General features: G+C 33.5%; 48 protein-coding genes and 2 pseudogenes (1 of these 50 running past the window's edge). 20 read left to right on the top strand and 30 right to left on the bottom strand.

Annotation, left to right across the window (positions count from 1 at the left end; genetic code table 11):
- Positions 1-144: the final stretch of an SMODS domain-containing nucleotidyltransferase gene (locus ACFSR1_RS19425; RefSeq protein ID WP_378294715.1), read on the top strand. 1,338 nt of this gene lie to the left of the window's left edge; 144 of the gene's 1,482 nt are visible here — the last part of the coding sequence; the start codon falls outside the window, past its left edge; its stop codon occupies positions 142-144.
- Between the two features lie 112 nt (positions 145-256).
- Here the strand turns inward: ACFSR1_RS19425 and ACFSR1_RS19420 are convergent, their stop codons facing one another.
- From ACFSR1_RS19420 to ACFSR1_RS19400, 5 genes are all read right to left on the bottom strand, one after another.
- The gene (locus ACFSR1_RS19420) at positions 257-754 is read right to left on the bottom strand and encodes a hypothetical protein (protein ID WP_378294714.1); all 498 of its coding nucleotides are present in this window, start codon (positions 752-754) and stop codon (positions 257-259) included.
- Positions 755-864: 110 nt separating this feature from the next.
- Complete coding sequence (locus tag ACFSR1_RS19415; RefSeq protein WP_378294713.1) at positions 865-1,545, bottom strand: type 1 glutamine amidotransferase domain-containing protein; 681 nt, start codon at positions 1,543-1,545, stop codon at positions 865-867.
- A gap of 170 nt (positions 1,546-1,715) precedes the next feature.
- On the bottom strand, positions 1,716-2,285 hold the full coding sequence (locus ACFSR1_RS19410) for a Crp/Fnr family transcriptional regulator (protein ID WP_378294712.1): 570 nt from the start codon (positions 2,283-2,285) through the stop codon (positions 1,716-1,718).
- A 142-nt stretch (positions 2,286-2,427) separates the two neighbouring features.
- Positions 2,428-3,546, bottom strand: coding sequence for a DNA polymerase III subunit beta (gene dnaN, locus ACFSR1_RS19405; protein ID WP_378294711.1), 1,119 nt, complete (start codon positions 3,544-3,546; stop codon positions 2,428-2,430).
- 170 nt (positions 3,547-3,716) lie between these two features.
- Positions 3,717-4,301 (bottom strand): DUF1572 domain-containing protein, encoded by a 585-nt coding sequence (locus ACFSR1_RS19400; RefSeq protein ID WP_378294710.1) that lies wholly within the window; start codon positions 4,299-4,301, stop codon positions 3,717-3,719.
- Between the two features lie 278 nt (positions 4,302-4,579).
- Between ACFSR1_RS19400 and ACFSR1_RS19395 the strand changes: the two genes are divergently transcribed.
- The gene (locus ACFSR1_RS19395) at positions 4,580-4,792 is read left to right on the top strand and encodes a hypothetical protein (protein ID WP_378294709.1); all 213 of its coding nucleotides are present in this window, start codon (positions 4,580-4,582) and stop codon (positions 4,790-4,792) included.
- A gap of 75 nt (positions 4,793-4,867) precedes the next feature.
- Here ACFSR1_RS19395 and gldG read toward each other — a convergent pair whose 3' ends face one another.
- The 3 genes from gldG to ACFSR1_RS19380 form a co-directional block, all read right to left on the bottom strand.
- Entirely contained in the window at positions 4,868-7,267 is a 2,400-nt protein-coding gene (gene gldG / locus ACFSR1_RS19390) for a gliding motility-associated ABC transporter substrate-binding protein GldG (RefSeq protein ID WP_378294708.1), read from the bottom strand.
- Positions 7,268-7,521: 254 nt separating this feature from the next.
- Positions 7,522-7,806 carry a putative quinol monooxygenase gene (locus ACFSR1_RS19385; protein ID WP_378294707.1) on the bottom strand — a complete coding sequence of 95 codons (285 nt, stop codon included), beginning with the start codon at positions 7,804-7,806 and terminating at the stop codon, positions 7,522-7,524.
- Between the two features lie 142 nt (positions 7,807-7,948).
- Positions 7,949-8,779 (bottom strand): SAM hydrolase/SAM-dependent halogenase family protein, encoded by an 831-nt coding sequence (locus ACFSR1_RS19380; RefSeq protein WP_378294706.1) that lies wholly within the window; start codon positions 8,777-8,779, stop codon positions 7,949-7,951.
- Between the two features lie 281 nt (positions 8,780-9,060).
- On the opposite strand from ACFSR1_RS19380, the gene ACFSR1_RS19375 reads away from it, so the two are divergent.
- Both ACFSR1_RS19375 and ACFSR1_RS19370 read left to right on the top strand, forming a co-directional pair.
- On the top strand, positions 9,061-10,017 hold the full coding sequence (locus tag ACFSR1_RS19375) for a PhoH family protein (RefSeq protein ID WP_378294705.1): 957 nt from the start codon (positions 9,061-9,063) through the stop codon (positions 10,015-10,017).
- 98 nt (positions 10,018-10,115) lie between these two features.
- Complete coding sequence (locus ACFSR1_RS19370; protein WP_378294704.1) at positions 10,116-11,066, top strand: phosphoribosylaminoimidazolesuccinocarboxamide synthase; 951 nt, start codon at positions 10,116-10,118, stop codon at positions 11,064-11,066.
- A gap of 1 nt (position 11,067) precedes the next feature.
- Here ACFSR1_RS19370 and ACFSR1_RS19365 read toward each other — a convergent pair whose 3' ends face one another.
- The 5 genes from ACFSR1_RS19365 to ACFSR1_RS19345 all read right to left on the bottom strand — a co-directional run bounded on the left by ACFSR1_RS19365 (position 11,068) and on the right by ACFSR1_RS19345 (position 16,028).
- On the bottom strand, positions 11,068-11,490 hold the full coding sequence (locus tag ACFSR1_RS19365; protein ID WP_378294703.1) for a DUF4174 domain-containing protein: 423 nt from the start codon (positions 11,488-11,490) through the stop codon (positions 11,068-11,070).
- A 71-nt stretch (positions 11,491-11,561) separates the two neighbouring features.
- Positions 11,562-12,677: a 3-isopropylmalate dehydrogenase gene (gene leuB / locus ACFSR1_RS19360; RefSeq protein ID WP_378294702.1), complete on the bottom strand. Its 1,116-nt coding sequence runs from the start codon at positions 12,675-12,677 to the stop codon at positions 11,562-11,564.
- Positions 12,678-12,827: 150 nt separating this feature from the next.
- Complete coding sequence (gene leuD / locus ACFSR1_RS19355; RefSeq protein ID WP_378294701.1) at positions 12,828-13,415, bottom strand: 3-isopropylmalate dehydratase small subunit; 588 nt, start codon at positions 13,413-13,415, stop codon at positions 12,828-12,830.
- Positions 13,416-13,419: 4 nt separating this feature from the next.
- Complete coding sequence (gene leuC, locus ACFSR1_RS19350; RefSeq protein ID WP_378294700.1) at positions 13,420-14,802, bottom strand: 3-isopropylmalate dehydratase large subunit; 1,383 nt, start codon at positions 14,800-14,802, stop codon at positions 13,420-13,422.
- 56 nt (positions 14,803-14,858) lie between these two features.
- Complete coding sequence (locus tag ACFSR1_RS19345) at positions 14,859-16,028, bottom strand: 2-isopropylmalate synthase (protein ID WP_378294699.1); 1,170 nt, start codon at positions 16,026-16,028, stop codon at positions 14,859-14,861.
- A gap of 207 nt (positions 16,029-16,235) precedes the next feature.
- Here ACFSR1_RS19345 and ACFSR1_RS19340 point away from each other — a divergent pair, with 207 nt between their 5' ends.
- A complete protein-coding gene (locus ACFSR1_RS19340) occupies positions 16,236-17,780 on the top strand; it encodes a hypothetical protein (RefSeq protein ID WP_378294698.1) in 1,545 nt (514 codons plus the stop codon).
- A gap of 12 nt (positions 17,781-17,792) precedes the next feature.
- Positions 17,793-18,653 (top strand): DMT family transporter, encoded by an 861-nt coding sequence (locus ACFSR1_RS19335; RefSeq protein WP_378294697.1) that lies wholly within the window; start codon positions 17,793-17,795, stop codon positions 18,651-18,653.
- Positions 18,654-18,668: 15 nt separating this feature from the next.
- Here the strand turns inward: ACFSR1_RS19335 and ACFSR1_RS19330 are convergent, their stop codons facing one another.
- Both ACFSR1_RS19330 and panB read right to left on the bottom strand, forming a co-directional pair.
- The gene (locus ACFSR1_RS19330) at positions 18,669-19,370 is read right to left on the bottom strand and encodes an RluA family pseudouridine synthase (RefSeq protein WP_378294696.1); all 702 of its coding nucleotides are present in this window, start codon (positions 19,368-19,370) and stop codon (positions 18,669-18,671) included.
- A 119-nt stretch (positions 19,371-19,489) separates the two neighbouring features.
- Positions 19,490-20,308 (bottom strand): 3-methyl-2-oxobutanoate hydroxymethyltransferase, encoded by an 819-nt coding sequence (panB, locus tag ACFSR1_RS19325; RefSeq protein ID WP_378294695.1) that lies wholly within the window; start codon positions 20,306-20,308, stop codon positions 19,490-19,492.
- A 156-nt stretch (positions 20,309-20,464) separates the two neighbouring features.
- Between panB and ACFSR1_RS19320 the strand changes: the two genes are divergently transcribed.
- Entirely contained in the window at positions 20,465-20,932 is a 468-nt protein-coding gene (locus tag ACFSR1_RS19320) for a nuclear transport factor 2 family protein (protein ID WP_378294694.1), read from the top strand.
- A gap of 1 nt (position 20,933) precedes the next feature.
- Here the strand turns inward: ACFSR1_RS19320 and ACFSR1_RS19315 are convergent, their stop codons facing one another.
- Positions 20,934-21,446, bottom strand: coding sequence for a CPBP family glutamic-type intramembrane protease (locus ACFSR1_RS19315; RefSeq protein ID WP_378294693.1), 513 nt, complete (start codon positions 21,444-21,446; stop codon positions 20,934-20,936).
- Positions 21,447-21,616: 170 nt separating this feature from the next.
- On the bottom strand, positions 21,617-23,041 hold the full coding sequence (locus tag ACFSR1_RS19310; RefSeq protein WP_378294692.1) for an L-serine ammonia-lyase: 1,425 nt from the start codon (positions 23,039-23,041) through the stop codon (positions 21,617-21,619).
- Positions 23,042-23,275: 234 nt separating this feature from the next.
- On the opposite strand from ACFSR1_RS19310, the gene dnaK reads away from it, so the two are divergent.
- Both dnaK and ACFSR1_RS19300 read left to right on the top strand, forming a co-directional pair.
- Entirely contained in the window at positions 23,276-25,186 is a 1,911-nt protein-coding gene (dnaK, locus tag ACFSR1_RS19305; RefSeq protein ID WP_378294691.1) for a molecular chaperone DnaK, read from the top strand.
- Between the two features lie 203 nt (positions 25,187-25,389).
- Positions 25,390-26,697 carry a CoF synthetase gene (locus ACFSR1_RS19300; protein ID WP_378294690.1) on the top strand — a complete coding sequence of 436 codons (1,308 nt, stop codon included), beginning with the start codon at positions 25,390-25,392 and terminating at the stop codon, positions 26,695-26,697.
- 161 nt (positions 26,698-26,858) lie between these two features.
- Here the strand turns inward: ACFSR1_RS19300 and ACFSR1_RS19295 are convergent, their stop codons facing one another.
- The 4 genes from ACFSR1_RS19295 to ACFSR1_RS19280 form a co-directional block, all read right to left on the bottom strand.
- Positions 26,859-27,920: a T9SS type A sorting domain-containing protein gene (locus ACFSR1_RS19295; RefSeq protein ID WP_378294689.1), complete on the bottom strand. Its 1,062-nt coding sequence runs from the start codon at positions 27,918-27,920 to the stop codon at positions 26,859-26,861.
- Between the two features lie 285 nt (positions 27,921-28,205).
- Positions 28,206-29,909 carry a gamma-glutamyltransferase gene (gene ggt, locus ACFSR1_RS19290; protein ID WP_378294688.1) on the bottom strand — a complete coding sequence of 568 codons (1,704 nt, stop codon included), beginning with the start codon at positions 29,907-29,909 and terminating at the stop codon, positions 28,206-28,208.
- A 17-nt stretch (positions 29,910-29,926) separates the two neighbouring features.
- The gene (locus ACFSR1_RS19285; protein ID WP_378294687.1) at positions 29,927-30,319 is read right to left on the bottom strand and encodes a toxin-antitoxin system YwqK family antitoxin; all 393 of its coding nucleotides are present in this window, start codon (positions 30,317-30,319) and stop codon (positions 29,927-29,929) included.
- Complete coding sequence (locus ACFSR1_RS19280; RefSeq protein ID WP_378294686.1) at positions 30,316-30,900, bottom strand: acyl carrier protein phosphodiesterase; 585 nt, start codon at positions 30,898-30,900, stop codon at positions 30,316-30,318. The genes ACFSR1_RS19285 and ACFSR1_RS19280 overlap by 4 nt, the downstream gene beginning before the upstream one ends.
- A 99-nt stretch (positions 30,901-30,999) precedes the next feature.
- Between ACFSR1_RS19280 and ACFSR1_RS19275 the strand changes: the two genes are divergently transcribed.
- Both ACFSR1_RS19275 and glmM read left to right on the top strand, forming a co-directional pair.
- Positions 31,000-32,049, top strand: a complete 1,050-nt coding sequence (locus tag ACFSR1_RS19275) for an acyltransferase family protein (protein WP_378294685.1) — start codon at positions 31,000-31,002, stop codon at positions 32,047-32,049.
- On the top strand, positions 32,049-33,437 hold the full coding sequence (gene glmM, locus ACFSR1_RS19270) for a phosphoglucosamine mutase (RefSeq protein WP_378294684.1): 1,389 nt from the start codon (positions 32,049-32,051) through the stop codon (positions 33,435-33,437). The genes ACFSR1_RS19275 and glmM overlap by 1 nt, the downstream gene beginning before the upstream one ends.
- A 46-nt stretch (positions 33,438-33,483) precedes the next feature.
- Here glmM and ACFSR1_RS19265 read toward each other — a convergent pair whose 3' ends face one another.
- Together ACFSR1_RS19265 and ACFSR1_RS19260 are read right to left on the bottom strand one after the other, a co-directional pair.
- Positions 33,484-34,383 (bottom strand): lysophospholipid acyltransferase family protein, encoded by a 900-nt coding sequence (locus ACFSR1_RS19265; RefSeq protein WP_378294683.1) that lies wholly within the window; start codon positions 34,381-34,383, stop codon positions 33,484-33,486.
- A 78-nt stretch (positions 34,384-34,461) separates the two neighbouring features.
- Positions 34,462-35,370 (bottom strand): annotated as a pseudogene (locus ACFSR1_RS19260) (lysophospholipid acyltransferase family protein); the annotation flags it as partial.
- A 132-nt stretch (positions 35,371-35,502) separates the two neighbouring features.
- Here ACFSR1_RS19260 and ACFSR1_RS19255 point away from each other — a divergent pair.
- A complete protein-coding gene (locus ACFSR1_RS19255) occupies positions 35,503-36,153 on the top strand; it encodes a rhomboid family intramembrane serine protease (RefSeq protein WP_378294682.1) in 651 nt (216 codons plus the stop codon).
- Between the two features lie 70 nt (positions 36,154-36,223).
- Here the strand turns inward: ACFSR1_RS19255 and ACFSR1_RS19250 are convergent, their stop codons facing one another.
- Positions 36,224-37,345, bottom strand: coding sequence for a redoxin domain-containing protein (locus ACFSR1_RS19250; RefSeq protein WP_378294681.1), 1,122 nt, complete (start codon positions 37,343-37,345; stop codon positions 36,224-36,226).
- Positions 37,346-37,722: 377 nt separating this feature from the next.
- Between ACFSR1_RS19250 and ACFSR1_RS19245 the strand changes: the two genes are divergently transcribed.
- Positions 37,723-40,089 carry a GAF domain-containing protein gene (locus tag ACFSR1_RS19245; RefSeq protein WP_378294680.1) on the top strand — a complete coding sequence of 789 codons (2,367 nt, stop codon included), beginning with the start codon at positions 37,723-37,725 and terminating at the stop codon, positions 40,087-40,089.
- A gap of 5 nt (positions 40,090-40,094) precedes the next feature.
- Here the strand turns inward: ACFSR1_RS19245 and ACFSR1_RS19240 are convergent, their stop codons facing one another.
- On the bottom strand, positions 40,095-41,270 hold the full coding sequence (locus ACFSR1_RS19240) for a Pycsar system effector family protein (protein ID WP_378294679.1): 1,176 nt from the start codon (positions 41,268-41,270) through the stop codon (positions 40,095-40,097).
- Positions 41,271-41,322: 52 nt separating this feature from the next.
- Here ACFSR1_RS19240 and ACFSR1_RS19235 point away from each other — a divergent pair, with 52 nt between their 5' ends.
- Positions 41,323-45,036, top strand: a complete 3,714-nt coding sequence (locus ACFSR1_RS19235) for a metallophosphoesterase (RefSeq protein WP_378294678.1) — start codon at positions 41,323-41,325, stop codon at positions 45,034-45,036.
- Between the two features lie 63 nt (positions 45,037-45,099).
- Here the strand turns inward: ACFSR1_RS19235 and ACFSR1_RS19230 are convergent, their stop codons facing one another.
- Positions 45,100-46,182: a hypothetical protein gene (locus ACFSR1_RS19230; RefSeq protein WP_378294677.1), complete on the bottom strand. Its 1,083-nt coding sequence runs from the start codon at positions 46,180-46,182 to the stop codon at positions 45,100-45,102.
- Positions 46,183-46,196: 14 nt separating this feature from the next.
- Complete coding sequence (locus ACFSR1_RS19225; RefSeq protein ID WP_378294676.1) at positions 46,197-46,949, bottom strand: hypothetical protein; 753 nt, start codon at positions 46,947-46,949, stop codon at positions 46,197-46,199.
- On the opposite strand from ACFSR1_RS19225, the gene ACFSR1_RS19220 reads away from it, so the two are divergent.
- Positions 46,948-48,213, top strand: coding sequence for a lipopolysaccharide biosynthesis protein (locus ACFSR1_RS19220; protein WP_378294675.1), 1,266 nt, complete (start codon positions 46,948-46,950; stop codon positions 48,211-48,213). The genes ACFSR1_RS19225 and ACFSR1_RS19220 overlap by 2 nt on opposite strands.
- An 801-nt stretch (positions 48,214-49,014) precedes the next feature.
- On the top strand, positions 49,015-49,563 hold the full coding sequence (locus ACFSR1_RS19215) for a GNAT family N-acetyltransferase (RefSeq protein ID WP_378294674.1): 549 nt from the start codon (positions 49,015-49,017) through the stop codon (positions 49,561-49,563).
- Between the two features lie 3 nt (positions 49,564-49,566).
- Here the strand turns inward: ACFSR1_RS19215 and ACFSR1_RS19210 are convergent, their stop codons facing one another.
- Both ACFSR1_RS19210 and ACFSR1_RS19205 read right to left on the bottom strand, forming a co-directional pair.
- A complete protein-coding gene (locus ACFSR1_RS19210) occupies positions 49,567-50,361 on the bottom strand; it encodes an SdiA-regulated domain-containing protein (protein WP_378294673.1) in 795 nt (264 codons plus the stop codon).
- A 103-nt stretch (positions 50,362-50,464) separates the two neighbouring features.
- Complete coding sequence (locus ACFSR1_RS19205; RefSeq protein WP_378294672.1) at positions 50,465-51,025, bottom strand: NUDIX hydrolase; 561 nt, start codon at positions 51,023-51,025, stop codon at positions 50,465-50,467.
- A gap of 166 nt (positions 51,026-51,191) precedes the next feature.
- Between ACFSR1_RS19205 and ACFSR1_RS19200 the strand changes: the two genes are divergently transcribed.
- The 3 genes from ACFSR1_RS19200 (at position 51,192) to acs (ending at position 55,248) form a co-directional block, all read left to right on the top strand.
- Entirely contained in the window at positions 51,192-51,479 is a 288-nt protein-coding gene (locus tag ACFSR1_RS19200) for a DUF4212 domain-containing protein (protein WP_378294671.1), read from the top strand.
- 3 nt (positions 51,480-51,482) lie between these two features.
- Entirely contained in the window at positions 51,483-53,273 is a 1,791-nt protein-coding gene (locus tag ACFSR1_RS19195; RefSeq protein ID WP_378294670.1) for a sodium:solute symporter family protein, read from the top strand.
- 67 nt (positions 53,274-53,340) lie between these two features.
- Positions 53,341-55,248 (top strand): acetate--CoA ligase, encoded by a 1,908-nt coding sequence (acs, locus tag ACFSR1_RS19190; RefSeq protein ID WP_378294669.1) that lies wholly within the window; start codon positions 53,341-53,343, stop codon positions 55,246-55,248.
- Positions 55,249-55,394: 146 nt separating this feature from the next.
- On the opposite strand, the pseudogene ACFSR1_RS19185 reads toward acs, so the two are convergent.
- Positions 55,395-56,480, bottom strand: a pseudogene (locus tag ACFSR1_RS19185) (M42 family metallopeptidase); the annotation flags it as partial.
- 108 nt (positions 56,481-56,588) lie between these two features.
- On the opposite strand from ACFSR1_RS19185, the gene ACFSR1_RS19180 reads away from it, so the two are divergent.
- On the top strand, positions 56,589-57,293 hold the full coding sequence (locus ACFSR1_RS19180) for a DUF4294 domain-containing protein (RefSeq protein ID WP_378294747.1): 705 nt from the start codon (positions 56,589-56,591) through the stop codon (positions 57,291-57,293).
- The last annotated feature ends 378 nt before the right edge of the window (positions 57,294-57,671 follow it).

The raw sequence follows: 57,671 nt of genomic DNA, 5'->3' as shown, positions 1-57,671 counted from the left end.
AATATTCATATGATTTCTAAAATAAAGAAAAAGTTATCCATCGTAAAATCTGGACAAGTGAATATTCCTGTCTGGCAAAGTAACAAGTTTAATATGGAAAATAGTGTACAATGCTTAATGAATTATAGAAATCAAGAAGTGTAATTTGGTTTGATAAGTGGAAGATGATCCTTCTTTCTCAATGCTGAGGGGCAATGCTGAGTTTGAAGGATCATTTTATTTGTAAGCTTATAGTAGTTACTTCAAATTATTTGTTTTACGAAAATAAGCTATGTTTTATGAATACTACTATTTTGTAAAGTAAATATAATAATGGAATTCCTATAACCAGACTTATGAGAATTAATAAAAGAGCAAGTTTTCCTCCGATAAATGGAATTTTGCTGATTTCTAAGATAATAGTAACTTCACTATACATATAATATGCACTAATTGCGGTTAATGACCCAAGAAAAACATACAATAGACTCTCTAAAAAATTGAAACTAGTATATATACCAGAAATTGTGTAACATTGGTAGATGTGAAATAATAGAGCAACTCCCGCACCAATAGAAAGCATATAACTAATTTCTTTTTGATTTTTATATTGATCTCCCGCTAAAAACCGAGTTCTTACACAATCCGGACAGATAGTAGGGTTATTATGTAGACAAGTATGGCACATGCCTCTGTAACAATTATGACATTTACTTTGTGAGAATAGGTTGGTGTGTGTATGGCAGAAATAATTTTGTTTTTCTTCTTCCGTCATTATTGGACATTCTTTATTTTAAGGCACATAAATTAAAAGACAAAAATATAAAAAAAGCGTAATCATTTGAATTACGCTTTTCTATTTGTTTTTATAACTCTATGAATCGATTACTTCAGTCGCTCCAATAATTTCTCGGCAACAAGCTCTGATGAAGCAGGATTTTGCCCGGTAATTAGTAGCCCATCTTCTATAGCGTATGGACTCCAATCAGCTCTTTTAGAATATACACCTCCGTTAGCTATTAACATATCTTCTACAAGAAAGGGAACTACATCTGTTAACTGAACAGCTTCTTCTTCTGTATTAGAAAATCCGGTTACTTTTTTGTCTTTTACTAAAGGTTCTCCGTCTGTTCCTTTAGTGTTTTTAAAAATTGCCGGTGCGTGGCATACTGCTCCTACAGGTTTATTTTGATTATAAAATGATTCAATCAATGCAATAGAGACCTTGTTTTCTGCTAAATCCCATAATGGACCGTGACCTCCGGGATAAAAGATGGCATCATAATCATCGGGGTTTATAGTCGCTAGTTTGGTGGTATTAGCAAGAATAACTTGTGTTTCTTGATCCTCATTAAACCTTTTGGTTGCGGGTGTTTGAAAATCAGGTAATTCACTTTTTGGATCGATTGGTGGTTGTCCTCCTTTTGGAGAAGCAATAGTGATCTCCACACCGTTATCTTTCAAAAAATAATAAGGCGAAGCAAATTCCTCAATCCAAAATCCTGTCTTTTCTCCGGTATTTCCTAAATCACTATGACTTGTTAATACAAATAATACTTTTTTCATGGTATCTGTTTTTTATATGTTATCGTTACTTTAGATATGAAGCAAACAGTATAATTGCTGTAATTATATTTTATTAATAATACTGCAGTTTATCCTTATTCAATGTTTTTACGGGATCAAAATTAAAGCAACTTAAAACACAAAAAAATGATGTATGGTAAGAAAAGAAATTAATTTCTGGCAATTTCTTTACGAACTCTACTTAAACTTTCAGAAGTGATTCCAAGATAAGACGCAATATGGTAGTTCTTGACTAATTGTTCGATGTTTGGATATGTATTTACAAAATCAATGTATTGTTCTTTAGCTGTTTTTGATAGGTCACCTATGATTCTTTTTTGGAATGAACCAATATAGGATTCAGTTTTTATTCTAAAATAACGCTCTACTCCCGGAACTTTATCAAAAATTTCATTCATATCATCTCTGGAAAGCCTTAGCAGTGTAGCATCCTGAATACATTCAATCTGAAGAATCGCTTTTTCTTTTTTAAAAAAGGCCGTATAATCACTAATCCACCAATCTTTGATTGCAAATTGTATAGTGTGTTCCTTTGCAGATTTGTCTGTAAAAAAAGAGCGTAGACATCCGCTTTCTACATAGAATTGATGAAGAGCCCTGTCATTAGGGTGTAATAGAGTTTCTCCTTTGGATATTGTCGTTTTTTTAAGTTTTTCACTAAGAATGTTTTTATGTGCTTCACTTAGTGTTAAACCTTTAAAAATTTCTTGGAGATGCATATGATATAAATTCTAAATGCGGTTTGCATTAGGGTAAAAATATTAAAAAAGAATAAGCTTTATTTTATCTATGCCTAAAAATAAAAGAGTCTGATTATAAATAATAATCAGACTCTTTTTGTATCGTTATGTAGATGATCTACTAGTTATTGAGCATTACCGGCATAACCAGCATGGTTACGCTTTCTCCTTCATCTAATCCATCGGTAGGAGTAAGGATTCCTGCTCGATTAGGCAGAGACATTTCTAGTTGTACATCATCGGCATTAAGATTGTTTAGCATCTCACTTAAGAAACGAGAGTTAAACCCTATTTGCATATCGTCACCTTGATAATCGCAAGTAAGACGTTCTTCTGCTTTATTAGAATAATCAATATCTTCTGCAGAGATGTTCAATTCTGCACCAGCGATTTTTAATCTGATTTGATGGGTTGTTTTATTAGAGAATATGGAAACCCTACGAACCGAGTTCAGGAACTGTGTGCGAGCAATAGTTAATTTATTTGGATTCTCTTTAGGTATTACAGCTTCATAATTAGGATATTTACCATCAATTAATCTACAGATAAGCTGGGTCTCATCAAAGGTAAATTTAGCGTTAGACTCATTATACTCGATCAACACTTCTGTATCACTACCTGCTAATATTCCTTTAAGAAGATTAAGTGGTTTTTTAGGCATAATAAATTCTGCAGCTTGCGATGCTTGTACATCTTCACGAGAATACTTTACTAGTTTATGCGCATCAGTAGCTACAAAGGTTAAACTTTCTGTAGAGAACTGAAAAAACACACCGCTCATAACAGGTCTAAGATCATCGTTACCTGTAGCAAAAATCGTTTTGCTGATGGCAGTAGCCAGAATGTCACCTAGTAAGGTTGTTGAACTAGGATCTTCTAGTTCTACTGCTTTAGGAAATTCTTCTCCATCTGCATATGCCAATGCGTACTTACCGTGGTTAGAACTTATTTCTATCGTATTGTTATCTCCTGCTACAAACGTTAGTGGCTGCTCAGGAAATGTTTTTAAAGTTTCTAATAACAACTTTGCAGGAACAGCAATCATTCCTTCATCAGAAGATTCTACTTCTAGTTTTGCAGACATCGTAGTTTCCAGATCCGAAGCCGAAACCGTCAATGAGTTATTATCTAATTCGAATAAAAAGTTATCTAGAATAGGTAATGTATTGCTGTTATTAATAACACCACCTAATACCTGTAGTTGCTTTAATAAATATGAACTGGATACTATGAATTTCACCCGTTTATTTTTTTGAGATTAGTACTGTTTTACAGTAGCTATCATTTAATAGCTTTCGCAAATATAATTGTAATCTACAAGGATTTCGATATGCCAAAAACGTTAGTTATTAACAAACAGCTAGGAGTTATTGACTATCATAATTAATTATAATTTTTTAGTATAATAAATCAGGAGTTAGTAGCGTCTTTATCTTTCATTAGCTTATCGGTATAATGCGCTTTGTGTTTTGGCTGTGCAAAACGTTTTTCATTATAAGCCTTTGATTTTCCTCTGGCAATGGATAATGATTCCCAATCCTGATCGCAGATCATTTTTCCCAGAAATACGATTTGGCCAATATGATACGGGTAATGAGCTAATTGTCGATTGATCGCTTCGGTAATACTGTGTTCGATATTTCGGATATAGATAGGTTGGTCAAAATTAGTGTCGTTAATGCTGTCTAAGGCTTCAAAAAGGCATTGCCATCCTTCGTTCCATTTAGTCAGTAATTCTTCTTTGGTTTGAATATCATTTTCGAATTCTGCATCACGAGCGCGCCATTCTTTTTCTCCATCTGAAGTTAAAAAATTTGTCCAACGCGATTTCATATTTCCCCAAAGATGTTTTACAATCGTAGCGATACTATTACTTTCTTCGTTATACTGCCAAAACAAGCTTTCGTCAGAAAGCTGATCCATTGTTTTTTCACCCAAAGATTTATAATAATGGAATTGTTTTTTGACTCCTTCTAGATATGTTGTTGCATTCATTGTTTTGATTTACCTTTTTAATATAAGAAATTTCTGAAGTATTCTAAATCTTTAGGAGGAATTACAAATCATTTAATTACAAAACACGACATCTCAAAAATGGTTATTAGATTACTTCTGTGTTGTGTGAAAAGATGAAGTTAATTTATATTATCATATAGTTAAATAACAGAATTGTAACTTTTTAATGAAATTATGGTTGTAATTTTAAAGGGAATATTTATGTTAATAATTGCCTGATTGGCATAAATTAATTTTAATTCTTAAAACCTTCTATTATGAAAAAAATGATTAATTCAATTCCTGGGATTCAAAAATTATCAAAGTCTTCTCAAAAAGAAATCAAAGGCGGTATGCCTAGTTTGTCTGACTGTGTCAGAGGTTGCTATCGGTTTTATATAGCTGATAGTGGGAGCAATGCTTGTGCAGTGCCTAGTCCTAGCGGAGCAGTTTGTTTCGGTACTGTACAAAATGGACAGTGTTGTATTTAATTAATGAAAAATTAAATGTATTGATCAGAAAGCTCTTGAATTAGGGTTTTCTGGTCAATATAAAAAGTTTTAAAACTATTTTTGATATTTCCTCTTTCTAATAAATGAGAATGCAACGCCAAACAATCCAAGAATTAATAATGGAATAATGATATTGAGGACTTGCCAGAAAGTTCGATTTTCTGTGACTTTTTCAATATCAAGAAACGCAATATTGATTTCTTTACCTCTTGCTTCCATTAAACCAGAATCGTCTAGTAAATAATTTACCGTATTAAGAAGGAACTCTTTGTTTCCGTATTGTAGATTTAAGTAAGGATCATATCCTAATGCAATAGGTCTTCCTTTTCGAATGCCATTCTTTATAACATCTCCATCTGCGATAACGACCATTTTGGTTGCTTTGCTTATGTCTTGCGGAGTATCAAGTTTCAAAGGTTTTACGCGATCTTTATAGGCGGATTTAAATTTTCCTTCTAGTAAAACTGCCAGATTATGATGCCCATCAGTATATGATTTTATATCAGGTTTTTGTCCAATGATATTATCAAGTCTGATTTCTATTGGAATTCCTTCTAGTTTGGATCTTTCAGAACTTGATAATAAAATAGTTTTAGAAAGATTGTTTTTTAAGGTGTCAATCTGATTGGAGAATTCAAATTTTACGGATTCGATGTTTTTAACAATCGGATGATCGCTGGTACTCTTTGTCAACGAGGCATAAAACCACGGATGTGGTGTAAATTGAGTATCATTTCCTTGTCCTGATGCTAACATCAAAGGGGCAGAGTATAGATCATTAACTAATACGGGGTTAATGCGAACTCCGTAAGAAAATAAAGCATCTCCTAATCTAAGATCTTGCATAAATGCAATGGCAGACCCTTTTGATTGGGGTGTAAATAAACTATCAATTTCCATTGCAACCGATTCTAACAACCAAAGTGATTTACCGCCACTCATTACAAATTGATCCAACACATATTTTTCTTTTTCAGAAAAAGGCTCCGTTGGTTTTGCATTGATAACAAGGTCAAATTTTTGAAGATCTTGCAACGTTTTTTCGGGGTTGGTAGCTACAGAATCCAATGTAAAAGCTCCTACAAAATAGTATTCTTGTAACGTTTTAATAAAATCTGCTATTTTGACATCAGGTAGCTGTCCATTACCTTTTAAGACAGCAATTTTATGTTTTTTAGGGTGGATTAATTTTTTTAAAGCATCCGCAAAAACGTATTCTAATTGCTGGATCGAATTATTAACTCTTTCTTCTGTAGTCGCTCCAATCGTATTCTTTACCAAAGCGACTTTAATACTGCGGTTTTGGTAATTCATAATTGCCCAAGGGACTACGGTTTCTATTTCGGTTTTACCACTTTCTCGCACACTCACTTCCATGGGAGTGAGTCCAAGTCTTTGAAGTTCTTCTAATGTTTCTTTTCTAAATTCTTCTTCTTCAATTGGATTGGTAAAAACGTATTGTATACTTGGGTTGATAGCATTGAACTCCTCGAGGATCTGTTTTGTTTCACCTTGTAATCTTCTAAATTCTGAAGGAAAATTTCCTTCTAGAAGCACATCAATAGAGATAGGAACTTCTGCTTCTTTTAGTAAGTTTTTGGTTGCTTTAGAAAGAGTAAAACGATGATCGGCGGTTAGGTCAAAACGATTATAAAAATTACTACCTCCAAGATTAACCAATATGACAGCAATAGCAGCGAACGAAGCAAATTTCAGGATATTTTTTTTGGAATACTTTTTAAGAACGATGGTTGTTAAAAATACAAACAGTGCAATAATACTTACGAAATAGATAATATCTCTGGTATCAATAATTCCCTGGCTAATACGTTCATAATGCAACTGAATTCCTATTTGTTCTATCATATAATCCGCATCACCAAGGAATTGGTAATTTGCCAATCCGCTAAATCCAAAATAAAACATAAAGCAAAGAAACAAGCCGATGAGAAAAGCTACGATCTGATTATTGGTAATCGATGAGGAAAAAGTACCAATAGCCGTATAGGAGCCGCTGAGCAGCAAAAGGGCGATATAAGATCCAACTGTACTTCCGACATCAAGATTTCCTGTTGGATTACCTAGCTGATATACGGTAAGTATATACAACAAGCTGGGAACTAAAGCTATGATAATAAGAAAAAGGCTTCCTAAATACTTTCCGAGAACTAACTGCCAAAGCTTGATTGGTTTGGTCAACAAAAGTTCTAAGGTTCCTTGTTTCTTCTCTTCAGAGATACTGCGCATGGTTACAGCCGGAATCAAAAATAACAAGATCCAAGGTGCAATTAAGAAAAAAGGAGAAAGATCCGAAAAACCACTGTCTAAAATGTTAAATTGACCTTTGAATACCCATAAAAAGAGCCCGTTTAAAATCAAAAATATACCTATTACCAGATATCCTACAGAGGAGGCGAAAAATGTATTGATTTCTTTTCTTATGACTGCAAGCATATTCGTTTATTGTCGTTTGTTTACTAGTTATTTTGGTAGTGAAAATAAGAATTTACTTTTATAAAATATTACATTGTAAAATACCTTTTCATTGAAATCCGTCAATTCGAGTACTTCGACTAAAAGGAGAAGTGTATCGAGAATAGGATTTTGTGTTTTAAAAAGCTATTCTCGATACCCTCCAAAGGTGGACACTCGAATTGACGCTTTTTATGTTTAGTTTAACTCATATTTAGTTAATCATAGTATATTCTCTAAACTTCTTCTACACTCCAAGCTTCTGGTTTTTGGTTAAATTTATTTTTAGTATTCTTCCAAACACCTTTGAATAACGAAGAGTTTCGATAGTTATTGAGGTGTTCCTCAGATTCCCAATGACTATACGTGAAAAATTGGTTGGTTTGATGAATATCTCGTATTAATTTTAAATGCGAGCATCCTTCAAAATTTCGAATTTTCTCTTTATTCTGATGGAAATTCTCCAAAAAAGCATCAATTTCCTCTGGAATGAACCCCATTTTTACAATTCGTATAATCATTTTAGTTTTTTAAATTTTCAAAGCTACAAATTCTATTAAGTCTGTTAGCTTTTGAGTATTTGAGTAATTTTCGTTTCTAAATATCTACTCATCCGCGAATGCAACAAATCTAACTATCTAACCGTCGAACAATCTGAATAATTCATTCAAAAGTAATACTTACCGTATCCCGAAAATATAATCCAAATAAACTAGAAGCACCACCTACTGTTTTCGGGTTACTCTTATAAATGGCAAGTTCCAAATATCCGGATGAGTTAAAAATCGCAAGTTTTTTTCCATCTTCTTCACGCTTCGTCTTTTCAATATCAAAATTGATAGCATCACTGTACCGTTCATAAATGGTATCAAAAACAGCACTTCTTGCAGTAATTTTAAATTTGCGCCCTTTTCCCACATCTTCAAAAAGTTTACGATTGATATTGGTTATCAAGTTTCCGTAGTTATCTATATAAATGATACTACCCACAATTTGTTTGTCGCCAACGTTTACGATAGGAGTTATCCCTTTTATTAGTTTGATATCAGAAATTGATTTACCTACAACTTCTAATGTTCCTCCGCGAGCAATATGGCAGGCAACCGCTACAAAGACGTCGAGAACAGGGAAATTGGTGCCAATGGCATCGTGGATGTTAATTTCTACAATTTTCTCTGGTCTAAATTCTGATGCAATTAATGAGATTAATCCATTATTAGCGCAAATGAAATAGTGATCGTCCAGTTTTACAGCGATGTGTTTATTTTCTGGATTTAATTCACTGTCGATACCTATGATATGAATACTTCCTTTTGGGAAACTCTTATAGGCATTCTGAATAATATATGCTGCTTCTGTAATATGAAATGGTGAGATTTCGTGAGAAATATCAACAATGGTCGCATCCGGTAGTTCGGTATAGATAGCACCTTTAACCGCAGACACAAAGTGATCTTTGATTCCGAAATCAGTAGTTAAAGTTATTATTGGCATCTATAAGAATTGTTAATATCTTTTAATTATAAGCGCTTAAAAATATGTAAATTTGCTATGAAGTTATTCAAAGTTTTTTTGAATGAAGGAATTTGTAATAAAAACATATGAGTTTATCATTTTAGACCACTAATATCTTTTATGATCTTAAAAAAAAATCAACTTATAATACGTTTTTCATTTTTGATTCCCCGGCAAAAACTTCAAACAATCCCGATAGCTATTGGGAGAACAAACTTAGTCAATCCAAAAAACAAATCATACTAAAATTTCTATAGCTTTTGAACGAACTTATTATTGAACTGACAGAAATCAATCCACGGGAGTTTTTCGGACTTCAGAATAGTAATATTCAATTATTAAAAAAATATTTTCCAAAGTTGAAGATTGTTGCCAGAGGTAGCAAAATGAAGATATACGGAGACGAGGATATGCTCGAGGAATTCGATGCGCGTCTTAATATGCTTTTGGAACATTTTGGAAAATACAATAAACTGGATGAGAACGTCATAGAACGCATACTTACCAGTGATAGCAAAGCTGATTATGAAACATCTGCTATTAGTGGCGAAACGCTGGTTCACGGAGTAGGAGGTAGATTGATTAAGGCCCAGACGGCTAATCAGCGTAAACTGGTAGAATTGACGCATAAAAATGATATGGTTTTTGCTATCGGACCTGCAGGTACCGGTAAAACTTATACAGGAGTTGCTCTAGCAGTAAAAGCTTTAAAAGAAAAGCAAGTAAGAAGAATCATCCTAACACGTCCTGCAGTAGAAGCAGGAGAGAACCTTGGTTTTTTGCCGGGAGATTTAAAAGAGAAATTGGATCCTTATATGCAACCATTATATGATGCATTACGGGATATGATTCCTGCTGAAAAATTAGAAAGTTTCATAGAAAAAGGAGTGATACAGATTGCACCTATGGCATTTATGCGTGGTCGTACACTTGATAATGCTTTTGTGATCCTTGATGAAGCACAAAATACTACGCACGCTCAAATGAAAATGTTCCTAACTCGGATGGGTAAAAATGCAAAATTTATGATTACCGGGGATCCGGGACAGATTGATTTACCAAGAAGAGTGATTTCTGGTCTAAAAGAAGCTTTATTAGTGTTGAAGGGTGTTCCTGGAATCGGTATTATTCATTTGGATGATAAAGATGTGATCCGTCATAAACTGGTAAAAAAGGTGATCGCTGCTTATAAGGAAATAGAAAATAGGAACGATTAGTTTTAATTAAGAATTAAGAATAATAGAATTAAGTTTAAATAGGATATACTTTTCTCTTTACGACTTAGATTCTTAGATACTTTGCAACTTTAAAAAAAATGAGTACCATAGTTGACACCGATTATAATTTTCCTGGGCAGAAATCAGTCTATAAAGGAAAAGTAAGAGAAGTATATAATATTAATGACGAATTACTTGTCATGATCGCTACAGATCGTTTATCCGCATTTGATGTAGTAATGCCAAAAGGGATCCCATTTAAAGGGCAGATCCTCAATCAGATTGCTACACAAATGATGAAAGCCACTGAGGATTTGGTCCCTAATTGGTTAATCGCTACTCCTGATCCTAATGTTGCCGTAGGACATCTTTGTGAGCCATTTAAAGTAGAGATGGTGATCAGAGGATATCAATCAGGTCATGCTGCCAGAGAGTATAAAGCAGGTAAAAGAATGTTGTGTGGAGTACCAATGCCTGATGGAATGAAGGAAAATGATAAATTTCCAGAGCCGATTATCACTCCATCTACCAAAGCGGATAATGGAGAACACGATGAGGATATCTCCAGAGAAGAAATTTTAGCTAAAGGAATTGTTTCTGAAGAGGATTATTTAGTGCTAGAAGATTATACGAGAAAGTTGTTCCAAAGGGGTACTGAAATTGCTGCTGATCGTGGGTTGATTCTGGTGGATACTAAATACGAATTCGGAAAAACAAAGGATGGAAAAATCGTTCTAATTGATGAAATTCATACACCGGATTCTTCTCGTTATTTCTATGCAGAAGGCTACGAAGAAAGACAGCAAAAATGTGAAGCACAAAAGCAATTATCCAAAGAGTTTGTAAGACAGTGGTTAATTAGTAACGGTTTTCAGGGGAAAGAAGGACAACAAATCCCTGATATGACTAATGAGTATATCAATTCTGTATCAGATCGTTATATCGAACTATTTGAAAATATTACAGGTACTACTTTTGAGAAAGCCGATGTTTCTGATATTCAGAGTAGGATAGAAGCAAATGTGTTGGAGTATCTGAAAACAGCGTAAACTATTTGTTTTTGGTTTTCAATTCTTGTATGCGCATTGGCATTTGATCAATTTGATTAAATATCTTATTGGCTGAAACAAAATCAAAAGATTCCATTTTAATTCCTCCGTCTAATCCTATGAGGATGATTTTGAAATCTTTTTTAGAAGAATTGTGCTTTTTGTAGAAGCTGTTGCTTTTGGTACTTTCATTTTTTCCTAATCCTTCACGATACGATGAAGGTGTTATCTGATATATGATGAGTTTTCTTTCTTTTAACAGCTCTTTGTGCTTCTCGAATTCTTGAAGTTGTTTAATAAATTTAGAGTTTTGATAAGAATCCGAGATAACCAATAATAATCGATCTTTCCATTGATGTTTATTTATATTCTGCGAGAAAGATAAAAAAGGTAATATGGTTAGCAGGAATAGTAAAGTTTTCATTTATTTAAGGTACAAAAAAGCAACCAGACTATATAACCTGATTGCTTCTCCATAAAAATATATAACTAATACTATATAATCGTAGATTGCCCTACATGTATATTTTCGAAATTCATGTTTGAATCTTCTGGATTAAGGATGTAATCATAAATAAAATCTCCTACTTTTTCGGTAGTCAAAGGGTTGATAGTATTAAGATCAGGAGTAGTAAGGTTTAGTTCTAATGCTTTTTCTACACCATCTTTGATAGCGCGGGCTTCCTCCATTAGGTCAAAATGTTCTAACAGCATTGCCGCAGAAAGGATGGCTGCAATTGGATTGGCGATCCCTTTTCCGGTTGCTTGTGGATACGATCCGTGAATGGGTTCAAACATACAGCAAGTATCACCAATAGATGCCGATGCTAATAAACCGATCGAACCACCTATGACACTGGCTTCGTCAGAAATGATATCTCCAAACATATTTTCTGTCAGAATCACATCAAATTGACTAGGATTCAAAATCATCTGCATAGCTGCGTTATCCACAAACAAGAAATCTACGGTTACATCACTATATTCCTTAGCGATTTCTGTTACTACTTTTCTCCATAGACGTGAAGATTCTAAAACATTTGCTTTATCTACTAATGTTAGCTTTTTACGTCGTTTTTGAGCAGCTTTAAAAGCTAAATGAGAAATGCGCTCTATTTCTTCTTTAGAGTATTCACATAAATCTGAAGCTATGGTTCCTTCTTCATTTAAATGTTTCTTTCCAAAATAAATACCGCCGGTAAGTTCTCTATAAATAGAAATATCCGTTCCTTCAATGATTTCTCTTTTTAGAGGAGACTTATCCAATAAGGTGTCATAGGCCTTTACCGGTCGTATGTTGGCATATAGTCCTAATTCCTTACGCAGACGTAATAGCCCTTGTTCTGGGCGTACCGGTGCACTAGGATTATTATCATATTTAGGATCTCCAATCGCTCCAAAAAGTACAGCATCCGTGCTAGCACAAAGATGTAGCGTTTCATCCGGTAATGGATTACCTGTTTTATCGATAGCGATAGCACCTACTAGTGCGTCCTTAAAAGTGAACGTATGATCAAAGCGATGCATAATAGCTTCTAGTGCTTTAATAGCTTGCGAAGTAACTTCGGGACCGATTCCGTCTCCTGATAATACAGCAATTTCTAGTTTCATAGATAAGTATCTATTTAGGATTATTATTTTTTATTTTGACACTGAGTTTCCTCCTAAGGCGGACTTACGTCAAAGTATTTTACTACTATCTTTTTATTCAGGCTTCGACACTAGTCCGCCTTAGGAGGAAGCTCGCCCTAACACTTTTATTTAAACTCTTGTCTTTTCGAAGGCTTCAATTTCGGATTTGTTACTAATAAGAAAATCAATGTCGTCATATCCATTCATCAAACAGGTTTTTTTATAACTGTTGATTTCAAAATCAGCTTCAGATCCTGTTGACTGAATTGTGATTTTTTGGGCTTCCAGGTCTACTTCTATCTGAACTTTAGGGTCTTTTTCTATTTCAAGAAATAACTCCTGAAGATATTCGGGAGACACTTGAACAGGTAATAATCCATTATTCAATGAATTTCCCTTAAAGATATCTGCAAAAAAACTGGAAACCACTACTTTGAATCCATAATCGTGTAGTGCCCAAGCTGCATGCTCTCTACTAGAACCACAACCAAAATTATCACCAGCGACCAAAATACTTCCGGAGTAATCCGAATTATTTAAAGTAAAATCATCATTGATACTTCCGTCCTTTTCAAAACGCCAATCTCTAAACAGGTTTTCTCCAAAACCTTCACGAGTGGTAGCTTTTAGAAAACGAGCCGGAATGATTTGATCTGTATCTACATTTTCTATGGCTAATGGTACTGCAGAGGATGTTAACTTTATAAACTTATCCATAGTTCTAATTCAAATGTTTAGTGATATCAACAATTTTACCTTCAATAGCTGTTGCTGCAGCTACTAATGGACTCGCAAGAATGGTTCTTGCACCTTGTCCCTGGCGGCCTTCAAAATTTCTATTGGACGTAGAAACACAATATTCTCCTTCTGGTATTTTATCGTCATTCATAGCCAAACATGCAGAACATCCCGGTTGCCTTAGTTTAAACCCAGCCTCTTCAAAAATTTCGTTGAGTCCTTCATCAACTATTTGTGAGGCTACCTGTTGTGATCCAGGAACAAACCACGCCGTTACATTAGCTGCTTTTTTCTTTCCCTTTATATAACTTGCGGCTACTCTAAAATCTTCAATTCTACTATTGGTACAACTGCCTATAAAGACATAATTAATCTTATGATCTATTAAGGATTGTCCTTTCTCAAAATTCATATAGGCTAATGATTTTTCAAAAGAAGCGTTACTTTCTGTTGGTATGGTTGAAGTGACTTTGATTCCCATTCCCGGATTGGTCCCATAGGTAATCATAGGTTCGATATCTGAAGCATCAAAATGATATTCTTTATCAAAAACAGCGCCTTTATCTGTTGGCAGCGTTTTCCAATAGGTTACTTTTTGCTCAAACGCTTCTCCTTTTGGAGCAAACTCCTTTCCTTTTACATACTCGAAAGTAGTTTCATCAGGAGCGATCATACCACCACGAGCTCCCATTTCGATACTCATATTGCATACAGTCATCCGACCCTCCATAGACATTTCTTCAAATACATTACCCGCATATTCACAGAAATATCCAGTACCGGCGTTGGTTCCTAATTTTGCAATTACATAAAGAATCACATCTTTTGCTAAAACACCTGGTTTTAATTTTCCGTTTACATTAACCCTTAGACTTTTAGGTTTCTGGAGCAACAAACACTGACTAGCAAAAACCTGAGCTACCTGGCTGGTTCCTATACCAAAAGCGATAGAACCAAACGCACCGTGAGTAGAGGTGTGGCTATCTCCACAAACCATGGTCATTCCCGGTTGGGTAATCCCTAATTCTGGAGCCATTACATGTACAATACCATTATATTTATGACCTAATCCATAAAGAGTAATATCATTTTTCTCACAATTCTTGGTGAGCTGCGCTAATTGATTTCTGGATAATGGATCTTTCACCGGTAAATGCTGGTCAATAGTTGGAGTATTATGATCCGCTGTAGCTACTACTTGATTCGGTCTAAAAATAGGAATTCCACGGTGTTCAAGTTCATTAAATGCTTGTGGACTTGTTACCTCGTGGATTAAGTGTTGATCAATATAAAGTATTTGAGGACCGTTCTCAATTTCTTTGACGACATGGGCATCCCAAACTTTATCAAATAATGTCTTCTTCATACGTTTCTAATTTTTCTGGTATCCTATTGTCTAAAATCAGGAAATAAAATTAGCTGTTAGGCAACTGCTGCTTCAACCTGAACAGTTTTCATAATCTGATGGATATCCTCATCAACTACTTCTTTCTTTCTATCGGCATAGGTCAAAAACTCTTTGTATACTTCATCCAGCTGAAGTTTAGTTAATTCGTACCCAATTTTTTTCGCTCTATATGCAAGCGCTGCTCTACCGCTTCTTGCGGTTAGTACAATTGCTGATTCAGTAACTCCAACTTCTACCGGATCTATAATTTCGTAAGTTTCTCGGTTTTTGATGACACCGTCTTGGTGTATTCCTGAACTATGTGCAAAAGCATTTGCACCAACAATCGCCTTATTTGGTTGTACCATCATTCCCATACTTTCTGACACCATTAGACTCGTGTCGTATAATAATTTTGAGTTGATGTCAGTATTCAGGTTCAAATAAGGGTGTTGTTTCATAATCATCACCACTTCTTCTAAAGCAGTATTTCCTGCACGTTCTCCTATTCCATTGATAGTACATTCAATCTGTCGTGCACCATTAATAGCTCCAACAATAGAATTTGCTGTTGCTAATCCTAAATCATTATGACAATGGCAAGAGATAACGACATTATCAATACCTTTTACATTTTCTTTAAGGTATTTTATTTTAGCACCGTATTCTTCTGGTAAACAATACCCTGTCGTATCGGGGATATTAAGAACCGTAGCTCCGGCTTTTATCATAGCTTCGCAAACACGTGCCAAAAATTCATTGTCTGTACGTCCTGCATCTTCGGCATAGAACTCTACATCTTCTACAAAAGATTTAGCATATTTTACAGCAGCAATTCCACGTTCGATCACTTTGTCTTGTGTGGAGTTAAACTTGTATTTTATATGAGATTCTGATGTTCCGATTCCTGTATGTATTCGCGGTTTTACTGCGTGTTTAAGTGCTTCTGCAGCAACTTTGATGTCATTTTCTACAGCTCTGGTTAATCCACAAACTGTTGCATTCTTAACGATTTTTGCAATTTCGTTCACTGAAGTAAAATCTCCCGGACTCGATACCGGAAATCCGGCTTCAATGACATCAACTCCCAGGAGGTCCAGTCGCTCTGCAATCACTAATTTCTGTTGGGTATTTAGCTTACAGCCAGGGACCTGTTCTCCGTCTCTTAGCGTGGTGTCAAAAATTTGGACTTTATTATCGCTCATAGGAATTATGTGAATTATTAATTTTGATAATCTCTCTAAATGATATCTTTTTAAAATATTATCTAAAGATGTTTTAGTATTCTCTTACGAATTTATATTTTGGTTATTCAAAAAGAAGGGATTTAGCTACACATTTTACAATGTTGAAATGTTTTGTTATTGGTGTAACTTTCTTTTAATCAATTAATTGCAATATATTTTCTTACAATGACTAATGATCAAAAAGATCCTTTGTTTGTTTTAGTGAAGTCACTCTCTAAGTCCGAAAAACGACAATTTAAAGTGTATGTTGGAAGGTTAGGGGTAAATGCTGATTCAAAATTCTTAGCACTGTTTAACCATCTGGATAAAAGTGAATCGCTGGATGAAGAGTTAATTGTGTCTAAAGGAATTGTAAAAAAACAACAACTTTCTAATCTTAAAGCACATCTTTATAAACAAATATTGATCAGTCTACGGTTGAGTCCTTTGCATCAAAATGTCAGGTCACAAATACGTGAACAATTGGATTTTGCCACAATATTATATCATAAAGGGCTTTATAAACAAAGTCTTAAGATTTTGGATAAAGCAAAAACAGTAGCAAAAGAGAATGAGGAGAATAATATTGCCTATGAAATTGTAGAATTAGAAAAGGTAATTGAAACTCAATACATAACCAGAAGTATCAATAGCCGTGCTGATGAATTGACAATTGAGGCAAAAATGTTGAGCATGAAAAATGTGCTAACTAGTAGGTTGTCAAACCTTTCGTTACAATTGTATGGCTTAATGATAAAAAGTGGGTATGTAAGAAATGATAAGGAACATACGGTAATTACTAATTATTTTGAAAGTAAATTACCTAAGTATGATTGGAATATCCTTGGCTTTAGAGAAAAACTATGGTTATACAAGGCACACTTGTGGTACAGTTTTATGGTGCAGGATTTTTTATCTTGTTATAAGTATTCTAAAAAGTGGGTAGACCTATTTTATGAGAACCCTAAAATGATCATTCTTAATCCTGTGTTTTTTTTAAGAGGAAATCATTATCTGTTAGAGTCGCTTTACCTTATTCAGGATAAAACTAAGTTGAAATTAACGTTAAGTAAATTCGAAAAAACAATCAAATCAGATGATTTTCCGATTGATGATAATATAGAAGTGCTATCCTTTCAGTTTATATATAACAATAGATTAAATGTTCATTTTTTAGAAGGAACCTTTGATGAGGGAGCGTATTTAGTAGATGAAATTTTAGCGGGAATTAAAGAATACAAAAACCGCATAGATGATCATCATATTATGGTGCTTTACTATAAGATTGGTTGTTTGTATTTTGGAATGGCTAACCACCGAAAATGTATAGAATACCTCAGTAAAATTATCAATAATAAATCCCTAAAAATGAGGGAAGATTTAATGTGTTTTGCCAGAGTGTTGAGTTTGGTAGCTCATTATGAAGCCGGAATGGATTATCATCTCGAAACTCAATTGAAGGAGACCTATCGATTTTTAATCAAAATGGATGATTTGCACGAGGTTCAAAAAGAAATGATCAAATTTCTTAAAAATCTTGGAGATATTTTTCCACATCAGATTAAGGATGAATTTAGAAAGCTTCATAAAACCTTAAAACAATACGAGAACCATCCATATGAAAAAAGGGCATTCCTTTATCTAGATATTTTATCTTGGTTGGAAAGTAATATTGAAGGCAGGCCAGTTGCTGATATTATTAAAGAAAAATCTAAAAAACTGGTTCGATAACCACTTAATTGAATGTCAAAAAATACCCAGCACTTACGTCATATTCTAGAACTAAATCTTGCTATGCTTTTCATAAGTACTTCTGGAGCATTAGGCAGATATATTGATATGCCAGTACCTGTAACTATAGCTTTTAGAGCGATTTTAGCAGGAATTGTATTGTTCTTGTTTTGTAAATGGAAAAAAATATCCTTCGGAGTTGCTTCGGCCGATCGTTTTACCATTATAGTTGGTGGTGTACTTATGGGATTGCATTGGATTACCTATTTCTATGCTTTGAAGATGTCTAATGTAGCAATAGGGATGTTGTCATTATTTACATATCCGGTGATCACTTCTTTTTTAGAACCGATTCTCTTGAAAACTAAATTTCAGAAAATGCATTTGGTTTTAGGTGCTTTGGTACTATTTGGAATCTATTTTTTGGTACCTGATTTTAGTTTAGAGAACTCATATGCTAAAGCTGTTGGTTTGGGAGTTGTTTCTGCGTTATGCTATGCGCTTAGAAATCTGATTATGAAAACCAAAGTGAGCAATTATCATGGCTCTATGTTGATGTGGTATCAACTTGTCATTATTAGTGTAATGTTATTACCAACACTTTTTGTAATGGATAGCTCAGGTATTATTACCCAATGGCCTTGGACCTTGGTATTGGCAATTCTCACGACAGCAATTGGACATACATTATTTTTATTTAGTTTAAAACGATTTTCTACAACTACTGCAAGTATTATAAGCAGTATACAACCGGTTTACGGAATTATTATTGGTATGATTTTTTTAGGAGAAATACCGATTTTAACGACAATTATTGGTGGAACTTTAATTCTTACTTCAGTAGTCATAGAAAGTGTAAGATCGTATAAGTAATTAGAGTGTTTGAAGCTACTGTAAAGTATCATCCCAAATGGGGTCTGATGGAGGAGGAGCTATGATTGTTAAAGGTTCTTTTTTTACAGGATGTATGAATGTTAATTTTCTTGCATGTAAGTGAATGCTTCCATCTTTATTGCTCCTATCAGCACCATATTTTAAATCTCCCTTAATCTCACATCCGATATATGATAATTGTGATCTTATCTGATGATGTCTGCCGGTATGAAGATCAATTTCTAAAACACAATAGTTATTGAGCCTTTTTATAATTGTATAATCCAAAATAGCTTTTTTGCTATCTACCACTTCGTTTGTATGAGCGTACGATTTGTTTTGTTTTGGATTCCGTTTTAACCAATGTATGAGTGTATCACTTTCTTTTGGCGGAGTTTTTTTTACAACAGCCCAGTACGTTTTTTTGGCTTCTTTATTGGCGAATAGTTTATTGAGTCTTGGTAATGCTTTACTTGTCCTTGCAAAAACCACAATCCCGCTCGTGGGCCGATCTAATCGATGTACAACACCCAGATAAACAGCACCCGGTTTATTATATTTTTCTGCGATGTACTCTTTTACTATCTCGCTGAGAGGCTTGTCTCCGGTTTTATCTCCTTGTACAATATCCCCAGCTCTTTTATTAACGATAATCAAATGATTATCTTCATAAAGAACCTGAAGATTGGATTTATTTGAAATTATTTTTTGAGACAATGTTTTAAGCAATAAAAACTATTTTCAACTAACAACTAACAACTAACAACTAACAACTAACAACTAACAACTAACAACTAACAACTAACAACTAACAACTAACAACTAACAACTAACAACTAATACTGTTCATTATCATTAGGGAAATCTACAGATTTTACATCAGCGACATACTGCTGGAATGCATTCGTCATTTCAGTATATAAATCCAGATAACGTCTTAAAAAACGCGGGTTAAATTCATGTGTCATTCCAAGCATGTCGTGAGTAACCAATACTTGTCCGTCAACACCATTTCCAGCTCCAATTCCGATGATTGGTATGGTAAGGCTTTCTGCAACTTCTTTCGCTAGTTTAGCAGGTACTTTTTCTAACACGATAGCAAAACATCCCGCTCTCTCAAGCATCAAAGCATCTTCCTTCAGTTGTTTAGCTTCTGCTTCTTCTTTTGCACGTACCGTATAGGTTCCAAATTTGTAGATAGATTGAGGAGTTAATCCTAAATGCCCCATTACAGGAATTCCGGCGTTTAAAATTCTTTTGATAGATTCTTTAACTTCTTTTCCTCCTTCAAGTTTTACCGCGTGTCCACCAGATTCTTTCATTATTCTGATCGCAGAACGCAAAGCTTCTTTAGGATCACTTTGGTAACTACCAAAGGGTAAATCTACAACAATTAAAGCTCTATCAATTGCTCTGATCACAGAAGATGCATGATATATCATCTGATCCAAGGTGATGGGTAAAGTAGTTTCGTGACCAGCCATTACATTAGAGGCAGAATCACCTACTAGAATGACATCAACCCCAGCACCATCTACGATTTTTGCCATGGTATAGTCATATGCGGTAAGCATTGATATTTTTTCTTTGTTGGCTTTCATCTCAACTAGAGATTTTACCGTAACGCGCTTGTAATCCTTTTTTGCTGTAGACATTTTATAAGTTAATTTAGTGAGGTAAAAGTAATCAATTAGTATAATCGTAACAAGAGTATATTATTTTAGATTTTATTTTATTGAAAAGAAGTAATCCTTAAACATTTGATAAAACAATTAAAATCTTAATTTTAGGTCTGTTAAAGTTTAAATGTTATGTACAGATTCCGAATATTATTTTTTTTAATCATTGCCGGTAATCCTGTTTTTTCTCAGAAAGAAATGGATGTGAACCAAAAAAATGCAAAACAAGCAGTTTTAGACTTTTTTGACGGTTTTCATAAAGGAGATACTGCTCAGATTAGAAAAACTATAGATGAAAACATTGTTATGCATACCGTTGCTAAAACAAAGGAAGGTAAAATCAAAACCGTTAAAACGGATATTGAAAAATTTATGGAGGTAATTCATAATAGACCAAAAGATCAGAAATGGCTTGAGAAGTTATTGGGTTTTAAGGTGGATGCAGATGAGAGTATAGCACAGGTTTGGACTCCTTATGAGTTTTATGTCAATGAGCAATTTAGTCATTGTGGTATTAACGTCTTTCAATTATTTAATGATGGAACTACCTGGAAAATTATGGCGATTGCAGATACTCGAAAAAAAGAAGGCTGTAAGTAATTTATAATCTACTGCTAATGATTAAAAAAACAACTCCATTATTCATGGCATGAAGTAGGATTGGCCATATAATATGATTGTTTTCTATTTTTATTTTTCCAAAAATATGCCCTGCAATAATTCTGGGAACGATAAGAAGGAATAAAATACTATCTATTCTGAAAGAATCCACGTAATTAAAGATATGAAGAAAACCAAATGTTACGGATGTTATCTGAAGTGTGATTACTTGGTACCTATTTAGATATGTCTTAATCTTTTCGAGATACTGTTTTGGTATTACTTTGCTGTAGCTAAAGTATAGTAGGAAAATAGCAAGGATAAGGATCAAATAACGATAGTACCACACCAATTCTGATGTAATAAATACCCCTAAAATGAAAAGAGTCCAGGAACTTAAAAACAATAAAAGATCTTTTGTTTTGGGTTTTAGCAGCGTTCTGAACATTAATTCTTCTATAATTGGGGCAAAAACAATCATAGCTAGAAAGGCTTTCAGCTTATCTTTTTTCAATATTTCGAAAATACTTTCTTGAGAATATTTTTTTAGATCTAGATCCGGAAATATACTTTGTAGGAGTGCTACACAAATAAAAAAGAGTATATATAATCCAAATAACCTGAAGTAGGAGATAAATAGATTTTTTATTTTGTGAAATAAAATACTTCTATGCATTATTGAAATTAGCAATCACTTAAACTTACTTTTACAGCTAAACCGCCTTCACTTGTTTCTTTATACTTTGTATTCATGTCTTTTGCTGTTTCCCACATAGTTTCTATGACCTTGTCCAAAGGTACTTTTGCATGAGCAGCATCGGCATCCAACGCCATTTCACATGCATTAATGGCTTTGATTGCTCCCATAGCATTTCGCTCTATACAAGGGATTTGTACCAATCCTCCAATAGGATCGCATGTTAATCCTAAATGATGCTCCATTGCAATTTCGCTAGCCATAAGCACTTGTTCTGGTGTACCACCCATTAATTCTGTCAATGCTCCCGCTGCCATCGCAGAAGAAACACCAATTTCTGCTTGGCAACCACCCATGGCTGCTGATATTGTGGCACCTTTTTTAAATAAGCTGCCAATTTCTCCCGCTACTAGCATAAATTGTTTTACATCGTCAAAATTTGCATCATGATTTTCAATCACCATATAATACATCATCACCGCAGGTATTACTCCAGCACTTCCGTTGGTAGGAGCAGTAACTACTCTCCCCAACGAAGCATTTACCTCATTAACAGCAAGAGCAAAGCAAGAAACCCATTTTAATATTTGTCTAAATTTTACTTCTGTGTCTCTAATTGATTCTATCCACTCTGTTGGACTCTTGTATTCCTTAGATCCAATTAATTTTTTATGAGTGTCATAAGCACGTCTTCTTACATTTAATCCACCCGGAAGTGTACCCTCTGTATGACAGCCTTGATACATAGAATCTAACATGACATCCCAGATTTCTTTTATTCGTGCATCAATTTCTTTGTCATTTTGAAGAGAGCGCTCATTTTCAAGAACAATTTCTGATATCTTTTTATTCTTTTGCTGACAGTATGCTAAAAGGTCGGTTGCTTTTTGGATAGGAAGTGGAAATTCTCTGAACGCTTCCATTTTTTTCTTTTCCCTTTTTCTTTCTTTCTTTACAACAAAGCCGCCTCCTATAGAATAAAATGTAGAAACTATTTTACGTTTATTTTTTAATATAGCGCTAAAAGTGATAGCATTAGGATGAAACTCTTTAAACTCCTTATTAAACACTATATGGGTGTTAGGATCAAAATTAATTTGTAATTCTTGATTAAAGAACAGCATCTTATTTTTTTCAATATCTGCTATGATTGTAGAAATAGATTCTACATCAATAGTTTGTGGGTCATATCCGCATAACCCTAATATAGAAGCTATATCTGTAGCATGACCTTTACCAGTTAATGATAAAGATCCAAATAGATCTACGGTAATAGACTCAATGGAGTCAAACTGATCATTTTCTTTCAATTCTGCAATCCATCTCCTTCCTGCTCTCCAAGGGCCAAAAGTATGAGAACTAGATGGGCCTACGCCAATCTTTAACATATCAAAAATACTGATACATTCCATAATTCGTAATTAGGTGTAAAATTATTGGGGTAAATATAGGGTATTGATAAAAAAGAATACTTTTTTTAAATGAATACTTAGATTAAGGTTTGATTTTCTGGTTACCGGTCTTTTTGGTTTATTGAATTGTTATTAGAAGATAATGACAACCTGTCATATAAATTGCCGTGGCATAATCATTGACTTATGTGGAATAAATAATTAGGAACAACACTAAAACATTTATATAATAATATGAGTAAGATAATAGGAATAGATTTAGGGACAACAAACTCTTGTGTTTCTGTGATGGAAGGTAATGAGCCTGTTGTTATCCCTAATGCAGAAGGTAAGAGGACCACTCCATCTGTAATAGCATTTGTAGAAGGAGGAGAAATTAAGGTTGGTGATCCTGCAAAGCGTCAGGCAGTTACTAACCCGACTAAAACGATCTCTTCTATTAAAAGATTTATGGGTAACAAATTCTCTGAATCTGCAAAAGAAGCAGAAAGAGCTGCTTACAAAGTAGTAAAAGGAGATAATGACACACCTAGAGTTGATATTGATGGTCGTTTATATACACCACAGGAATTATCTGCAATGACACTTCAGAAAATGAAGAAAACTGCAGAAGATTATCTGGGACAGGATGTAACTAGAGCTGTAATTACAGTTCCGGCATATTTTAATGATGCACAGCGTCAGGCAACTAAAGAAGCTGGAGAAATTGCTGGTCTTAAAGTGGAAAGAATAATCAATGAACCTACAGCAGCAGCGTTAGCTTATGGTCTTGATAAAAAAGGTACTGATCAGAAGATTGTAGTATTTGATTTTGGTGGAGGTACTCATGATGTATCTATATTAGAATTAGGAGATGGTGTATTTGAAGTATTGTCTACTGATGGAGATACACATCTAGGAGGAGACGATGTAGATCAGAAAATTATTGATTGGTTGGCAGAAGAGTTTAAAGCGGATGAAGATATGGATCTTCGTAAAGACCCAATGGCTTTACAACGTCTTAAAGAAGCTGCAGAGAAAGCAAAGATCGAATTATCATCTTCACCACAGACAGAAATTAATTTACCATATGTAACGGCTACCGCAAGTGGTCCAAAGCACTTAGTAAGATCATTAACAAGAGCTAAATTTGATCAGTTGATTGATGATTTGGTAAAACGAACAATAGAGCCTTGTCGTACAGCTCTTAAAGCCGCAGGATTGTCAACAAGTGATATTGATGAAATCATTTTAGTAGGAGGATCAACTCGTATTCCTGCAGTTCAGGAAGCAGTGGAGAAATTCTTTGGCAAAGCACCAAGTAAAGGGGTGAACCCTGATGAAGTAGTAGCGGTTGGAGCTGCAATTCAAGGTGGAGTACTTACAGGAGATGTAAAAGATGTATTATTATTAGATGTTACACCACTTTCTCTAGGTATTGAGACAATGGGTAATGTAATGACTAAGCTGATTGAAGCAAATACTACGATTCCTACTAAGAAATCACAAGTGTTTTCTACTGCAGCAGACAATCAACCTTCTGTAGAGATTCACGTATTACAGGGAGAACGTCCTATGGCAGCGGATAATAAGACTATTGGTCGTTTCCACTTAGATGGAATTCCACCAGCGCAAAGAGGAGTACCTCAAATTGAAGTTACTTTTGATATTGATGCAAATGGAATTATCAAGGTTTCAGCTACAGATAAAGCTACTAATAAATCTCAGGATATACGTATCGAAGCATCTTCTGGATTAACAGAAGAAGAAATCGAGAAAATGAAGCAGGAAGCTGAAGCGAATGCTGAAGCGGATAAAGCAGCAAAAGAAACTGCCGATAAGTTGAATGAAGCTGATGGAATGATATTCCAGACAGAAAAGCAGCTTAAAGAATTTGGTGAAAAATTATCGGATGATAAGAAAAAGCCAATCGAAGATGCTCTTGAAGAATTGAAAAAAGCATATGAATCTAAAGATTTAGCTGTGATCCAACCGGCACTTGATAAAATTAATGAAGCCTGGAAAGTAGCTAGTGAGGAAATGTACAAAGCACAGGCAGAAGCACAACAAGGTGGTGCAGCTGGACCAGAAGCCGGAGCACAACCTGAAGGAGGAGATTCTGAAGCTAGTGATGTAGAAGATGTAGATTTCGAAGAAGTGAAGTAAGAATTGTTATTCTATATATAAAAATGCACAGCGAAAGCTGTGCATTTTTTTGTTATTTAAGGTAAGCATAATAAAAAATAGTTTACTTTTATCGAAGCTTAACTACCCCTAGTTATAGTATTGTATTTCACACACAGTTATTCTTAATGCAGGTAACCACTATAAGATCTAACAATGTATGGTCTAAGTAATGGAATATACTAATGAATTTGTTACAAGTTTTTCGTAGAAAAATCTTTTGGTTTTTTGATACCCTTAAGGGGAATGATATTAAGAAACACTATAAAGATATTAAAGAGTTGATTGAAAATCCAGATTCTCAATACACTATAGATAGAAAGAATAAGTACCTTCAACAAATTCTAGAACATGCAGTGAGCACTACCTGGTTTTATCAAAAACATGCTGGTTATAATTCTATAACTGATTTCCCCGTAATTGATAAAAATATGATTAGAGATAATTTTGATGAGTTCAGATCATCAAAATATAAAGCTAATAATTGTATTTTGGTTTCTACCAGTGGTTCCACGGGCGCACCTTTTTCGGTTTTGCAAAATATGAGTAAACGTTGTAGAAATACTGGAGATAATCTATACTTCTCCAATAGATCAGGATACGAAATAGGACAAAAACTATTATATGTGAAAATTTGGCCTGATAATTATAGCCATAATATTTTTTCAAAGTTCTGGTGGCAGAATATAGTTCCTCATAGCGTTTTTAAACTTTCAGATAAAGAAATAGAAATACTTATTAATAGACTGAGAAAAGATAGTTTAAAAAAGAGCTTTCTGGGTTATACCTCTGCATTTGCAACGATTTGTAAATATCTTGATAAAACAAATACGAAGCCAATAGAGTCCAATGTACAATCAGTTATTACGATGTCAGAAGGGCTTAATGACTATGTCAGAAGAAGTATGAAAAAATATTTTGGGGTTAATCCAGTCTCACGATATTCTAATAATGAAAATGGAATTTTAGCACAAGAAGATCGTAACATACCTTTTAGATTTATCGTCAATTCTGCAAGTTATTTTATTGAAATTTTTAATTTAGAAAAGGATATTACAGTTTCTTATGGAGAAAGAGGAAGAATTGTGGTCACCGATCTACATAATTATGCGATGCCTTTAATTAGATATGATACAGGTGATATAGGGGCTATGGATTTAGACGAAAATAACGTGCCTTATCTCTCATCTATAGAAGGAAGGAAATTGGATCTCATCTATAATACCAAAGGGGAAATTGTTCCTTCTCATGTTTCTTATAAACTTTGTAAATATGGAGAGTATAAGCAGTTCCAATTAGTCCAACATGGTGAAAAAGATTATTTGATTAAGCTCAATACTGATAATAAAGTTGATGAACGTAAAATGTTAGAAGAATATAAAGGGTATTTTGGTAAGGACGCTAACATAAAAATTGAGTATGTAGATGAAATTCCTTTATTATCTTCAGGAAAAAGAAGAGAAGTTACCAATACGTACCATTCTCAGTTGTAATAATAAAGTATAAACTTGTAGATAAGTATTTTGATTTTTGTAGTCTATATGTTTGATTGAAAAATTTAAAAGCGAAAAAAGCCAATAAAATAGAATTATTGGCTTTTTTTGAGTTAAATGAATGTTTGTTTGTGTGTGTAATTTAAGAAGATATTAAAATGTTATCTTATGAATTTTAAAGACGTAATGTCTGTTTTCACAATATAAAGTCCTCTAGGTAGTTGAGATAAATTTATTTGATTTGCATTATCTACATTAGGCATATTTAAAACCCTTTTTCCATTTGTATTATATATTTGTAGTCCTTCTGTTCTAAACGAATCACTTAGAACTAAAGAAGCTGTGGCATAATCAAAATACATTTCCTTTTTGTCAAAATCGAATTCATTAGTACTGAGTACTCCAGAAACGATTATTTCCGGATAATTTCCGTTAACGCTCCATGTTGCATCTAATGCACCTCCATCAGGATTTGATGCATTTGCTAACTTTCCAAAAATGTAATAACTAGTTCCAGAAAGAGTTGAACTTTGCGGGAAATCTGTTGGAATATCTATGGTAACAGAGGTAACTACATCAGATCCTGCTGTTAAATTTGGAGTAACATTAACCGAAGTTCCTGTATTTGTGGAACCGTTAAAAATAGTAGGAGAGTCTGCTTCAAATATCTGAAACTGAGAGCCTACATCCATAGATGCGGAGTAGGTGTAGTTCAAAGTAACGGATTCACCTGCTGCTACTGTTAGGGGCGCAGTAAAGTCATACGTAATAGAATAAGCAGGAGGAGTAATAACAATAAGCGGATACTCAGTCCCTCCAATACGCCAGTCCACATCTCCCATACCGTCAGGATTGCCAGCAGAAGATAATTTTCCGAATATTCGATATTCTATACCCGATGCAAGTGATGCACTTGAAGGAAAGTCAGGAGGAATATTTAAAGTAATCTGTCCAGCTTGATTTGTAGCTATAGAAAGGGTTGGAAATTCAGCTACTCCTGTACCGTTAGCAGTAGAGCCTTCAAAAATAGCTGCATTATCAGTCTCAAAAATTTGAAACTGTGCCCCAACTTCCATGGATGCTGTGTATGTGTAGTCTAATACTATAGATTCACCAGCAGCTACCGTCACTGGATTTGCGGAATCATAACTAATCGAATATTGCGCAGTTATGCTGGATATGCTACCAAAGCATAGTAGAAATGAAAATAATGTTCGTATCATAATTACATGTTTTAAACATTGCTTTTTTACAAATGTGTTTACGTTCTAACAATGTTAATTAAGTTTCTACTAATGTATTCTTAAGTAAAAATCTCTACTATAAGAATTGTTGCAATTAATGATAATTTTGTTGCGTTACTCTAAAACACTGGTCTTTGCAATTGTTTTTTTGTTGAAAGAATATAGTTTTTTTAACTTATTTACTTATTAAAATAATAGTTTTTATTATAATAATTTGAAGATATTCTAGCTTCAGTGTTTTTACTAATTAATGAAGAATTATTTTTAAAAACCAACTGCCGTGTCATCTCCACGTTTATCAGCTCCACCTTCTAAACTGCCGTCTGGTAATACTAAAATACCATCCACTTTACCAATAACTCTGGATTCTTCTTCATTCGTTTTGTATCCTTTGGTTCTTAAGCTATCCAATATACTTTTATCAAATGAATTAGGTTCGAAAACAACAACATCTGGTAGCCATTGGTGATGAAACCTAGGAGCATTTACAGCATCTTGCATGGTCATTCCATATTCTTTTACATTTAGGATGGTTTGTAATACAGAAGTGATAATGGTTGATCCTCCAGGAGTTCCAACAGACATCCATAGTTCTCCATCTTTTTCTACGAGTGTAGGTGTCATAGAACTGAGCATTCTTTTCTCTGGTGCAATGGCATTTGCTTCGGCACCTAATAATCCAAACATGTTTGGCATACCAGGCTTTGCACTAAAATCATCCATTTCATTGTTCAGAAAGAATCCCAGTTCCGGAACATAAAGTTTAGATCCATATGCACCGTTTAAGGTAGTTGTTACGGAAATAGCATTTCCGAATTGATCAACAACAGAGTAGTGCGTAGTTTCACTACTTTCATACCCGGGAATACTTCCGTAGCTTAAATCAGAAGATAAGGTGGCTTGCTCAAAATCAAAATCTTTCATTCTATCTGATAGATAGGAATCACTTATCAAGGTGTCCACCGGAATTTTAACAAAATCAGGATCACCCAGATAAAAACTTCTATCTGCATATGCTCTTCTTTCTGCTTCCGTTATTATTTGAATTGATTTTAACGTATTGTGGCCGTAATTACTTAGGTCATATGGTTCAATCATCTTCATAATTTGAGCAAGACAAACACCACCGCTAGAAGGAGGAGACATGGATATAATAGTAAGGTCTTTATATGTAAATTGAACCGGATCTCGCCATTTAGCTTCGTATTTATTAAGATCATCCATTGTTATAATACCGCCTTTGGATTGGATATACTCAACCATTTTTTGACCGGTTTCTCCTTTATAAAATTCATCTCTGCCATTTTCAATTATTCTTTGTAATGTAGCCGCAAGCTTTGGGTTTTTTATAGTATCATTAGCTTTAAAGCTTTGAGCATAAAGGATGGTGTCTTTATTGGTTTCAATAAATAGTTCTCTAAAATGACGTAGCCGCTTTTCTTGTTTTTCTGTAATTATATATCCTTTTTGGGCTAGTTGAACTACCGGAGTTAATAATTCTCTTATAGGTAATGTTCCGAACTTTTTGTGTACTTCAAATATCCCAGCAATAGTACCGGGAACTCCAACCGCCATAGCTCCTAATTGACTTTTTTCTGGAATGGGGTCTCCATTCTCATCGAGATACATGTCTTTATAAGCCGCTAGTGGAGCTTTTTCCCGATAGTCGATTGCTCCGGTTTCTCCATTAGCTTTTCTATACACCATAAATCCGCCACCTCCTAGATTACCCGCATAAGGATAAGAGACAGCAAGTGCCATTTCTGTTGCCACCATAGCATCAAAGACGTTTCCACCTTTTTGGAGAATCTCTTTACCGATTTTGGAAGCTTCTTCTCTTGCTGAAACTACCATAGCGTTTTTCTCGATGACTCCTAAAACTGGTCTTGTTTTGATTTCAATCTCAGATTCAGGCTTGGTTTTGCAGGAGATAACCAAGATAAAAAGTAAGAGGTAAATCAATCGCATAATATTCAGTGTTTTTATTAGTAATTAATTTCTTTGATTAAATTATTTTTTTTGTCGTAAAATTTCCAATAACCAGAGGGTTTACAGTGATTAATATGTCCCTCGGATTTTACAATCCCATTTTTGTGATACTCCTTCCAATATCCTTGCTTTTTCCCTTTTTCATAATGCCCTTCGGCTTTTCTATTTCCATTTCGATAATAGTATTTCCAAAAACCTTGCTGGATTCCTTGCTCATAATGCCCAATACTTTCCAGATTAATAGAATTAGTATAATAATTTTTTGTGTAACCATTCTTAGTGGATACTGAAAGTTGCTCTCTGCAAATATTTTCAGTAGTATAATGGTTTTGCGATTTCTTACAAGAAAGGATTAATAATAAAGAGGAAAAGAAGAACAATATTCTCATAAATTTCTCATTTCATTTTTTGTAAACAATTCAAGTTCCCCAAAGAAAGAACGAAACTCTTTTTCAAAATCATCATAATATTGTTCTAATTCTAGAATCGCAAAATTCATTTTTGATCGGTTCTTAGTTCTATGATTCATTTGATATAATATTCTGCCAATACCGGGAATGGTAGCATAACTAAGTAACCAATTATCACGTAGCATATATGGCAAAAAATTCTGAACACGCTTTGGTAATACCTCATAATATTCCTGCAGTAAATCATAAAAATCAGATACATATATATCTAGCGGTGTAGAAGAATATTCTTCCCAATAAGCAGCCAGATAGTGATCATATAATATATCTACAATGACGCTGCTGTAGTGTCCATATTTAGGAAATAATCTCAAAACGCTTTCTCTTACAGTTGGATGACTATCAGTATAGGTGTCAATTTTACGATGTAATGTGATACCTTTCTGTATTCGATTTGGAAATTCAGAAAACTTCTTTCCTTTTACTGAATCGGCTATAAAATTGCCTATTTTAAGTTCTTGGTCATCCCCGGAAAGGTAAATATGGGCTAAAAAATTCATTAGGTGAATTTACAATTTTTTAAAAAGTTGGTGTTGTTTTTATGTAAACTTTAATTCTGGTGTTGTGGTAATCACTTGTAGCACGTACATTTGTTTCGCATGAGAATACTACCTAATTTAAATTTTTTACGTTTTTTTTTGGCAATGGCGGTACTTGTTTTTCATGTTCCACAAATGTCAAAGAATATGGGATTAGCTGCTTTTAACAGCTTTCCAATTTTTAATAAGGGCACCGAAGCTGTTAATGTGTTTTTTGCCTTAAGTGGTTTTCTTATTATAAGAAAGTTATGGATTGAAAAAGACAAAGGCATGATTTCAATCAAAAAATTCTACATGAGAAGGATTCTAAGAATTATACCTTTGTATTTGTTGATTGTTGTTTTTGGTTTTCTTTACTATCGAGTTTTCCTTGAATTAGTTGGTATTCCATTTGAAAATAATTACAGCTTTATTGAGGCAATTTTACTTTTTTTATTTTTTCTACCTAACATAGCGGCAGTTGATTTGCGACCGGGAGGCATTTTAGAGATACTTTGGTCAATAGGTATAGAAGAACAATTTTATCTTCTAATTGCACCCGTTTTTGGGGTGTTGAAGAAACATAAAATAATGCTTTTTCTAAGTGTTTTTACTGTTCTGTATTTTATCTTATTTCATAATTTAGGTATTCTTTCTAAATACAAATTTCTTTATTTCTATTTTTCTTTTGGAGGATTAATTGGAATTTTATCTGAAAAACGTCTAATAAAATTGAATAAAACAGGCAAGTTTATTTTGGCTATCCTTTTTATTATTTATTTTTTTTCAAATTGGTTTTATATCCTTCCGACTCCATATTATAATGCTATTAGCGTGTTTTTGTTTGGATTCTTTATTTTAAGCATAAGTGAAGAACCGATTTTTATGATTAATAATAAACTTATAAATTATTTTGGAAAAATTTCTTATGGGATTTACGTTTATCATCCATTAGCCATGCATTTGATGATATTTTTATTTTTAAAGTTAAGTGCAAAATTTTCTATCCCAAATTATATTATAATTATTTCAGTTAATTTTTTTGTTATAACATTAACTATATTGATAGCACACTTTTCATATAAGTATTATGAACTATATTTTCTTAAATTAAAAAATAAATTCAGATAATGACACTAATCAAATCAATTTCAGGTATTCGGGGAACTATCGGCGGAAAAGTAGGAGACAATCTAACTCCAATAGATGCCGTAAAATTTGCATCTGCTTATGGAAGCTGGTTAAAAACTGAAACCGGTAAAAAACATCCAACAGTGGTGGTAGGTAGAGATGCTCGTATTTCTGGGGCAATGATCCAACAATTAGTAATGAATGGATTGGTAGGGCTTGGAATACACGTTGTGGATGTAGGCTTGTCAACTACTCCTACGGTAGAAGTGGCGGTTCCCATGGAAAAAGCGGATGGAGGAATTATATTAACTGCAAGTCATAATCCAAAGCAATGGAATGCACTTAAATTGCTGGATAATAAAGGAGAATTTCTAAACGCCGAAAATGGTAAGAAGATTTTGGATATAGCAGAGAATGATGATTATAATTTTGCAGAGGTTGATGATTTAGGATCAATCACCACAAATGATACTTATATCGATAAGCATATCGAAGAAGTACTAAATCTTCCTCTGGTAAATACAGAAATTGTAAAGAACGCTGGATTTAAAGTAGTAGTAGATGCAGTTAATTCCACTGGGGGAATTGCAATACCTGCATTACTCAAAAGAATGGGAGTAGAGGTTGTAGAATTGTATTGTGAACCAAATGGTCATTTTCCTCATAACCCAGAACCGCTAAAGGAGCACTTAACGGATTTATCAGAATTGGTGGTGAAGGAAAATGCCGATTTTGGACTAACGGTAGACCCTGATGTGGATCGTTTGGCTTTTATGAGCGAAGATGGAGAAATGTTTGGAGAAGAATATACTTTGGTAGCCTGTGCTGATTATGTTTTGAGCAAAACACCGGGCAATACGGTATCTAATTTATCGTCCAGTAGAGCGCTAAGGGATGTTACTCAAAAACATAAGGGTATGTATGAGGCAAGTGCTGTAGGAGAAGTGAATGTGGTTGCTAAGATGAAAGCAAATAAAGCAGTGATTGGTGGAGAAGGGAATGGTGGGATTATATATCCGGAACTACACTACGGAAGAGATTCCCTGGTTGGTGTAGCACTTTTTCTGACACATTTGGCAGAAAAAAAATGTAGTGTAAGCGAATTACGCAATAGCTATCCATCTTACTTTATGAGCAAAAACAAAGTTCAGTTAACACCAGAGTTAGATGTAGATGCTATATTAAAAGGATTTCACAAAAAACACGCATCCGAGGAAGTAAGTACTGTAGATGGTGTAAAAGTTGATTTCAGTGATTGCTGGGTTCACCTAAGAAAAAGCAATACAGAACCTATCATCCGTATATATACTGAAGCCTTGAGTCAGGAACAAGCTGATCAACTAGCTAATGATACCATTGCTGCCTTAAAGGAAATAGCGGGAATCTAATAAAATAAAAATACTCCTATCTATTTTTCTTGATAGGAGTATTTTGTTAATCGATAGTAGCATCTTTAGGGATTTCTGCATTACGATGTTTCCATCGTTTATGTGTCCACAAATAGTACTCTGGTGCTTTACGAATTTGTTCTTCTACCATTCGCAAATATGTTTTTACAATATAGAAATCTTCACAATTTTTCGCATTTTCTGTGATAGGAATAAATTTAGCTTGATAATATCCTCGTTTTACCTTTTCTACATGCAGATAGGCAACCGACATATCTAATCTTTTTGCTAATACAGCACCTCCAACGTGTGTAGGAACTTTAATACCCATAAAATCTGTCCAGTAAGTAGCTTTGGCCAAGCTTGGAGATTGATCAGATAAAAAAGCATAAGAACAAAGCTTACCGTTAATCTTGTCTTTAGTGATCTCCTTCATAGCTTTGTAACTAGGAATTAGTCGAGCTTTATATCGTTGTCTAATTCTATGTACTAATTGATCAAAATATTTATTTTTAATTTGTTTATAAACGCCAACAGTTGGGAAATCAATCAATAGTTGTGTTACCGTAGACCATTCATAACTGGCGTAATGAGTCATCATCACTACGATACTTTTGTTTTTTGATTCTAATTCTTTGAGGGATTCTATGTCGATAATTTTAAAACGATCCAGTAAATCTTTATCGCTTATAGAAATTGACTTTATCATTTCTAAAAACATATCACACATATGTTTATAGAATGCTTTGCGAATTCTATTGATCTCTTTTTTAGGTTTTTCGGGAAAAACAAGCACTAAATTTTCTGTTACTGATTTTCTCCTGTATCTAATGATATGGTATACAAAAATATATACACAGGTAGAAAACATATAAAATAAGCGCCAGGGTAATTTTGATATAATCCACAAAATCGGATATACCAATCGATATATCAATAACTGCATTGTGTTAATTTAAGCCCACAAATATAAAATTATTTAGTGGCTCAAAATCTTAGAATAATCTTAAAAAGAAGATTTCTGTTAACTAACAACAGCATTCTTAATAGGTTCTGCATTTCGATGTTTCCATCGTTTATGTGTCCATAAATAGTTCCCTGGTTTCTCTCTAATTTGTTCTTCTAACAGTCTCGTAAATTTTTTAGTGATAGCATACTCGTCTTCATTTTTTGGATCTTCAGAAATAGGGACTAAAGTAGCTTCATAATATCCACGTTTTATCTTTTCTACATGAAGGTAAAAGATACTAAGATCTAATCGTTTGGATAGCACTTCTCCTCCAACAAATGCAGGAACTTTGATACCCATAAAATCGGTCCAAAAGGTAGCGTGGGTAAGTTTAGGGGATTGATCAGAAATAAGTCCATATATACTAAGCTCCGGATTTTCTTTTCTCTGATCCATTGTCATTTCTCTAAAAACTTTTGCACTAGGTATTAATCTAGAATCAAATCTTCCTCTAATGCGATGGGCCAATCTATCGAAATATTTATTTTTTATTGGTTTGTAAATTCCTACACATCTAAATTTACTGATAAGATCTATAGAATTTGTCCATTCATAACTATTGTAATGTCCCATCATGGCAATGATACTTTTGTTTTTCTTTTCTAGTTCTAATAAGAAATCTAGATTAGTGAAGCGAAAACGTTTAATGATTTCTTCTTCCCTTATGGATAGAGAACGAATCATTTCCAGAAACATGTCACACATATGCTTGTATGAAGCCTTACGTATACTTTTTATCTCTTTCATTTCCTTTTCAGGGAACACTAACATTAAATTTTCGGTAACCGTTTTTTTTCTATATCCGATGATATAATAAATTAATACGTATGTGCAGGTGGATAAAAAATAAAAGAGTCGCCAAGGTAATTTTGAGATGATCCAAAGTAATGGATATACGAGGCAATAAATAACTAATTGCATTGATTTTTTTTTGAATCGCTAAAGGTAACTTATTTTAAATTATCACGGATAAAATCTAAAATGATCTTATTTCAAATAAAATCCAGATCCTTTGGGTAAAAATATATACTATATTTGAACAACAAAAAATTGTATATGCTAAATCTTGACATTGTTGTTATAGTTATAATACTTGCAAATGTGATTATTTCATTAAAAGGGTTAAATGATTTTTCTTTTTTTGAGCGCTATAAGTTTAATATAGGAGGAATAAGAAGAGGAGAACAGCTACGTATGCTAGCCTCTGGTTTTTTACACGTGGATATGATGCATTTGTTCTTCAATATGTTCACTTTGTATTTTTTTGCTCCGGTAGTGCTTAATTCTTTAGGGAATATAAAATTTCTGGCGGTATATTTTGGTAGTTTATTCGTTGGAAATCTATTTTCACTATTTTTCCATAAAGATGAATATCATTATAGTGCTGTTGGTGCCAGTGGAGCAGTATCAGGTATTATCTTTTCTGCAATATTATTTCAGCCTGATATGAAATTGTATCTTATGTTAATTCCAATTCCGATTCCTGCTTACATTTTCGGTATTGGATATTTGTTATACTCTATTTATGGTATGAAAAGCAGAACGGGTAATATTGGGCATGATGCTCATTTTGGTGGTGCTGCTGGTGGTTATATCGTTACATTGATTCTTGCTCCTTATTTGTTTCAGCAAAACTTATTAATGATAGGCTTATTAGCGATTCCTATTATTATTTTATTTGTGATGCAGCGCTTAGGGAAACTTTAGATATCAAAAACGACCTGATGATGATCAAGTCGTTTTTTAATATTGTTTATCAGAGAATTACTAATAGAGTTTATAACGATTTCTCTCCTAATAGTTCTGATATCTTGGTTTCTAATGCTGGTCCTCTAAGGTTTTTTGCAATAACATTACCTTTTTCATCTAAGATAAAAGTAGCAGGGATAGATCGCACTCCGTACGCTTTTGCTATTGGATCTTGCCAGAATTTTAAATGCGATACGTGATTCCATTCTAAATTATCATTATCAATCGCTTTTATCCAGTGATCTTTATTTCTGTCTAGTGATACTCCAATTATATTAAGTCCTTTTTCGTGATATTTATTATACACTCGTACCACATTAGGATTTTCTGCTCTACATGGTTTACACCAAGACGCCCAAAAATCAATAATAGTTATTTTGCCCATAGATTCCTTCAGAGAAACCATTTGACCATCTGGATTAGGAGCAGAAAAATCTTCAGCTTCGCTACCGATATCGATTTTTCCGATGGATGCGGCGATTAATCTATCGAGATTTTTACCTAATCTAGATGTTTTAACCGTATCTTCTACCGTAGCATATATTTTTTTTACTTGCTTTGCCGGTGCCGCCTTAAGATTTAAAAGATCAGTAAGCGCCATAACAGCAACCAAAGAATTAGGATTGTTTTCTGCAATCTCTCTGCGATAATTATTTTCGTCAGTTCTTGCTTTTTGTATTTGCACAGATAATTTCGCTGCTTTATCCGCTTCTTTTAGTTTAGAAGCTATTTGATATTGATTGCTAAGTTCCTGTCTTTTTTTGCCAAAGGCATTCATTTTCTTTAGATATGTAAAAAATAATTCATTTTCGGGACCACCCTTTATAATTGAAGATCGTAAACTATCCTTGTAGATGGTCATTTTTATTGGATTGTTTTCTGCTAAAAACAATACGTTTTGTGGAACCCCTTTAAAAGTTAAATAGTTGAAATCATTTTCCTCTACTACCGGTAGGTTTATCTTAAAATTACCATTTTTAATAGTTGCTGAATCAATAATAGTGGGTCGATTAGATTGGTTTATAGCATTTACATATACTGTTACTCCATCTTCAAACCCATTTGTTTCTGCAGAAATTGAATATCCTTTTTCTTCTTTTTGGCAAGCTACAGATAGTAATATGAGTGCAAGCAATACTATTTTTTTCATCCTTGATTTTTTTTTGATGTGTAAAAATATATAATATGGTGAGTATACCATAAAAATTAACTTTAAAATATAAGTAATTGTTAATTTTTACTATTTATTGATTATTTAAGCATTTTACTGATATTTTAATGTAACAAAACTGATACTTATAGAGTCTAATTGAGTAGCATAATGGATATAATAGGGTGTCATTAGCAATTAATAACGTTACCAGTATTTTTTTACTTTTTTGAGTCCAATTTCCCTCAACATATTCGATGCAGTACTATATAATTGACAGAAAGAGCGCAAGAACAAAATAGTCTAATAAAGTGTTAATACTATTTAAGTGATAAAGTTTTGTGCTATTTTTGTGTAACCACCGTAAATAAACCGTTATGAAGGTATTGGAGCATGACTTTCCCTTGGATATTAAGATAAGCTTTTCTTTATTTTTTGATAAGTATAGAGCATTTTTAGATAGTGATAATCAGCTGCTCCGTGATCGAGCAGAAAGTATTCTAAAGATTGCATCACAATATCCCGAGCTTGAAGAGGGTATAACTAGAGAAGAAAGGGTACAGGAACTTTTACCCCAAATAGAGTTGGTTTTAGAAGATTCTTTTGCCCAAATTTTGCAGGAGAATGAAATAAAAATCGCTACGATTCCCTTTAATAATACGGTAGTTAAATCTACACAGCGATATAAAAACATAATCAAAGCTGCAGGGCCTGATTTTGAGCCCCAGATCAAAAATCTGGATGAAGATCACTATTTCATCATGGGATGCAGCATTATTTTGAGCCAATATTATGGATATAAGATTGATTTCAGAAGACCGTTTTTTTATGATATTCCTGATGCAGCTGGAATTATAAGACATTATAGGATTTTGTATAATGGAGATTTTATCGAGGTAATCAAGACCGATGGTGCAAGAGAAATTACTGAAGAGGATGTGGCTGAGTTACTAGACAATTTTGATAATGTAGAAATATGGAAAGAAAAGTTTCCGCCAAATACTTGGGTTTTTAAAGGAATCGTGATTGCAAATCTGTTTGATGTTACGACAGATGTATCTTTATCAGAATTTAAAACAAGCCTTTTGAAATATGATAAGACTAAAGGAGATTTTATCGGAAGTTTTCAGAACATATTTAGAGGGATTTTTAATCTTCCGGAGATTAAGGTAGGGTTTGCTAATTACAATGAAGAAGAAAGTGTATTAGAAAGAGTTCCTTTTAAGACCATTGACAGTTATATTTTAAACGATAAGTATTCTGATTGTTGTAAGACCGCATTATGTAAAGGGACCTATCATTCTTTATTTGAAAAATCCGAGGCATTTGCCATCTCTAATGTCAAAAAAATAGCAGAGAACTATCCTGATGAGATGATGTATGTTAATCTTGCCGAACAAAATATTAATAGTGCGATTATTGCACCAATAGAGGATAATGGAAAATTACTTGGAGTGCTAGAAATTGTATCGCCTAATATTCAGGAGTTGAATAGTATCAATGCCCATAAACTGGTCGATATAATGCCTTATTTAATCGACTCTGTTCTGCGATCTAAAGCGAAAGCAGAAGATGAATTAGAATTGGTCATACAGCAAGAATGTACCTCAATTCATCCCAGCGTTTATTGGAAGTTTAGACAGGAAGCAAAACGTTTTATTCTGGCAAAAGTAGAAGAAAATCCAACATCATTTAGAGAAGTAGTTTTTGAAGATGTATATCCGTTGTTCGGGCAAATAGATATTAAAGGGTCATCTGAAGCTCGAAATCGTGCTGTACAGAAAGATTTGATACTACAATTAAAGGGGATTGATAAGATTATCGAGAACGTAATAGAAATTAATCCTTTACCAATTTATGAGCAAATCCAATTTAGAATTAACACTTATATTGAATCCATTAAGGATCAATTACAAGTTGATAGTGAACAAAAGATCTTGGACTTCATAAAAGATGAAATTAAGCCATTATTCAAGTATCTTAAAGGAATCAATACAGAATTGCACAAGTCGATTAATAGGTATAATGATTCACTGGATCCAAATACCAAAATGATTTATAGACATAGAAAAGCCTATGATGAATCTGTTATGTTGATTAACAAAAAAATGGCTTCTTTATTAGATAAAAAACAAGAAGAGGCCCAAAAGATGTATCCTCACTATTTCGAAAGGTTCAAAACCGACGGTGTAGAACATAATTTGTACATCGGTGAATCCATTACGAAACAGAATAATTTCAATAAAATATATCTTTATAATTTAAGATTATGGCAGTTACAGGTGATGTGCGAAATGGAAAACGAATATTATCAGTTTAAGCAAGATCTTCCGGTAGCATTAGACGTAGCTTCTATGGTTTTAGTATTTAATGCCTCATTATCTGTAAGATTTAGAATGGATGAAAAACGTTTTGATGTAGATGGAACATACAACGCAAGATATGAAGTGGTGAAAAAAAGAGTAGATAAAGCGTATATAAAAGGGACAGATCAGCGAATTACTGAAAAAGGAAAATTGGTTATTATATATTCTCAACGATCAGATGAAAAGGAATACATAAAATATATTAACTTCTTACAGTCCAAAAACTATCTAGAAGATGAAATTGAAATAGTGGAATTGGAGGATTTACAAGGAGTCACAGGACTCAAAGCACTAAGGGTAAATATTCTTTATAGTAAAAACAGGGAGGATAAAGAATATTACACATATTCGGACTTAATGAAGGAAATCAATAAATAATATTTTTATTGTAAAGTATTAAAAGCTACCACAAAAGAAATCGAAGAGGTAATAAAACCAATCATAAATACAGTATAAGTGATACGCAGTATTTTATATTTTCTATGAAGAACTTTTCCTAGAAAATATAAGTCTTTTATCATCGTATCGTAAATGTATTCTTTGTCATCCATAAGCTCGTGCATAGCCCATTTGTATTCGTCTAACGGCATTTTATGAAAATTACCAAAGAATAATAAGTTTACTTTCTTCTCCTCAATTTCTTTACGTGTAAATTCACCGCTTGTTACATTAGGTCTAGTTGCTAAAACCGACAAGAGCATGGATATGATACTAAAAACAATGAATATAAGTGTAGGATAAATTAAATATTGATTAGATGGATTATCAAGTTTAGGGATTAAATTAGACAGAGCTAAAGAAATGATGATGGCGTTAACAGATAAAAGTATATTCGCTTTGGTGTCTGCAATATCGCTTAATTTGAGATGATTACGCAGTGTAACTCTAAACAGTGTCTGAATCCCTTTTTCTGGACTTTCTTCCTTGACTAATTTTTTAAGCTTTTCTTTCTTCTTTTTTTTCTTTAATTTTTCTTGCTCTTTTTTTATTTCAAAAAGGTGTTCTTCTTTTTTTGGTTGCCAGTTTTTAATAGCATAATCGGTGTAATATTCGTGTTTATTTTGTAGGAAATCAATATTGATTTTTAACCAATCACTACTGCTGTAATTTTTGTTGCAATTTAGTTCAAATTCTTGTCTCAAAAATTCACTAGTTTCCTTAAAATATCCTTTGGCCAAATGTGAAGCATCGGCGTCTCTAATAATTTTTTCTAATTGGTTTGTTGGCTGATGCTCCATAGAAGTAGCCATTATTAATTCAGAAACCTTATTTATTAACTCTTCCGGGGCTTCCTGTTCTTTTAAAAAGGCTTCAGATATTCTTGCACTATGTTCCTCATGATTTTCTATGCTTTCTGAATAACCTGTATCGTGAAGCAAGGCAGTTAATAATAAGGCATGTTTATCTTCTTCAGAAATATTAGTGTTGTCAATAATTTCTTTTGTACTTTTAAATACTCTTTTGGTATGAGTGTAATTATGATAAATACAGGATTTCGGAAGTTTTTTTTCAAAAAGATCAGAAACGAAATTATCAGTTTTTTCAACTAGGTTTTCCATATTATAATTTTTCAGTAACCAAAATAATTAAAAAAAGTGAATGTATCCTTTTATGAATAGAAATATACAGACCTTCCTGGTAATATCTATATTGTTATTAAGCTCCTGTGCAACATACACCCCTCAATATTTAGACGAGAATTTTTCAGATTCATTACCGAATAAAGAGATAGAAAAAAGTTTCTATTTGATTGGTGATGCCGGAAATGCGAACATGAACGAAAGTACTCCTGGATTAGAAGCATTGAAACAAGTTCTACAAAAAGAAAAAACCACCAATGATTATCTAATTTATCTGGGAGATAATATTTATCAAAAAGGGATGCCGAATAAAGAATCTTCAAAAAGAGCATTGTCAGAACATAGAATTAATGCTCAGATCAATGCAACAGATTCATTTGATGGTGAGGTGATTTTTATTCCTGGAAATCATGATTGGTATAATGGTGGAGTAAAAGGTCTTAAGAGACAAGAAAAATATGTAAAGAAAAAACTAAAAAGTAAAAATTCTTTTTTACCATCAAAAGGATGTCCTATTGAGAGCATTGAAGTAAGTGATAAAATTCATTTATTAATACTAGACACACAATGGTATCTGGCAGACTGGAATAAAAATCCTACTATTAATGATGACTGCCAAATTAAAACAAGAGATAAATTTTTAAGTGAAGTAGAAGGAGAACTTAAAAAACACAATGGTAAGACGGTTCTGGTTGTAATGCATCACCCGATGTTTACAAATGGGCCACATGGCGGGAAATACAGCTTTAGAAAACATATTTTTCCAACTAGACATAATATACCGTTACCTGTATTAGGCTCTTTGGTTACGCAAATTCGCTCTCAGGGAGGAGTATCTTCTCAGGATCGATATAATGAGAGTTACAATAAATTGATGCGAAGACTTTCGACCATTGCCAGAGATAGTGAGAGAGTCATATTTGCTTCTGGACATGAACATTCATTGCAGTATATTGACAATAAGGGTTTAAAACAAATCGTTTCTGGATCGGGTTCCAAAATTTCTGCGGCTTCTTTGGGGAAAGATGGTCTGTTTTCCTATCCTAATCAGGGTTTTGCAATATTAGATGTGTATAAAGACGGATCATCTAATGTGCGTTTTTATGGAAATGAATCCGGAAAAGCAAAGCTGGTATATCAAACCGATGTCCATAAAAAACCTGAAGCTTATGAGAGTAATAACTTAATAAACACTTTCGATAATGAAGTTTCTGTAGCTATATATGATAAGGAAGAAACTGAAAAAACCAACTTTTATAAATCTTTATGGGGAGATCATTATAGAAAAACATACAGTACAGATATTAAAATTCCTTTAGCAACATTAGATACGTTATTAGGAGGGTTTACTATAGATAGAAGAGGAGGTGGACAGGTAACAAGATCGTTGCGATTAGTGGATAGTACCGGTAAACGCTATAGTCTACGAGCTATGAGAAAAAGTGTTACACAGTTTCTGCAAAAAGGAGCATTTAAGGACACCTATCTGGAAAATGGTTTTGACGATACTTTTACAGAAGAACTTCTTTCTGATTTTTATACATCCAGTTATCCATATGCATTTTTGGTTGTTGGAGGCCTGGCAGATGCAATTGATGTGTATCATGCCAACTCTAAAGTATATTATATACCCAAACATCCAGCTTTAGGAAAATATAATAAAGACTTTGGTGATGAAATGTATTTTTTAGAAGAACGCCCGGGAAAGGAACATAAAGATGTTGCCTCTTTTGGAAAACCAGATGATATCGAAGGAACAGATGATATGCTTAAAAATCTAAGAAAAGATGAAAAGTATCAAATGGATGAGGCTCATTATATAAGAACCCGATTGTTTGATATGATTTTAGGAGATTGGGACAGACACTCTGATCAATGGAGATGGTCTCGTTTTGATACAGATCAAGGAAAAATGTACAGGCCGATACCTAAGGATCGAGATCAGGTGTTTTCTAATTATGATGGAGGACTTATTGATGTGATAAAATTTATCGTTCCGATTACAAGAAAGTTTCAAGTATACGATGAAGAGCTTAAGAATATTCGATGGATTAATGAGGCAGGAATACGTTTGGACAGAACCTTTGCACAAAGTTCGGATAAGAAAATTTGGTTGAAGCAGGCCAGGCATATAAAAGAAAATCTTAGTGACGAAGCAATAGATAAAGCATTCAGGAATTTACCTCAGGAATTACAGGATGCCACGGCCGAAAGAATTAAAAAGTTTCTCCGAAAAAGAAGAGATGATGTAGAAGATATTGCAGCTAGATATTATAAGTACCTTTCCAAACAAGTCATTATTAAAGGAACAGATAAAGATGATTTTTTTGAAATTATAAGAAGTGATAATCAAACGAATGTAAAAATATCCAGAATAAAAGATGGTACTCCCCAAAAACCATTTTATGAAAGAACTATTTTTTCTAAAGAAACTAAGGAAATATGGATTTATGGATTAGATGATGATGATCAGTTTATTGTTACTGGAAAAGGAAAAAATCCGATTTGTACCAGGATAGTTGGAGGGCAAAATAACGATGTGTATACGATAGAAAACGGAAGACAGGTTAGAGTATATGATCATAAGTCAAAACCGAATACTGTAAAAAAGAAGAGTGGTGCCAAGTTTATCTTTAGTAATAACTATAATCACAACACCTATGATTATAATAAATATATAGATAAAACAAATACATTAACACCATTAATAGGCTTTAATCCCGATGACGGAGTTAATATTAACCTTACAGACGTATATACAGTGAGGGGTTTCAATAATAATCCATACCAAAGTAAACACACTATTAAAGGGGCCTACTACTTTGCGACAGAGGGCTATGATATATCGTATAAAGGAGAGTTCCTAAATGCCGTTGGAGATTGGCGTTTGCTAATCGGTGGTAAATACACAAGCGAGAATTTTGCACAAAACTTTTTCGGATTCGGAAATAATACAGTCAATCTTGATGATGCGTTGGGATTGGATTATAATAGGGTTAAAACCGGAATTTGGGGTTTAAATGTTGGTGTGGCTAAAAATGGAAGGTTTGGTAATAGTTTTACCATTATAGGTTCTTATGAAGGGGTTGAGGTTCAGGATTCTCAGGGAAGATTTATTACTTCGGGACTTCCAGGGCTTGAATTTATTACAGCAGATCCAGAGTTTTTTGAAAGAAAATTCTTTGCAGGAATAGATTTGGATTATGAATATAAAAGTTTCGATGTGGGTGCTAATCCTACCAGAGGAATGTTATTTAAATTACAAGGAGGTTCTAAAATGAACTTGGATGATACAGATAGAACCTTTGGATATATAAACCCTAAACTTGGATTTTATAATGCAATTACTAAAAACAGAAAATTAGTATTAAAAACGGATGTGCAGGGAGCGTTTATAATTGGTGATGGTTTTGAATTTTATCAGGGTGCAACTTTGGGAGGAATCAATAGTCTAAGAGGATATAGAGAAGAACGTTTTACAGGCGATAAAGCGTTGGCTTTTAGTGCAGACCTAAGGTATAGCTTTAATAAATTTAAAACAGGTTTGTTACCTTTACAGTTAGGAATATATGGAGGTTATGATATTGGTAGAGTATGGTTTGATAGCAACGATATTGATATTTGGCACGATTCTATTGGAGGTGGATTTTGGATCAATGCTGTGGATGCAATAGCAGGACAATTCAATTTGTTTAACAGTGATGATGGTTTAAGATTTACTTTTGGGTTAGGGTTAAGTTTTTGATAAAAGTTATATAATATTTAAATGGTGATACGTTAGTTTTATAGACTATTACTGCTGTTGTTTTTAGATGCCGAAGAATTTTTTAAGTTTATGAAGGAAAACGAAAAGTGAATTAAAATTATAAAAAAGATATTGCTTTTTAGAGATATAAAATGTCTTTGTTTTCACTGTTAAGAAGTTTTTTATAGAGAATGTATATTTCCCTCTATTTCCGTTTTTATAGTAAGTAATACAGTCAATGTATAAACAGTGGATTTTATCAATAATATGATCCATATCAATTTCGGATCTTACGGTTTTTGACACTTCTAAAATATCATCTATATCATATTTTTTTATCTCTTTAATAAGATTTTCTTTAGTTATTTGACGATCCATCAACTTCATGCCAAAATTAAATTTTCGATAATGACTCAATTTATCGCTAGTAACAAAACCAGCTAACCCTTGAAAGTCACAAACAATTACTCCAGCACCCGTAGCCATTGACTCCATGGCTGCTTTTGCTTTTGCAAAAATTATGTCATAATGCATAAGATATAGTTCAGGATCACGTTTTTGATTGCCTGATCCCTGACCTATCACTTCCAGATCTAATCCACATTTTTCACAAGCTTCTTGAATATTGGTTAGGTAATTTTTGTTGTTGGCATAATTAGAAAAAACCAATGCTTTCAGAGGATGTCTATGATACTTTTCTTTTAAAGCAAACCTTTTTAGATTTACCCAGTTATAGATTACTTCGGTATCTGAAGGTAGGAAGCCGCAGTCTGCAGAATATCTTTCTTTACAATTATAATCTACGGCAACATACTTTACAATGTTTTTATGTAAGGGAGGGTAATCAAGAGGTGTTAATCGATCGTGAATCCAAAATATAACAGGTGTATCTCTAAAAAAAAACAATACATCAAAGGTAGTTGTATTGTGATGTGCGTGAATAATATCCGGAGCAAAGGTGATATCTTTTAAAGAATCAGTAATAATGATTCCTTTTTTACGTATTTCCAATCCAATCTCTCCTACATGTCTAGAATAGATTTGAACATTTTCTCCTTTATTAATTAATGAAATTGCTAATTCTTTAACATAGACAGTTGTGCCAGTGTAACTATCCATTTCATTATTAGTGATCAATATATTCATTAAAAAGAATTAAGTCAATCCTGCTGAAATAATGTTTTAGCCAAAGGCTCTATATGTTCACTAAATGAAATTAACTGGGAGTATGTTCCTTCTTTAATACGTTTTCTTCCAAATTCTTCATAGTAAGGGAATTCTGTATTCCAGCTTTTAACCTTGAAGGGGTCGCTCACCTTTCTAAAGTATTCTACACTAAAAAAATCTGTTCCATAATGCTGTACAAATTTATCAACTTCTAGTTTTATCTCAGGGTAATTCAGGGAAGCAGTCATCTTGTTTTGAAGCTCTGTATCATCCAATTCAATAGTAATATCCTCAGGTTTTTTAGAAGAAGATCGGTTTTTACGAACATCTTCTTGGAAAAAGTCATAATTCCTTATTTTTACTTTATCTTCTAAGCCAATTACGGTCGCATTTATTAAATATCTGCATAAATCGTGGGAAGGATTAAATCCCTCTAACGCATCACCTACAATCATTTCTATATTATGGGAAATAATAAATTCTTTAATAGCCGATTTAACACTAAGAAAAGGGTCAGTAGAATTAGATAATATTAAATCATATATTTGTCGATCTGTAAAAGGTTCAAAGGGATAATATGCTTTAAGTCCTAAGGATTCAATTAAATCAATAGATTGTTGTATTCTAGGTTCGTCATTACTACCAGAGCCTTTAGTTAAGAATATGACATCCGGTTTATAGATATTTAAGAACTTATAAGCGAGCAACTCGTGGCCGGGATGACCAATAAAAAGTAATGTTTTCATGTTAAATTATGTAATTCAAAATTACTTTAAAAGAATTAAAAAATCTAGCAGGGATAATAAAATTTTAAAAAATGCGGTTATCTACTCTATTGGTAATTACTCTAGCAAGTTTATTGCAATTGTAATTTTTCCGATAGTTGTAACTTATCTTGGACTAGAGGATACAGGTAAATTGGATTTAATTGTATCTACGATTACTATACTTGCAACAGTTCTTTCATTACAAATAGGAGAGGCGATTTATAGGTGGTTTAATACCAATGACCTGAAAGAACAACAAATTAGTTTTTCAAATGGTATAATCGTATTAGCAGGAATGGTACTGTTTACTACGGTCATTTATGTGCTAGGGTATTTTTTTTATCACTTCCCCAAAGATTTATGGACACTTTCTTACTTAATATTGATTACTAATATCGTTCTCAATATTTTTTTTCAGCTTTTACGGGGGCTTGGTCAAGTTACTAGATTTACTGTTGTTGGTATTATAAAAAGTGTTATGTATACTGCGTTATCTTTACTTGTTGTAATTTTTACAAAAGATAAATTGTATAATGTTTTATGTGTTCTATTGTTGTCCAATATTGTAGGTATTATATTAACAATTTGGGGGTTTGATTTTTTTAAGTTTTATAGGCGTGCAGAAATTGGAGTTTTAAATCTGGTAAAACTCATCAAATATTCAATACCTCTTATATTAAATGCACTTAGTTGGATTTCCTTTTTCGCGATGAATAAATATATTATTGCACTAAATCTGGAGTTAAATGACAATGGAATTTTTGCTGTTGCAGAAAAATTGGCAATCGGTGTATTTTTTATAGGAATGTTTTATTATTACTCATTACAAGATCATTGTTTATCAAGTACAGATTTTAAAAAAGAAGGAGCTTTTTTTAAAAAAATAGTGCTAAGAACCATTTTGTTAATTATTGTTGCCATCTCAGCTCTTCTGATTGTTTTGTGGATCATAATGCCAATTTTATTTCCCAATTTAGTTATATCTATGAAATATCTTCCTTTTCTAGCATTTGCAAATTTATTTATTGTTTTAAGTAGTTATTTTGGAATAACGTATAATTACAAAAAGAAAACCATGGCTATGGCTATAACTTCATTTGCAGGTCTAATTCTAAGTTTAGTTTTGTCAACGATATTAGTTTCTCCATTTGGTCTTTATGGAGTATGTATAGCTATTCTGATTGGATCTGTTTTAGTGTTTTTAATTAGATTAAAATATACGATTACCTTTTTCAAAACTTAATAATTCAAAGGGTTTTACAGTTATCAGCAAGAACTGTGTAGAAGTTTCAATATCGATTTTCTGGTATATAGATGGTTTAAGATTTACTTTTGGATTAGGATTAAGTTTCTAATAAAAAAAAAGCTCCCAATATAAGATGCGAAATATCAGGAGCTTCTTGGTTAAGGAACAATTAATTTGTTCACAAAACAAAATATATCTAAAAAAAGTCTAAAGTAGTTCGAGGTATCGCAATACTTTCGGTTTTAGACATTTCTGAGGTAGGTTTTGTCTTAGTATTAGTCTTTTTTACTTTACTTATTGATGGTGTGGATAAACTAGTATTACTAATTGTTTTTTTAGTAAGCTTTGAGATTTTTGTTTCAGACACCTTCAAGGTGTTTTGTGCAATTTTTAATTTACTATTCGTAACATTTTGTTGAGAAAAAAGTAAATTAGATGATAAAAGGAATATCAACATAAAACAAGCTGGGGCGGCTTTCATATATTCATTTGGTATTTGGGGTTGTTGTAAAAGAAATTGTGTTTAATATCACAAATCCAAGGCTAAATTAATAATAAATAAATGCGTAAAAACCTCTTATTCAGTTGAAAACACGATTGTTTTAATATGCGATTGTTGAAAAGTAGGTTTTTTACTACTTTGATGCGCTTAGAGTAAATTGATATCAGTGTTTTTGTCGACAAAAGGTTAAACCTTTAGTTTAAGTGCGTAAGTGTTAATAACTTTTAAAAATATTTTTCAGATCATTCAGGGCTATAAAATTCGTGGTTCACATATTATCATTAATTACTATTATTTTGAAAACATCAACATTATTTACAGACCGATTGCGACTTACTATTGTAGAATCATCCGACCTTCTAAAAATTCACGAATTACTTTCGATTCCTGAAGTGGATCAATACAATGCATTGGGGATTCCGACCAACAAAGAAGTCACCGAGGTTTATCTCGAAGAATGGATAGAGAATTTTAGAATGAGGAATGAATTCGTATTTACTATGAGTTCACTATCTGATGATGCATTTATTGGTCTTACATCCTTAAGGATTGGAAACCCTAAATATAGTATAGGTTCACTTTGGTATAAATTGCATCCGGAGTTTTGGTCTCAAGGATATGCAACAGAAGCTGTTAAAAAAGTTTTGCATTTTGGTTTTAACGATATGGGACTTCATAGGATCGAAGCAGGATGCGCAGTAGATAATATAGGATCTATCAGAGTGCTAGAAAAAGTTGGAATGATTAGAGAAGGTCATAAACGTAAAGTACTACCGCTTAAAACTGGTTGGTCTGATAATTATGAATTCGCGATGCTGGAAGAAGACTGGAAGGCTTTAACATAGGTTTTAGTCCAGAGAGTACTCGTATAAATTACCTGCAGCTTTACCGCTGCCTTCATCAGTGATTAAAAGTGTGTTGTCATTTTTAAAACAGATCCCTTCTTTCTGAGAATAGTGATTAAGTTTAATTTTATTAATAGTTCCTTCAAAAAAAGAATCACCCTTATAATCTGATAAAACGAAAAGCTTGTTATAAGTCAGTAACACAATCTTAGTACCATCGCTATTGATTGCTGCGCCACTTACGAAACAGTCCTTACTGTCATTACAGGTTTCAAAACTAGAAATTAGTTTTGCTATATGTTTTCCCGGTCGGGCAGGTATTTTGTATAATTTGGTTACACCTTTAAATTTAGCACTTCGATTTTTGCTAAAAAGATACAGATTGTCATTCCAATATATCATGGCTTCTATATCAAAGTTTCGTTCTTTTTTCTTCGGAGGAAATTTTTTTTGATCTTCAAGTTCAAAACTTATTTCTGATGCCATAGGATTAGAAGATATGCTAGAAATTTTATAAATCATCAAATCTTTTCTGTCATTGTTGTTATTCCCAAAATCTCCAACATACAGATTGTTTTCGTGATCATAAGCCAGATCTTCCCAGTCTTTGTTTGTAGTATTTGGAATACGAATTTCCTTTTTAATCTTTCCTTTCAGATCCAGTTGAAAGATGGTATTGTCATTTCCAGAATCGTTGACCGCATATATGATTTTTTCATTGGGAAATATGGTCATGCCAGATATTTCACGATTTAATTTTGAAAGATCATTTATAAAAACGAGATCTGTATTCTTCATATTTTGACAACTCCCAAAGAAGACGCTAAAAAATAGGATATAATAAAAGTTTGTTTTTGGAAGTATCATACGTAGGGTAATGAGTTGAAAATTTTATATATCATTATAAGTCCTTAATTTTTTCACATATAGTGTTCGTAACAAAATCAAAATATATAGATCCGTGTGGAACGTATGCTCTTGATAATGCAATATCATTTACTTGTTGCTGTAGTTCTTTGATAGGAATAAGTTTGATCTCAGACACTTCTTCTTCTTGTAGTTTTAGTGTGTCTAAAGATGTATGTATTTCAGAAATGAATATATGGTGAAATTCATTGTCAAAAAGGTCTGGTTTTGGTTGTTTTTCTGCCAAAAGGATTCCTTTAAATTCTAGATCTTCTTCAGTTACAACTAAACCTATTTCTTCTTCAACTTCTCTCAAAGCCGAATTTATAGCAGTTTCTCCTACTCCGATATGGCCGGCAACTGAAACATCCCATAAATCCGGATAAGTGTCTTTATCTTTTGCTCGTTTTTGTAATAAAATGTGACCTTCTTTTGTGTAAAACCAAATATGAACACTGGCGTGATACAAGCCTGTTCTGTGAGCTTCAGACTTTAGTCTAACCTCTCCTGTAGGTTTCCCGTCACTATTTAAAATGTCTATAAGTTCATCTGGCATGCGTTAATAGCTCATGGATATTAGTTAAAAATACCACTAAATTTTAGAATTTTATAATACTTTAGAATTTATCATTAAGTAATAATTTATTCTATTCTTAAAGTAATATATTTATGCAAGTATATGTAGATAATAATCCTTCTATTTAATTTTATTCTAGGTTAGAATGGCATCAGAACAGAGGCAAAAAGCCAAAGCTTATTGGAAAGAGAATGTAAAATACCTTTCAATTTTACTTATCATATGGTTTACAGTATCGTACGGAGCCGGTATTTTGTTTAAGGATGTTTTAAATGAAATTAGACTTGGAGGTTTTAAACTAGGGTTTTGGTTTGCGCAGCAAGGATCAATTTATGTATTTGTGATTTTAATTTTTGTGTACGTCCGGTTAATGAATAAACTGGATAAAAAATATGGGTACGATAAAGATGAGAATGTTTTCAAAAACAAATAGAAAATGAGCGTACAGATTTGGACCTATATTTTAGTGGGAATTACGTTTGCATTGTACATTGGTATCGCAATATGGTCGAGAGCCGATTCAACAAAAGAATTTTACGTAGCCGGTGGAGGAGTATCACCTTTGGCAAACGGAATGGCGACTGCAGCAGATTGGATGAGTGCAGCATCCTTTATTTCTATGGCTGGTATTATTGCTTTTGATGGTTATGATGGTGCAGTATATTTAATGGGATGGACAGGAGGTTATGTGTTGCTTGCTCTTTTACTTGCACCGTATCTACGTAAATTTGGAAAATTTACAGTACCCGATTTTATTGGAGATAGGTATTACTCCAAAACAGCAAGGTCAGTGGCAGTTTTCTGTGCGCTTTTAGTGTCATTTACCTACGTTGCAGGTCAGATGCGTGGAGTAGGGATTGTGTTTTCAAGATTTCTCGAAGTAGATATTAATACTGGAGTTCTAATAGGAATGATTATCGTTCTTTTTTATGCTGTACTCGGCGGGATGAAGGGAATTACCTATACCCAGGTGGCTCAATATTGTGTGTTAATTTTTGCATTCATGGTGCCGGCAATATTTATTTCAATCCAGATGACGGGCAACCCAATTCCGCAACTTGGATTTGGTGATACTATGGCCGACGGCTCTGGAACGTATCTTTTAGATAAACTAGATGGGTTAAGCACAGAATTAGGGTTTTCTGCATATACAGATGGTTCTAAGTCGATGTTGGACGTATTCACAATTACACTTGCGTTAATGGTTGGTACAGCTGGGTTGCCTCACGTAATAGTACGTTTCTTTACAGTAAAAAGAGTAAAAGATGCGCGTAAATCTGCGGGATATGCTTTACTTCTTATAGCAATATTATATACTACGGCTCCTGCAGTGGCTGTATTTGCCAAAACAAACTTGATTACTTCTGTTCAAAATAAACAATACGAAGATTTACCAAAGTGGTTCAAAAACTGGGAAGATACAGAACTGCTAGGTTGGGTAGATAAAAATGGAGATGGCAAAGTGCAATATACTAAAGGTCATGCTGTGATTGGAAACAAAAATAAACCTATGTTCGATAAAGATCAGCGAGGAAACTTTGGAGAACGTATTATTACTAATGTAAATACAGCTACAAAAAATGAACTCTTTGTAGACCGAGATATTATGGTATTAGCAAATCCTGAGATAGCAAATTTACCTAATTGGGTGATAGCATTAGTAGCCGCAGGAGGTTTGGCAGCTGCTTTATCTACAGCAGCAGGATTGTTATTGGTAATCTCATCATCAGTATCGCATGATTTGATAAAAAAAATGATTAAGCCTACCATTTCCGAAAAAGGAGAATTGGTAGCGGCGCGTATTTCTGCTGTTGCAGCGGTTTGTGTAGCAGGATATTTTGGGATTAACCCACCGGGATTTGTAGCGGCAGTAGTTGCACTCGCATTTGGACTGGCAGCAGCATCTTTCTTTCCCGCTATTGTTTTAGGGATTTTCTATAAACGTATGAATAAAGAGGGTGCTATCGCGGGAATGATAGTAGGTATACTATCTATGCTGTTATATATGATAAAGTATAAATTAGGCTGGTTTGATGAGGTATTGCCACCTTCTTCTGAATGGTGGTTTGGGATTTCTCCCGAAGGATTCGGAGCAGTGGCCATGTTTGTCAATTTTGTTGTGTCACTTATAGTTTGTCAAGTAACCGAAAAACCGCCGACAGAAGTACAGGAGATTGTAGAAAATATTAGAATCCCTAATAATGCAGGACAATCTACAAGTCATTAGAATGTGTATAAAACAAGCAATAAGTAAATTATCTTAAATTCTAAAAATATAAATCACTTATATAATAATGAGTAACTATCACATAAAACATCTTGAGGAGTATTTTCAGGTATACAGAAAATCTGTTCGTAATCCAGAACTTTTTTGGAGCGAAATTGCAGAAGAACATTTTTTATGGAGAAAGAAATGGAATAAAGTATTGAATTGGGATTTTACAAAACCGGAAGTAAAATGGTTTGAAGGTGCTAAACTGAATATTACAGAAAACTGTATTGATAGGCATTTATACGTCCGTGGTGAAAAGACAGCTATTTTATTTGAGCCTAACGATCCAGAAGAACCTGCAGAGCATATTACTTATAATCAGTTACACGAAAGAGTATGTAAATTTGCAAATGTTCTTAAGAGTAGAGGAATAAAGAAAGGAGATCGCGTTTGTATTTATCTTCCTATGATTCCAGAACTAGCCATTTCTGTATTAGCTTGCGCTAGAATTGGGGCAATACACTCGGTGATTTTTGCAGGATTCTCCGCTACTGCTTTAGCGACAAGAATTAATGATTGCGAAGCTAAAATGGTGATTACTTCTGATGGATCGTATCGCGGATCTAAAACGATAGATCTAAAAGGTATTGTGGATGATGCATTAGAGCATTGCCCGGGAATTGAATCGGTTTTAGTCGCAAAACGAATTAATTCTGATATACAGATGAAGGCAGAACGGGATGAATGGTTACAGCCTTTATTAGATAGTGCAGATACAGAATGTAAACCAGAAATTATGAATGCAGAAGACCCTTTATTTATACTATATACTTCGGGTTCTACGGGGAAACCAAAAGGTATGATGCATACCACAGCCGGATATATGGTATATACTGCGTATACTTTTAAGAATGTATTTCAGTATAGAGAAGATGATATTTATTGGTGTACAGCAGATATTGGTTGGATTACAGGACATTCTTATATTGTATACGGTCCATTGGCTAATGGAGCAACTACGGTAATGTTTGAAGGAGTTCCATCATACCCCGACTTTGGACGCTTCTGGGACATTGTACAAAAACATAAGATTACTCAATTTTATACCGCACCAACAGCCATCAGAGCATTAGCAAAGGAAAACTTGGATTATGTAACAGAACACGATTTATCAAGCCTTAAGGTATTAGGTACTGTTGGAGAACCAATAAATGAAGAAGCCTGGCATTGGTATAATGATCATGTGGGAGAAAAGAAATGTCCTATTGTAGATACCTGGTGGCAAACAGAAACAGGTGGAGTTTTAATTTCTCCAATTCCTTTTGCGACACCAACAAAACCAACCTATGCCACCCTTCCAATGCCCGGAGTGCAACCAGCTTTAATGGATGAAAATGGTAATGAAATAGATGGAAATCAGGTAGAAGGACGATTATGTGTTAAATTTCCTTGGCCGTCTATGGCTAGGACTATTTGGGGTGATCATCAACGATATAGAGATACCTATTTCTCAGCATTTAAAAATAAATACTTTACTGGAGATGGAGCGTTAAGAGATGAAGTTGGTTATTATAGAATAACCGGTAGGGTAGATGATGTAATTATAGTTTCAGGACATAATCTGGGAACAGCTCCTATAGAAGATGCAATTAATGAACATCCTGCTGTGGCGGAATCAGCGATTGTTGGTTTTCCTCACGATATTAAAGGAAACGCACTATACGGATTTGTTATTTTAAAAGAAGTTGGAGAATCTAGAGATCGTAATAATTTAAGTCGTGAAGTGAATCAACAGATCACAGAACGTATTGGTCCGATTGCAAAACTGGATAAAATTCAGTTTGTATCTGGACTTCCTAAGACCAGAAGTGGCAAAATTATGAGACGGATTTTAAGAAAAATTGCTTCTAAGGATACTTCTAATCTCGGAGATACAAGCACTTTATTAAATCCTGAAGTAGTTCAGGAAATAATGGACAATGCTTTGTGAAAATATAGCTAAACAGAAGGGTTATCTAAAACGTCATTTTTAGACAACCCTTCTAAATCATAAAAAAATAGATTTTACTTAATTTATTTCTTAGCTTTTGATTTACTCTTTGGTTTTGGTTTTGTTCTAGGTGCCGGTTTTGGTTTTTCAAAATAACTAAAAGTTTCACCGGATTTGATAGCAAGTAAGCTTTCGTAAATTAAATTGATAACGTTTTCTACATCATCTCGGTGCACCATTTCTACAGTTGTATGCATATAACGAAGTGGTAACGAAATTAAAGCAGAAGCCACACCACCATTACTATAAGCAAAAGCATCAGTGTCAGTTCCGGTCATCCTACTCGATGCCATCCTTTGGAATGGAATCTTTTTCTTTTCTGCCGTATCGATCAATACTTCTCTAAGTCTGTTTTGTACCGCAGGAGCATAAGAGATCACTGGTCCATCGCCAATTTTTGTTTCACCTTGAGTTTTCTTTTCAATCATAGGTGTTGTAGTGTCATGACAAACATCCGTAACTATGGCTACATCTGGTTTAATGGTGTGGGTAATCATTTCGGCACCTCTAAGACCTATTTCTTCCTGAACGGAATTTGTAATGTATAATCCAAAATCAAGTTTCTTCTTATTTTCCTTTAATAAACGAGCTACTTCGGCAATCATAAAACCACCCATTCTATTATCTAAAGCACGGCAAACGAACTTATCGTTGTTAAGAATGAAGAACTCGTCCGGATATGTGATCACACACCCCACATGAACTCCAAGTTTTAAGACTTCTTCTTTGGTGTTGCATCCGACATCAATGCAGATGTTATCGAGTTTTGGAGCCTCTTCTTTAGATTTATTTCTTGTATGAATTGCTGGCCAGCCAAATACACCTTGGACAATTCCTTTTTTAGTATGGATATTTACACGTTTCGAAGTAGCTATCTGATGATCACTACCACCATTTCTGATTACATATATAAGACCATTGTCTGTAATGTAGTTTACATACCAGGAAATTTCATCAGCGTGTCCTTCAATCACTACCTTATATTTAGCTTCAGGATTTATAACGCCTACAGCAGTTCCATAGGTATCAGTTATAAACTCATCCACATATGGCTTTAGGTAATCCATCCATATTTTTTGTCCTTCCCATTCATAACCGGTAGGAGCTGCATTATTTAAATATTTCTCAAGAAAAGTTAGAGACTTCTTATTTAATATACTTTTTTTAGCCATTTATATATTTTTGTTTTGTACGAAGTTAATAATATTCACAAAGATTTTACAGTTTACAAAGTGTTTATTACTAATTTTGGAACGATTTTAGAAGATCATGACCTAATTATGCACAAACATTTACTATACATATTAATAGTATTATCTCCATGTACTTTGTTTTGTCAGAAAGAAGTTGACTCTACAAAAATAGATACATCAGGGTACGTACAATATTATATTATAGAAGGAGATACTATTCCGCACGAAGCGATAGATCTTGATGAAGTAGTGATATTGGGTAAACTTAAATTTAAAGACAGATTAGCTAGAAGGAAGTATCTTATATTACGACGTAAAACAAGAAAAGTATATCCGTACGCAAAATTGGCATCAGACAGGTTAACAGAATTGAATGAAAGATTAAAAAACATCAAAACCAAAAGAGCTCGAAAAAAGTACATTAAAATTTTGCAGAAATACATGGAAGAAGAGTTTACTGCAGAGTTAAAAAAAATGACACGTACAGAAGGTCAGATTTTGGTAAAGTTGGTGCATAGACAAACAGGGCAAACCATGTTTGATTTGGTAAAGGAATATAGAAGCGGGTGGAAGGCGTTTTGGTATAATAGTACAGCAAAACTTTTTAATATTTCTTTAAAAGAAGAATATGATCCCATTAATGTAGAAGAGGATTATTGGATTGAGGATATATTGCAAAGAAGTTTTCAGTCAAATATTTTAGAGGAACAAAAAACTGCTCTCGATTTTAGTTTCTATGATTTAAGAAATAAATGGTCCGATACTATTAGAACTACTGCAACAAAAAATTAAATTCTGGGTATTACCCTTCATAAACTCAGGGTCAGGCTATCCATTATATCTTTTGTCTACGATTATATTTTAAAAAGAGACAAAAGGATGTCACTACTATCCCTAATACAAAAAATGTTTTCAAAATATTACTAGATAAAATTTTAAAGGTAGCAGGTGTATTTTCTTAAAAAAAATTACCCTTTGTTTTGATTAATTTTATTATCTTCGCTTTCCAACTTTTTAAAAACCAGTAGGTTTACAATTTTCTTTAAAAATACTTTTAATTTTTTGTTGTTGGATTGAAAAAGGGTTGTATGTTTGCACCCGCAAAACGGGATATTGTTTTGTTGAGTTCATTGAGAGATTTGTGTTTGTTTTGTGTTTTACCGGGTTTAA

Origin of the sequence: Aquimarina rubra, from assembly GCF_042684305.1 — a bacterium.
GTDB classification, from domain to species: Bacteria; Bacteroidota; Bacteroidia; order Flavobacteriales; family Flavobacteriaceae; genus Aquimarina; species Aquimarina rubra.
The sequence above is the reverse complement of the archived record's forward strand: the minus strand, read 5'-3'. Positions and strand labels throughout refer to the sequence as shown.

Coding starts and splice junctions, on each gene's coding strand:
- leuD (WP_378294701.1), bottom strand. CDS start 13,415: ATGGATAAGTTTATAAAGTTAACATCCTCTGCAGTACCATTAGCCATA.
- ACFSR1_RS19235 (WP_378294678.1), top strand. CDS start 41,323: ATGAATAGAAATATACAGACCTTCCTGGTAATATCTATATTGTTATTA.
- ACFSR1_RS19345 (WP_378294699.1), bottom strand. CDS start 16,028: ATGAGCGATAATAAAGTCCAAATTTTTGACACCACGCTAAGAGACGGA.
- panB (WP_378294695.1), bottom strand. CDS start 20,308: ATGTCTACAGCAAAAAAGGATTACAAGCGCGTTACGGTAAAATCTCTA.
- ACFSR1_RS19295 (WP_378294689.1), bottom strand. CDS start 27,920: ATGATACGAACATTATTTTCATTTCTACTATGCTTTGGTAGCATATCC.
- gldG (WP_378294708.1), bottom strand. CDS start 7,267: ATGCTTGCAGTCATAAGAAAAGAAATCAATACATTTTTCGCCTCCTCT.
- ACFSR1_RS19265 (WP_378294683.1), bottom strand. CDS start 34,383: ATGCAGTTATTGATATATCGATTGGTATATCCGATTTTGTGGATTATA.
- leuC (WP_378294700.1), bottom strand. CDS start 14,802: ATGAAGAAGACATTATTTGATAAAGTTTGGGATGCCCATGTCGTCAAA.
- ACFSR1_RS19380 (WP_378294706.1), bottom strand. CDS start 8,779: ATGCCAATAATAACTTTAACTACTGATTTCGGAATCAAAGATCACTTT.
- leuB (WP_378294702.1), bottom strand. CDS start 12,677: ATGAAACTAGAAATTGCTGTATTATCAGGAGACGGAATCGGTCCCGAA.
- ACFSR1_RS19285 (WP_378294687.1), bottom strand. CDS start 30,319: ATGAGAATATTGTTCTTCTTTTCCTCTTTATTATTAATCCTTTCTTGT.
- ACFSR1_RS19410 (WP_378294712.1), bottom strand. CDS start 2,285: ATGCATCTCCAAGAAATTTTTAAAGGTTTAACACTAAGTGAAGCACAT.
- acs (WP_378294669.1), top strand. CDS start 53,341: ATGAGTAACTATCACATAAAACATCTTGAGGAGTATTTTCAGGTATAC.
- ACFSR1_RS19300 (WP_378294690.1), top strand. CDS start 25,390: ATGAATTTGTTACAAGTTTTTCGTAGAAAAATCTTTTGGTTTTTTGAT.
- ACFSR1_RS19370 (WP_378294704.1), top strand. CDS start 10,116: ATGAGTACCATAGTTGACACCGATTATAATTTTCCTGGGCAGAAATCA.
- ACFSR1_RS19400 (WP_378294710.1), bottom strand. CDS start 4,301: ATGAATGCAACAACATATCTAGAAGGAGTCAAAAAACAATTCCATTAT.
- ACFSR1_RS19180 (WP_378294747.1), top strand. CDS start 56,589: ATGCACAAACATTTACTATACATATTAATAGTATTATCTCCATGTACT.
- ACFSR1_RS19385 (WP_378294707.1), bottom strand. CDS start 7,806: ATGATTATACGAATTGTAAAAATGGGGTTCATTCCAGAGGAAATTGAT.
- glmM (WP_378294684.1), top strand. CDS start 32,049: ATGACACTAATCAAATCAATTTCAGGTATTCGGGGAACTATCGGCGGA.
- ACFSR1_RS19250 (WP_378294681.1), bottom strand. CDS start 37,345: ATGAAAAAAATAGTATTGCTTGCACTCATATTACTATCTGTAGCTTGC.
- ggt (WP_378294688.1), bottom strand. CDS start 29,909: ATGCGATTGATTTACCTCTTACTTTTTATCTTGGTTATCTCCTGCAAA.
- dnaK (WP_378294691.1), top strand. CDS start 23,276: ATGAGTAAGATAATAGGAATAGATTTAGGGACAACAAACTCTTGTGTT.
- ACFSR1_RS19340 (WP_378294698.1), top strand. CDS start 16,236: ATGACTAATGATCAAAAAGATCCTTTGTTTGTTTTAGTGAAGTCACTC.
- ACFSR1_RS19320 (WP_378294694.1), top strand. CDS start 20,465: ATGTACAGATTCCGAATATTATTTTTTTTAATCATTGCCGGTAATCCT.
- ACFSR1_RS19335 (WP_378294697.1), top strand. CDS start 17,793: ATGTCAAAAAATACCCAGCACTTACGTCATATTCTAGAACTAAATCTT.
- ACFSR1_RS19210 (WP_378294673.1), bottom strand. CDS start 50,361: ATGAAGAATACAGATCTCGTTTTTATAAATGATCTTTCAAAATTAAAT.
- ACFSR1_RS19415 (WP_378294713.1), bottom strand. CDS start 1,545: ATGAAAAAAGTATTATTTGTATTAACAAGTCATAGTGATTTAGGAAAT.
- ACFSR1_RS19195 (WP_378294670.1), top strand. CDS start 51,483: ATGAGCGTACAGATTTGGACCTATATTTTAGTGGGAATTACGTTTGCA.
- ACFSR1_RS19395 (WP_378294709.1), top strand. CDS start 4,580: ATGAAAAAAATGATTAATTCAATTCCTGGGATTCAAAAATTATCAAAG.
- ACFSR1_RS19365 (WP_378294703.1), bottom strand. CDS start 11,490: ATGAAAACTTTACTATTCCTGCTAACCATATTACCTTTTTTATCTTTC.
- ACFSR1_RS19255 (WP_378294682.1), top strand. CDS start 35,503: ATGCTAAATCTTGACATTGTTGTTATAGTTATAATACTTGCAAATGTG.
- ACFSR1_RS19240 (WP_378294679.1), bottom strand. CDS start 41,270: ATGGAAAACCTAGTTGAAAAAACTGATAATTTCGTTTCTGATCTTTTT.
- ACFSR1_RS19200 (WP_378294671.1), top strand. CDS start 51,192: ATGGCATCAGAACAGAGGCAAAAAGCCAAAGCTTATTGGAAAGAGAAT.
- ACFSR1_RS19310 (WP_378294692.1), bottom strand. CDS start 23,041: ATGGAATGTATCAGTATTTTTGATATGTTAAAGATTGGCGTAGGCCCA.
- ACFSR1_RS19230 (WP_378294677.1), bottom strand. CDS start 46,182: ATGAATATATTGATCACTAATAATGAAATGGATAGTTACACTGGCACA.
- ACFSR1_RS19275 (WP_378294685.1), top strand. CDS start 31,000: ATGAGAATACTACCTAATTTAAATTTTTTACGTTTTTTTTTGGCAATG.
- ACFSR1_RS19280 (WP_378294686.1), bottom strand. CDS start 30,900: ATGAATTTTTTAGCCCATATTTACCTTTCCGGGGATGACCAAGAACTT.
- ACFSR1_RS19220 (WP_378294675.1), top strand. CDS start 46,948: ATGTTAAATTATGTAATTCAAAATTACTTTAAAAGAATTAAAAAATCT.
- ACFSR1_RS19420 (WP_378294714.1), bottom strand. CDS start 754: ATGACGGAAGAAGAAAAACAAAATTATTTCTGCCATACACACACCAAC.
- ACFSR1_RS19225 (WP_378294676.1), bottom strand. CDS start 46,949: ATGAAAACATTACTTTTTATTGGTCATCCCGGCCACGAGTTGCTCGCT.
- ACFSR1_RS19245 (WP_378294680.1), top strand. CDS start 37,723: ATGAAGGTATTGGAGCATGACTTTCCCTTGGATATTAAGATAAGCTTT.
- ACFSR1_RS19205 (WP_378294672.1), bottom strand. CDS start 51,025: ATGCCAGATGAACTTATAGACATTTTAAATAGTGACGGGAAACCTACA.